General features: G+C 73.1%; 53 protein-coding genes and 3 pseudogenes. 27 read left to right on the top strand and 29 right to left on the bottom strand.

Annotation, left to right across the window (positions count from 1 at the left end):
- Positions 1-197: hypothetical protein (locus RIM90_RS03535; protein ID WP_309059029.1), on the bottom strand; the 197-nt coding region annotated here is incomplete at its 3' end.
- Between the two features lie 36 nt (positions 198-233).
- On the opposite strand from RIM90_RS03535, the gene RIM90_RS03530 reads away from it, so the two are divergent.
- Together RIM90_RS03530 and RIM90_RS03525 are read left to right on the top strand one after the other, a co-directional pair.
- Positions 234-737: a molybdopterin cofactor-binding domain-containing protein gene (locus RIM90_RS03530; RefSeq protein WP_309059028.1), complete on the top strand. Its 504-nt coding sequence runs from the start codon at positions 234-236 to the stop codon at positions 735-737.
- Positions 685-1,257: a molybdopterin cofactor-binding domain-containing protein gene (locus tag RIM90_RS03525; RefSeq protein WP_309059027.1), complete on the top strand. Its 573-nt coding sequence runs from the start codon at positions 685-687 to the stop codon at positions 1,255-1,257. Before RIM90_RS03530 ends, RIM90_RS03525 begins: the two co-directional genes overlap by 53 nt.
- A gap of 164 nt (positions 1,258-1,421) precedes the next feature.
- Here RIM90_RS03525 and RIM90_RS03520 read toward each other — a convergent pair whose 3' ends face one another.
- The 7 genes and pseudogenes from RIM90_RS03520 to RIM90_RS03490 form a co-directional block, all read right to left on the bottom strand.
- Positions 1,422-1,739, bottom strand: coding sequence for a hypothetical protein (locus RIM90_RS03520; RefSeq protein WP_309059026.1), 318 nt, complete (start codon positions 1,737-1,739; stop codon positions 1,422-1,424).
- A gap of 637 nt (positions 1,740-2,376) precedes the next feature.
- Positions 2,377-2,841: pseudogene (locus RIM90_RS31505) on the bottom strand (glycosyltransferase family 39 protein); the annotation flags it as partial.
- A gap of 234 nt (positions 2,842-3,075) precedes the next feature.
- On the bottom strand, positions 3,076-4,065 hold the full coding sequence (locus RIM90_RS03510) for a phosphotransferase (RefSeq protein ID WP_309059024.1): 990 nt from the start codon (positions 4,063-4,065) through the stop codon (positions 3,076-3,078).
- Positions 4,065-4,742, bottom strand: coding sequence for a StsF protein (locus RIM90_RS03505; protein WP_309059023.1), 678 nt, complete (start codon positions 4,740-4,742; stop codon positions 4,065-4,067). The genes RIM90_RS03510 and RIM90_RS03505 overlap by 1 nt, the downstream gene beginning before the upstream one ends.
- A gap of 52 nt (positions 4,743-4,794) precedes the next feature.
- Complete coding sequence (locus RIM90_RS03500; protein WP_309059022.1) at positions 4,795-5,556, bottom strand: methyltransferase domain-containing protein; 762 nt, start codon at positions 5,554-5,556, stop codon at positions 4,795-4,797.
- 42 nt (positions 5,557-5,598) lie between these two features.
- Positions 5,599-7,338 (bottom strand): ABC transporter ATP-binding protein, encoded by a 1,740-nt coding sequence (locus RIM90_RS03495; RefSeq protein WP_309059021.1) that lies wholly within the window; start codon positions 7,336-7,338, stop codon positions 5,599-5,601.
- Positions 7,335-9,032, bottom strand: a complete 1,698-nt coding sequence (locus tag RIM90_RS03490) for an ABC transporter ATP-binding protein (protein WP_309059020.1) — start codon at positions 9,030-9,032, stop codon at positions 7,335-7,337. The genes RIM90_RS03495 and RIM90_RS03490 overlap by 4 nt, the downstream gene beginning before the upstream one ends.
- A 223-nt stretch (positions 9,033-9,255) precedes the next feature.
- Here RIM90_RS03490 and rfbC point away from each other — a divergent pair, with 223 nt between their 5' ends.
- Positions 9,256-9,804 (top strand): dTDP-4-dehydrorhamnose 3,5-epimerase, encoded by a 549-nt coding sequence (gene rfbC / locus RIM90_RS03485; protein WP_309059019.1) that lies wholly within the window; start codon positions 9,256-9,258, stop codon positions 9,802-9,804.
- Positions 9,801-11,087, top strand: a complete 1,287-nt coding sequence (locus RIM90_RS03480) for an SAF domain-containing protein (RefSeq protein WP_309059018.1) — start codon at positions 9,801-9,803, stop codon at positions 11,085-11,087. The genes rfbC and RIM90_RS03480 overlap by 4 nt, the downstream gene beginning before the upstream one ends.
- On the opposite strand, the gene RIM90_RS03475 is transcribed toward RIM90_RS03480, so the two are convergent.
- From RIM90_RS03475 to RIM90_RS03445, 7 genes are all read right to left on the bottom strand, one after another.
- Positions 11,005-11,904, bottom strand: coding sequence for a glucose-1-phosphate cytidylyltransferase (locus tag RIM90_RS03475; RefSeq protein ID WP_309059017.1), 900 nt, complete (start codon positions 11,902-11,904; stop codon positions 11,005-11,007). The genes RIM90_RS03480 and RIM90_RS03475 overlap by 83 nt on opposite strands.
- Entirely contained in the window at positions 11,901-12,977 is a 1,077-nt protein-coding gene (locus RIM90_RS03470; protein ID WP_309059016.1) for an NAD-dependent epimerase/dehydratase family protein, read from the bottom strand. Before RIM90_RS03470 ends, RIM90_RS03475 begins: the two co-directional genes overlap by 4 nt.
- A 56-nt stretch (positions 12,978-13,033) precedes the next feature.
- Positions 13,034-14,191: a dTDP-dihydrostreptose--streptidine-6-phosphate dihydrostreptosyltransferase gene (locus RIM90_RS03465; RefSeq protein WP_309059015.1), complete on the bottom strand. Its 1,158-nt coding sequence runs from the start codon at positions 14,189-14,191 to the stop codon at positions 13,034-13,036.
- Positions 14,192-14,312: 121 nt separating this feature from the next.
- A complete protein-coding gene (locus RIM90_RS03460; protein ID WP_309059014.1) occupies positions 14,313-14,912 on the bottom strand; it encodes a streptomycin biosynthesis protein StrG in 600 nt (199 codons plus the stop codon).
- 8 nt (positions 14,913-14,920) lie between these two features.
- Positions 14,921-15,766, bottom strand: coding sequence for a glycosyltransferase (locus RIM90_RS03455; RefSeq protein WP_309059013.1), 846 nt, complete (start codon positions 15,764-15,766; stop codon positions 14,921-14,923).
- An 80-nt stretch (positions 15,767-15,846) separates the two neighbouring features.
- Positions 15,847-16,893 carry an inosamine-phosphate amidinotransferase 1 gene (locus RIM90_RS03450; protein ID WP_309059012.1) on the bottom strand — a complete coding sequence of 349 codons (1,047 nt, stop codon included), beginning with the start codon at positions 16,891-16,893 and terminating at the stop codon, positions 15,847-15,849.
- A 381-nt stretch (positions 16,894-17,274) separates the two neighbouring features.
- Complete coding sequence (locus RIM90_RS03445; RefSeq protein ID WP_309059011.1) at positions 17,275-18,198, bottom strand: APH(6)-I family aminoglycoside O-phosphotransferase; 924 nt, start codon at positions 18,196-18,198, stop codon at positions 17,275-17,277.
- Positions 18,199-18,380: 182 nt separating this feature from the next.
- On the opposite strand from RIM90_RS03445, the gene RIM90_RS03440 reads away from it, so the two are divergent.
- From RIM90_RS03440 to RIM90_RS03430, 3 genes are all read left to right on the top strand, one after another.
- Positions 18,381-19,736: an alkaline phosphatase gene (locus RIM90_RS03440; RefSeq protein WP_309059032.1), complete on the top strand. Its 1,356-nt coding sequence runs from the start codon at positions 18,381-18,383 to the stop codon at positions 19,734-19,736.
- A 135-nt stretch (positions 19,737-19,871) separates the two neighbouring features.
- Entirely contained in the window at positions 19,872-21,008 is a 1,137-nt protein-coding gene (locus RIM90_RS03435; RefSeq protein ID WP_309059010.1) for a DegT/DnrJ/EryC1/StrS family aminotransferase, read from the top strand.
- A 325-nt stretch (positions 21,009-21,333) separates the two neighbouring features.
- A complete protein-coding gene (locus RIM90_RS03430) occupies positions 21,334-22,293 on the top strand; it encodes an aldo/keto reductase (protein WP_309059009.1) in 960 nt (319 codons plus the stop codon).
- A gap of 182 nt (positions 22,294-22,475) precedes the next feature.
- Here the strand turns inward: RIM90_RS03430 and RIM90_RS03425 are convergent, their stop codons facing one another.
- On the bottom strand, positions 22,476-23,684 hold the full coding sequence (locus RIM90_RS03425) for a ParB/RepB/Spo0J family partition protein (protein ID WP_309059031.1): 1,209 nt from the start codon (positions 23,682-23,684) through the stop codon (positions 22,476-22,478).
- Between the two features lie 485 nt (positions 23,685-24,169).
- Between RIM90_RS03425 and RIM90_RS03420 the strand changes: the two genes are divergently transcribed.
- The 3 genes and pseudogenes from RIM90_RS03420 to RIM90_RS03410 form a co-directional block, all read left to right on the top strand.
- Entirely contained in the window at positions 24,170-25,237 is a 1,068-nt protein-coding gene (locus RIM90_RS03420; RefSeq protein WP_309059008.1) for a glucose-1-phosphate thymidylyltransferase, read from the top strand.
- A gap of 41 nt (positions 25,238-25,278) precedes the next feature.
- A complete protein-coding gene (locus RIM90_RS03415) occupies positions 25,279-25,473 on the top strand; it encodes a hypothetical protein (RefSeq protein ID WP_375165392.1) in 195 nt (64 codons plus the stop codon).
- Positions 25,473-25,946 (top strand): annotated as a pseudogene (locus RIM90_RS03410) (sugar nucleotide-binding protein); the annotation flags it as partial. The gene RIM90_RS03415 and the pseudogene RIM90_RS03410, both read left to right, overlap by 1 nt.
- Positions 25,947-26,046: 100 nt before the next feature.
- Here RIM90_RS03410 and RIM90_RS03405 read toward each other — a convergent pair.
- The 3 genes from RIM90_RS03405 to RIM90_RS03395 all read right to left on the bottom strand — a co-directional run bounded on the left by RIM90_RS03405 (position 26,047) and on the right by RIM90_RS03395 (position 28,637).
- Positions 26,047-26,649: a dTDP-4-dehydrorhamnose 3,5-epimerase family protein gene (locus tag RIM90_RS03405; protein ID WP_309059007.1), complete on the bottom strand. Its 603-nt coding sequence runs from the start codon at positions 26,647-26,649 to the stop codon at positions 26,047-26,049.
- Positions 26,650-26,678: 29 nt separating this feature from the next.
- Positions 26,679-27,638 (bottom strand): inosamine-phosphate amidinotransferase 1, encoded by a 960-nt coding sequence (locus tag RIM90_RS03400; RefSeq protein WP_309059006.1) that lies wholly within the window; start codon positions 27,636-27,638, stop codon positions 26,679-26,681.
- A gap of 63 nt (positions 27,639-27,701) precedes the next feature.
- Positions 27,702-28,637, bottom strand: a complete 936-nt coding sequence (locus tag RIM90_RS03395; RefSeq protein WP_309059005.1) for a phosphotransferase — start codon at positions 28,635-28,637, stop codon at positions 27,702-27,704.
- A gap of 104 nt (positions 28,638-28,741) precedes the next feature.
- On the opposite strand from RIM90_RS03395, the gene RIM90_RS03390 reads away from it, so the two are divergent.
- The gene (locus tag RIM90_RS03390) at positions 28,742-29,512 is read left to right on the top strand and encodes an inositol monophosphatase family protein (RefSeq protein WP_309059004.1); all 771 of its coding nucleotides are present in this window, start codon (positions 28,742-28,744) and stop codon (positions 29,510-29,512) included.
- A gap of 104 nt (positions 29,513-29,616) precedes the next feature.
- Here RIM90_RS03390 and RIM90_RS03385 read toward each other — a convergent pair whose 3' ends face one another.
- Positions 29,617-30,852 (bottom strand): DegT/DnrJ/EryC1/StrS family aminotransferase, encoded by a 1,236-nt coding sequence (locus RIM90_RS03385; RefSeq protein ID WP_309059003.1) that lies wholly within the window; start codon positions 30,850-30,852, stop codon positions 29,617-29,619.
- Positions 30,853-30,916: 64 nt separating this feature from the next.
- Complete coding sequence (locus tag RIM90_RS03380; RefSeq protein WP_309059002.1) at positions 30,917-32,395, bottom strand: GMC family oxidoreductase; 1,479 nt, start codon at positions 32,393-32,395, stop codon at positions 30,917-30,919.
- 188 nt (positions 32,396-32,583) lie between these two features.
- Here RIM90_RS03380 and RIM90_RS03375 point away from each other — a divergent pair, with 188 nt between their 5' ends.
- Positions 32,584-33,858, top strand: coding sequence for a DegT/DnrJ/EryC1/StrS family aminotransferase (locus RIM90_RS03375; RefSeq protein WP_309059001.1), 1,275 nt, complete (start codon positions 32,584-32,586; stop codon positions 33,856-33,858).
- An 18-nt stretch (positions 33,859-33,876) separates the two neighbouring features.
- Here the strand turns inward: RIM90_RS03375 and RIM90_RS03370 are convergent, their stop codons facing one another.
- Entirely contained in the window at positions 33,877-34,575 is a 699-nt protein-coding gene (locus RIM90_RS03370) for an HAD-IA family hydrolase (protein WP_309059000.1), read from the bottom strand.
- A 434-nt stretch (positions 34,576-35,009) separates the two neighbouring features.
- On the opposite strand from RIM90_RS03370, the gene RIM90_RS03365 reads away from it, so the two are divergent.
- The 5 genes from RIM90_RS03365 (at position 35,010) to RIM90_RS03345 (ending at position 38,507) form a co-directional block, all read left to right on the top strand.
- On the top strand, positions 35,010-35,525 hold the full coding sequence (locus RIM90_RS03365; protein ID WP_309058999.1) for a hydrogenase maturation protease: 516 nt from the start codon (positions 35,010-35,012) through the stop codon (positions 35,523-35,525).
- On the top strand, positions 35,522-36,040 hold the full coding sequence (locus RIM90_RS03360; RefSeq protein ID WP_309058998.1) for an acylphosphatase: 519 nt from the start codon (positions 35,522-35,524) through the stop codon (positions 36,038-36,040). Before RIM90_RS03365 ends, RIM90_RS03360 begins: the two co-directional genes overlap by 4 nt.
- Before the next feature lie 386 nt (positions 36,041-36,426).
- A complete protein-coding gene (gene dhaK / locus RIM90_RS03355; RefSeq protein ID WP_309058997.1) occupies positions 36,427-37,419 on the top strand; it encodes a dihydroxyacetone kinase subunit DhaK in 993 nt (330 codons plus the stop codon).
- A 67-nt stretch (positions 37,420-37,486) separates the two neighbouring features.
- Positions 37,487-38,104, top strand: coding sequence for a dihydroxyacetone kinase subunit DhaL (gene dhaL, locus RIM90_RS03350; protein ID WP_309058996.1), 618 nt, complete (start codon positions 37,487-37,489; stop codon positions 38,102-38,104).
- Complete coding sequence (locus RIM90_RS03345) at positions 38,097-38,507, top strand: PTS fructose transporter subunit IIA (RefSeq protein WP_309058995.1); 411 nt, start codon at positions 38,097-38,099, stop codon at positions 38,505-38,507. The genes dhaL and RIM90_RS03345 overlap by 8 nt, the downstream gene beginning before the upstream one ends.
- A gap of 113 nt (positions 38,508-38,620) precedes the next feature.
- Here the strand turns inward: RIM90_RS03345 and RIM90_RS03340 are convergent, their stop codons facing one another.
- Positions 38,621-39,292, bottom strand: a complete 672-nt coding sequence (locus RIM90_RS03340) for a glycoside hydrolase family 75 protein (protein WP_309059030.1) — start codon at positions 39,290-39,292, stop codon at positions 38,621-38,623.
- A 421-nt stretch (positions 39,293-39,713) separates the two neighbouring features.
- Here RIM90_RS03340 and RIM90_RS03335 point away from each other — a divergent pair, with 421 nt between their 5' ends.
- Together RIM90_RS03335 and RIM90_RS03330 are read left to right on the top strand one after the other, a co-directional pair.
- On the top strand, positions 39,714-40,712 hold the full coding sequence (locus tag RIM90_RS03335; protein WP_309058994.1) for a fibronectin type III domain-containing protein: 999 nt from the start codon (positions 39,714-39,716) through the stop codon (positions 40,710-40,712).
- A gap of 169 nt (positions 40,713-40,881) precedes the next feature.
- Positions 40,882-41,418 (top strand): hypothetical protein, encoded by a 537-nt coding sequence (locus RIM90_RS03330; RefSeq protein ID WP_309058993.1) that lies wholly within the window; start codon positions 40,882-40,884, stop codon positions 41,416-41,418.
- 76 nt (positions 41,419-41,494) lie between these two features.
- Here RIM90_RS03330 and RIM90_RS03325 read toward each other — a convergent pair whose 3' ends face one another.
- The 3 genes from RIM90_RS03325 to RIM90_RS03315 all read right to left on the bottom strand — a co-directional run bounded on the left by RIM90_RS03325 (position 41,495) and on the right by RIM90_RS03315 (position 44,626).
- The gene (locus RIM90_RS03325; RefSeq protein WP_309058992.1) at positions 41,495-42,070 is read right to left on the bottom strand and encodes a PadR family transcriptional regulator; all 576 of its coding nucleotides are present in this window, start codon (positions 42,068-42,070) and stop codon (positions 41,495-41,497) included.
- A 32-nt stretch (positions 42,071-42,102) separates the two neighbouring features.
- A complete protein-coding gene (locus RIM90_RS03320) occupies positions 42,103-44,118 on the bottom strand; it encodes an NADPH-dependent 2,4-dienoyl-CoA reductase (protein WP_309058991.1) in 2,016 nt (671 codons plus the stop codon).
- 139 nt (positions 44,119-44,257) lie between these two features.
- Entirely contained in the window at positions 44,258-44,626 is a 369-nt protein-coding gene (locus tag RIM90_RS03315; RefSeq protein ID WP_309058990.1) for a hypothetical protein, read from the bottom strand.
- A gap of 246 nt (positions 44,627-44,872) precedes the next feature.
- On the opposite strand from RIM90_RS03315, the gene RIM90_RS03310 reads away from it, so the two are divergent.
- Positions 44,873-46,951 (top strand): SpoIIE family protein phosphatase, encoded by a 2,079-nt coding sequence (locus tag RIM90_RS03310; protein WP_309058989.1) that lies wholly within the window; start codon positions 44,873-44,875, stop codon positions 46,949-46,951.
- A gap of 56 nt (positions 46,952-47,007) precedes the next feature.
- Here the strand turns inward: RIM90_RS03310 and RIM90_RS03305 are convergent, their stop codons facing one another.
- On the bottom strand, positions 47,008-47,793 hold the full coding sequence (locus tag RIM90_RS03305) for a putative protein N(5)-glutamine methyltransferase (protein ID WP_375165391.1): 786 nt from the start codon (positions 47,791-47,793) through the stop codon (positions 47,008-47,010).
- A 274-nt stretch (positions 47,794-48,067) separates the two neighbouring features.
- On the opposite strand from RIM90_RS03305, the gene RIM90_RS03300 reads away from it, so the two are divergent.
- From RIM90_RS03300 to RIM90_RS03270, 7 genes are all read left to right on the top strand, one after another.
- Positions 48,068-48,553 carry a MarR family winged helix-turn-helix transcriptional regulator gene (locus tag RIM90_RS03300; RefSeq protein ID WP_309058987.1) on the top strand — a complete coding sequence of 162 codons (486 nt, stop codon included), beginning with the start codon at positions 48,068-48,070 and terminating at the stop codon, positions 48,551-48,553.
- 46 nt (positions 48,554-48,599) lie between these two features.
- Positions 48,600-49,205: a sulfite oxidase-like oxidoreductase gene (locus RIM90_RS03295; RefSeq protein WP_309058986.1), complete on the top strand. Its 606-nt coding sequence runs from the start codon at positions 48,600-48,602 to the stop codon at positions 49,203-49,205.
- An 85-nt stretch (positions 49,206-49,290) separates the two neighbouring features.
- Positions 49,291-50,079, top strand: coding sequence for a ferredoxin reductase (locus RIM90_RS03290; protein ID WP_309058985.1), 789 nt, complete (start codon positions 49,291-49,293; stop codon positions 50,077-50,079).
- 175 nt (positions 50,080-50,254) lie between these two features.
- Positions 50,255-50,839 (top strand): hypothetical protein, encoded by a 585-nt coding sequence (locus RIM90_RS03285; protein WP_309058984.1) that lies wholly within the window; start codon positions 50,255-50,257, stop codon positions 50,837-50,839.
- A 208-nt stretch (positions 50,840-51,047) separates the two neighbouring features.
- Positions 51,048-52,016, top strand: coding sequence for an acetylxylan esterase (locus tag RIM90_RS03280; protein ID WP_309058983.1), 969 nt, complete (start codon positions 51,048-51,050; stop codon positions 52,014-52,016).
- A gap of 115 nt (positions 52,017-52,131) precedes the next feature.
- Positions 52,132-53,298: a serine hydrolase domain-containing protein gene (locus tag RIM90_RS03275; protein ID WP_309058982.1), complete on the top strand. Its 1,167-nt coding sequence runs from the start codon at positions 52,132-52,134 to the stop codon at positions 53,296-53,298.
- A 130-nt stretch (positions 53,299-53,428) separates the two neighbouring features.
- Positions 53,429-54,172, top strand: a complete 744-nt coding sequence (locus RIM90_RS03270) for a GntR family transcriptional regulator (RefSeq protein WP_309058981.1) — start codon at positions 53,429-53,431, stop codon at positions 54,170-54,172.
- Here RIM90_RS03270 and RIM90_RS03265 read toward each other — a convergent pair.
- Complete coding sequence (locus tag RIM90_RS03265) at positions 54,142-54,558, bottom strand: hypothetical protein (RefSeq protein WP_309058980.1); 417 nt, start codon at positions 54,556-54,558, stop codon at positions 54,142-54,144. The genes RIM90_RS03270 and RIM90_RS03265 overlap by 31 nt on opposite strands.
- Positions 54,559-54,599: 41 nt before the next feature.
- A pseudogene (locus tag RIM90_RS03260) lies at positions 54,600-54,758 on the bottom strand (SAM-dependent methyltransferase); the annotation flags it as partial.

Below are 54,758 nucleotides of genomic sequence, written 5' to 3'. Positions count from 1 at the left end.
CGGGTCGGGTCGACGACCGGTGCGTGGGTGGTGGTGAGGTCGGTCTGGTGGTGGGCGATGCCGTCGCGCAGCACCAGGGAGGTGCGGACGAGGGTGGCGAAGTCGCTGAAGGGGTCGCCGTCGACGAACTCGCCCGCACCCTGGGCCTCGACCCGATCGCCATCCACGAACGCGCCCTGCTGCGCCCCGGTGACCACGCGCCGTTTCCCGGCGTCGCCGGTCGGCGCCCGGTGATGGACCAGGGTCTGTCCCGCTGCCTCGACGCCTTGCGCACCGCCCGCGCCCAGCGCCTCCAGGACCGGCCCGTCCTCGCGGCCCGGAGTCGGCTGATCGGGGAGGGACTGGCCGTCGCCGCACAGCACACCCTGCCCCCGGACGGCCACATCGCCCAGGCCCGCGTCTCCCTGCGCCCCGACGGCCACTACACCCTGACCACCGGCGCACCGGAATTCGGCAGCGGCACCAGCACCACCCTGCTGCGCATCGCCGCCCAAGCGCTGAACACCGGCCCGGCCCGCATCCACCTGCGACAGGCCGACACCGACCTGCTCGATCACGACACCGGCGGCTTCGCGTCCACCGGAGTCCTCCTGACCGGACGCGCCGTCGTGCGCGCCTGCCACGCCCTGGCCCGGCGGCTGCTGGACTGGGCCGCCACCCACCACCCTGCCGCCGCCCGGCCTCATGCCGGCTGGAGGCCGAGGCCATCGACTGCGCCGGCACCCCGCTCCCCCTGACCGAGGCCTACTCCCACGCCCAAGCGGCCGGGCTCCGCTGGGAAGCCCACGGCCGCGCCGCCGCCGACGACATGATCCCGTCCTGGCGATCTGCGCACAGTGGTTCCTCATCACCGTCGACCCCGCGACCGGACACATCCGCATCATCGACAGCGTGCACGTCGCCGACGCCGGCCTCGCTCTCGACCCCGCCCAGTGTCGGGCCCAGATCGAAGGAGCCGTCGTCCAGGGCGTCGGCACCACCCTGTGGGAAGAACTGCCCACCGACCACAACGGCCGCATCACCACCACCGACCTGCGCAGCTACACCATTCCCGGCTTCGGCCACCTCCCCGCGACCACCGTCCATCTCCTTGAGCCCCGTGGCACGGCACCGGCCCCCAAACCCATGAGCGAACTGCCCTTCAACCCCGTCACCCCCGCCCTCGCCAACGCCCTGCGCGACGCGAGCGGTCTCCGCTTCACAGCCCTGCCCCTGCGCTCCGACACGGTCTGGACGGCCCTGGACCGGGCCGACTGATCCCCGGCTCCCCTTCGGGGCCGGTCGCCGGCACCGCAGGACCACCGCTTCCCCGGCCCTCTGACGGGGTGGCGCCGGCGTTCCGGTGGCGGAAGGCATCCCGGTCACAGCCATCCCAGGACTCCGTTCCCATGGACGCCGCCGGGCGCGTGGTCGCCCGTCGGTCAGGAGAGCAGGTTCAGGCGCCGGAAGTCGGGCCAGATCCGCGTCCAGGGCTGTTTCGGTCCGCTGATCAGCGAGATCGGGCGGCCCTGGTAGTCGGTGTCGATGCCCAGCTCGTTGTCGACGGTGGCGATCCGCCGCACGACGGTGAAGTGCGCGCGGACCGCGGGCTCGGGCTCGCCGACGTAGAGGAGCGTGGTCCGGTCCGCGCCGGGCGCGCCGAAGTACCAGTAGCCCCGGGAGCCGCTGTGCACCGGGGGCAGCCGGCGGGCGGGGCCGAAGTACGCCAGGGCGGAGGCCACCCAGTAGTCGTCGGACATGATCACCGCGTGGTCCCGGCGGCCGGGGGGGAAGCGCGTGGTAGATCTCGCCGACCTGGTCGGCCAGTTCCGGCCAGCCGATCTCGGAGCGCTTGTCGAGGCGGTGCGGCGGCCGGTCGGAGTAGGCGTCCCGCGGCAGCAGCGGCAGGTCCGCGAGCGGCCACAACAGCGACACCGCGATCACGGGGCCCGCCCACCGGCCCACGCGCCGCTGCCGGTCCGTGCCCCGGGAGTCCGCGAGCCGGCCGCCCGTGGCGGGGCCGGAGCGCCGCCGCTGGAAGCCGACCGCGCCCGCCGCCCACAGGGCCGGGAACACCCCGTAGACGTAGTAGGCGCGTCCGCCGGTCAGGACGACGAAGCCGGTCACCAGGAGGGCGGCGACGGCGAGGAAGCGGTGGGCACGCGGTTCCCGGCCGGCGAGCAGCCGCGCGAGTCCGTACAGCCCCAGCACCAGGCCGAGCACCGGTCCGAGGCCCAGGACCATCAGCACCAGGTTCTCCGCGGACCCGTCGATCCGCGACACCTCCGCGGCGATCGCCCCGGCCATCTCCCATTGCGGCCAGCCGTGCCGGTGCTGCCAGACCAGCGTCGGCACGGCGGACAGTGCCGCGAGCGCGGCCCCCGCCCACAGCGGCGGCCGGGTGAGCAGCGCACGGGGCCCGCACAGCAGTACGGCCGCCAGCAGCGCCGCGCAGTACACGGCGATCTGGAACTTGGCCTGGAGCGCCACCCCGACGACCGCGCCCGCGGCGAGCAGCAGCCGGTCGCGTGGGACGCCCTCCCGGCGCAGCCGCACCCAGCGTGCCAGCAGCCAGCTCAGCAGGGTCCACAGGGCGAGGTCGAAGACCATGGTGGACAGCAGCCGCCCGAGCGCCCCGAAGGCCAGGGCGTAGGCGGCCGCGGTCAGCCACTGCGCCCGCCGGTCCGCGCCCATCTCCCGGGCCAGCAGCGCGGCCAGCACGATCCCGGTCGCGGTCGCCGCGATCGCCGGGAGGCGCAGCACCCGCAGGGACCCCGGAGCGAGGGTGTCGGCCAGCAGCGCCAGCACCGGCACCCCGGGGGGCTGGTCGGCGTATCCCCAGTCCAGGTGGCGGCCGGCCATGACGAAGTACAGCTCGTCACCGTCGTAGCCGTAGCGTCCGGCCAGCGCGAACAGCAGTACCGCGGTCGAGGCCGCGATGACGGACACCGGCCGCCACGCGAGCGGAACCGCCCCGGCCGGGTCCCGGGGGGCCCGGCCGGGGTGCCGTCGAGCGCCGTGGGAGGGAGTCTTCACGCTCTTCTCCGGGGTTGGAGGCCTGGGAGACCGGGGCGACGCGGTCGCCGCCGGCGTGCTTCAGCGCAGCGCGTCCAGGAGGGGGGCGTAGCAGCCGCCGCCGTCCGCGAGGGCGACGAGCATCCGGTACGGCTCCCAGGTGCGGTAGGCCTCCCGGCCCGGCTTGGACAGTTCCCGCTCCAGTCCCCAGGTCTCCAGCTGAATCGAGTGGCCGATGAGCAGGTCGACGTCGGAGGCGGTGCGCAGCAGCGGGCGCGCGAGCTCGGTCACCGCGGCCTGGAACCGGCGGCGCCCCGCCGTCTCCTCCTCGGTCGGTGCGGTGCCGTGCTCCGGTGGTGCGAAGGCGAGTTTGACGAGCTCGTTGAGGTCCAGGTGCACCGGGGCGAGGACCGCGAACTCGAAGTCGAGCAGCGACACCACCCGCGTGCCGTCCCACAGGGCGTTGACCGGTGACAGGTCACCGTGGTTGAGGACGGACACCGCGCCGGGCAGTGCGGCCCAGTGCCGGTCCAGGGCACGGGCGAGGCCCACGAATTCACGGCCGGTGAGGACGTCCGCGGTGTGCAGTCGCCGCAGGCCGGCCTTGGCCTCGTCCAACGTCGGCGCGTAGAAGGGGTTGCGGTGCCGGAGCAGCGGGGCGGCGACGTCCGGGGCGACCCGGTGCACCGCCTCCGCCCTGGCCCACAGCTGCCGTGTGGCCGCGATGCGCCGGTCCCAGTCCAGGTCCGCCCAGGCGTCGTCCAGGCTGCCCGCGGCGATCTCGTCCGTGACCACCCACTCGAATCCGCGGGTGGTGCCGGTGTCCACGACGTTCGGGTAGCCGACCTCCCGCGGCAGCACGGCGGCCAGTTGCGCCTCGCGGCTCAGGTCACCGGTGCCCGGCACCCGGGCGACCCGCACCGCGAGACCGCCGGCCAGCCAGGTGGCGTTGGTCCAGCCGGCCGCGCGCCGGGCCCGGGCGAAGTCCACCCCGTGCCGCCGGAAGACCTCGGCGGCCACCGAGGCGAGTGCGTCGGTGGGGTCGGCGGTGCCCCGAGCGCCGGCCGGCACTAGTCCGCCCTCAGCCGCAGGGAGACGACCAGCCGCAGCGGGTCGGGGCCGTCGGGCAGCCGCAGCAGCGGCGGGACCTCGTGCCACATGCGCGGTCCGAGGAGCCGGGCGTCGCCGTCGCGGTCGTACATCGTCTCCAGGAAGCCGTCGCGCAGGATGCGCATGGCCCCTATGGTGTCGTAGCAGAGCGGGAACTGGAGGTTGAAGCGGTCGAGGTCGGTGTCGTGCTCCGCCCCGTGCGGTCCGATGTAGTCGCCCTCCCGGTAGGCCAGCAGGAACATCCGCTCGTAGCGCAGTGTCCGGCCGGTGATCCGGTCGACCAGCGGGATCAGCTCCTCGGCGGCGCGTTCGGCCCAGTCGAGCAGGCCCTGTTCGCGGAACACGGTGGTGACGCGTTCGGCTTGCTCCGGTGAGTCGGCCCTGGTGTCGATGCGCAGCAGGCGGAAGCCGTAGCCGAGCTTCCCGTCGTCCTCGGCGTGCCGCTCGGCGTCGATGACCGGTTCGTCGCGGAGTCGCTCGTAGGCCGAGCGGGCCGCGACCCGGAGTTCGGTGACGTCCGCGGCCTGCGGGAGCTGGGCGCAGCGGTGGGCGGCATAGTGGGCGCGGAAGGCCTCTATGGAGTGTTCGGTGCGGAGCGTGTCGAACGAGGCGACGAGCCGGCCGGCGTTGGCGACCATGGAACCCCTTCCAATGGCAGTGATCTTCACGGGGCTTTCGCGGTGGTCCTGCTCAGGCGATGCCGAGGACCACCAGGCGGCGACTGGAGACGGTGAACGTGCCGCCGTGTTCGTTCATGACGCGGGTCCCGGAGAATCCGGCGGTGCGGAACCATTCCAGGATCTCGGGCGCCGTGAACATGCGGACGCTGTAGCGGGCGCGTTCCACCTTCGAGCCCCGGATGGTGATCTTCTCCGCGTAGTAGCGGCTGGCCTCGGCGTCCAGTTCCTGGATGTCGATGGCCATGTTCCCGCCCCGGCGCAGCACGTCGACGTGCATCTCGTGGTTGGCGAGGATGCTCGGTATGTGCCGGTAGGGGGAGTGCATGTCGAGCAGGAAGCGGCCACCGGGGCGCAGCGCCCGCCGGTAGCGGCGGAGGATGTCCCGGTCGGTCTCGTCGTCGAAGTAGCCGAAGGAGCTGTACCAGGAGACGGCGGCGTCGAACTCGGCGTCGAAGTCCATCTCCCGCAGGTCGAGTTGACGGTAGTCGACGTCGACGCCGCGCTGCCCGGCCTCGGCGGCGGCCATCGCGAGAAAGCGTTCGTCCCGGTCCACACCGACCACCGAATATCCCTGGGCGGCCAGCACATTGGCGTGCCGGCCGTGGCCGCAGGGCGCGTCGAGAAGGGTCATCCCCGGTTCGAATCCACCGAGTTTCACCATGCTCGCCGCTTCTCGCTCGCTCAACTCGGGAGTGAGGTCGGGAAGGTCGAAGAAATCGTAGTCGTCGCCGAAAAGGATGTCCCAGTCCACATGCGGTTTCCTGGAATTCATGACGGTCAGGCTAGGACCGGACGCGGGTTTTCGGCAATGAGTTCAATCGCCGTGCCACACGCGCCACAGTGCGGCGTAGGCGCCGTTCGCGGCCAGCAGTTCGTGATGGCTTCCGAGTTCCTTTATCCGGCCGTTCTCCAGCACGGCGATCCGGTCGGCGTCCTGTGCGGTGTGCAGCCGGTGCGCGATGGCGATGACGGTCCGGTCGCTCAGCACGGCGGCGAGAGCGCGCTCGGTGTGCCGGGCGGTGGCCGGGTCCAGCAGCGCGGTGGCCTCGTCGAGGACCACGGTGTGCGGGTCGGCCAGGACCAGCCGGGCCAGCGCGATCTGCTGCGCCTGGGCGGCGGTCAGTTGGTGGCCTCCGGAGCCGACCACGGTCTCCGGTCCGTCGGGCAGCGCCGCGGCCCACTCTGCGGCGCCGACCGCCTTCAGCGCGTGCCCGACCTCGTCGTCGGCGGCGGGCCGGGCGAGGGTGACGTTCTCCCGCAGGGTGCCCCGGAAGATGTGATGGTCCTGGGTGACCAGCGCGATACGGCGCCTGAGCTCCTCGGTGCCGAGGTCGACGAGTCGCACACCGCCGAGTTCGACGGTCCCGGAGACGGGTTCGTAGACGCCGGCCAGGAGTTTGCCGAGGGTGGACTTCCCGGAGCCGGACGGGCCGACCACGGCCAGCCGCTCCCCGGGGGCGAGGTCCAGGTCGACGCCGTGCAGGATGTCGCGGCCCGGCACGTACGAGTAGCCGACCGAGCGGGCGGTGAGCTGCCGGCCCTCGGGACGGGCGCCGCTGGGCCGCCGGTCGTCCGGGAGTTCGCTGACGCCGAGGACCCGGGCGAGCGAGGCGGAGCCGATCTGGAGCTCGTCCATCCAGCTCAGCACGTCGTCCAGCGGGAAGATCAGCTGCCGTACGTAGAGCGTGGACGCGACGGCCTGGCCCACGGTGGCCAGGCCCTGGGTGTACAGCAGTCCGCCGATCGCCAGGGTCGCCACGACGGGGACGACGTAACTGAGCTCGACCGTCAGGTACCAGGAGCTGCGCAGCCACATGGTGTGCCGTTCGGCTTCGTAGGCCTCGGCGAGGTCGCGGTCGAGGGCGCGGCGCCGCCACGCCTGGAGCCGCAGCGCCTCGACCGTGCGGGCGCCGGGAACCGTCTCCGCGAGGGTGTCGCCGAGCGCCGTGTAGCTGGCGCCGCGACGCCGGTAGGCGGCTTGCGACCGGCGCAGGTACCAACGCGTGCCGGCCCACAGCAGGGGGATGACGACGAGGCTGGGCAACGCGGTGAGCGGGCCGACCAGGACCAGCGCTGCGAAGGTGAACAGACAGGTCATCAGTGCGATCAGGGTCTCGGGCACTCCGTAGCGCACGGTGTTGGTGAGCGCGTCGGTGTCCCGGGAGGCCCGGGTGATGAGATCGCCGGGCTCGGCATCCTCCACGGTGGACAGGGGCAGGCGGACGACGCGGTCGACGAAGTCCTCCCGGACCTCGGCGGTGACCTTCTCCCCGAACCGGCAGGAGCGCTGCACCGCCCAGTAGGTCAGGACGGCCTGTGCCACCAGGGACAGCAGCAGGGCCAGCCCGATGTGGTCGACGGTGCTGAGGGTGGTGCCCCGGACGACCTCGTCGAGGAGGCGTCCGATCAGCCAGGGTCCGAGCAGGCCGCAGACGGCCGCCAGCCCGTGCAGCGCCAGCATCCAGGTGAGGTCGCGGGAGTGGCGGCGGGCCAGCGCCGCTCCGTGCGCACGGACTTCGGCCGTGCCGGCGACGGGGAGCCGGGTCCTGCTCATTCGCCGCTCCCCCGGGTCACGAGGCCGGTGGACGGGAGGGGTCCGGGCGGGGCCTCGCCCGTCTCGCGCTGGATGACGAGGCGGTAGTCCTCGCTGGCGGCGAGCAGTTCCCGGTGGGTGCCGGTCGCGGCGACGCGGCCGCCGGACAGGAAGGAGACCTGGTCGGCGTGGTCGAGCAGCAGCGGGCTGGAACTGACGAGGACGGTCGTGCGGCCGGCCCGGGCCGCGCGCAGCCGTCGCCCTATGACGTCCTCGGTGTGCGCGTCGACCGCTGAGGTGGGGTCGACCACGATGAGCACGTCGGGGTCGGCGAGCACGGCGCGGGCCAGGACCAGGCGCTGGCGCTGGCCGCCGGAGAAGTGCCGGCCGTCGGCGGTGACGTCGGTGTCGAGACCGTCGGGCAGGAGCTCGACGATGTCCTCGGCGGCGGCCGCCCGGAGGGCCGCGGTGATCGCGGTGTCGTCGGCTGTCGCGTGCGGGTCGAGGCTGGCGCGCAGCGGTCCGCGGAAGAGCCGGGGCCGGTTGTCGACGACCAGGATGCGGCGGCGGACCTCGTCAGGGGCCAGCGTGGTGAGGAGCCGGCCGTCGTAGCGGACGGGGGCGCCGTGGTAACCGCCGAGCCGGTCGGCGAGCCGCCCGCCCTCGGCGGACGGCGCCACGACGACGTGGAAGGATCCGGGCGTGACCGTGAAGCCGGTGGTCTCGTCGACGAGCGCGGTGGCCAGGGTGTCCATGGACCCCTCGGCGTGCTCGGGCGCGGCCTCCGGCCGCACGCGCAGCACGGTGACCACGCGGCGGGCGGCGACGTGGGCGCGGGCGAACCGGTCGGCGGTCTCGGTGAAGATGCCCAGCGGCTCGACGAGGAAGGCCGCGTACGCGTAGAAGGCGACCAGTTCGCCCGGGGACACACTGCCGTCGAGCGCCGCGCGCGCCCCGATCCAGGTGACGGTGCCGACCAGCAGCCCGGGCAGCAGCACCTGGGCCGCTCGGATGAGGGCCTCCGCACCGGCGACCCGGGCACCCGCGGCCCGTACCCGCTGCGAGCGTTCGCGGTAGGAGCGGGCGAAGGGGATCTCGCCGCCGACGCCGCGCAGGACGCGCAGTCCCGCGACCACGTCGGTGAGCCGGGAGGTCAGCTCGCCCTGGAGGTCGCGGTAGGCGCTCTGCCGGCGGTGCAGCGGCCGCAGGGTGTAGCCCATGGTGAGGACGATCCCGGGGACCGCGACGATCAGCATCATGCCGAGGGTGGCTGACTGCCGGACCAGGACGACCGAGACCAGGACGACCGAGATCACGGCGCCGGCGGTCCGCCCGACGATGTCGAAGGCGTGGCCCAGCGCGTTCATGTCCGAGGTGCCGACGCTGACCAGCTCGCCCTCGTCCACCCGCCGCTCCAGGGTGGCGCCGAGGGTGTTGGCGTGCCCGACCACGAGCTGCACGGTGCGGAAGCCGACGGAGAGGGCGTTGTACATGTTGAGACGGCGGCGGATGGTTCCGGAGACGGCCTGGACCACGCCGAGTCCGAGCAGGACGGCCGACCAGGACAGGACGGCGTCCATGTCGCCGGGCACCAGTCCGTCGTCGATGGCCTCCCGGATGACCACCGGCATCAGCGCCTGGGAGCCGAGCCACAGCACGCCGAAGAACGCGGCGGCGCTCAGCGGCCAGGCGATGCGACCCGCGAGCCACAGCAAATACCGTGCGGCTGAACGAATATCCGGATTCCCTGGGTCTGCGACAGGTAACGGGCGCATTGCGCAAGGATACCGAGCCCGGCGGTCGGTGCGTCAACCAGGAGCTGTTCGAGTGCGTGGGGTAAGCAGTTGAACGTTCCTTCCGGATAGCCGCACCTGTCACCGTGTCTGCCACTGTGTAGCTTCGTCATTCCGCAGGCAACCCGACGGAGGGATATCACCCGTGTTGATTCATGAAACTCCGCTGGCCGGCGCGGCTCTCATCGAACTCCGGGAATTGAAGGACGAAAGGGGGTTCTTCTCCCGCTCGTTCTGTCGAGAGGAATTCGAGCAGGCGGGGCTGGAACCCGCCGTGGTCCAGTGCAATCTGTCGTTCAACCACCACGCGGGCACGCTCCGCGGATTCCACTACCAGACGGAGCCGAACGCCGAGGCGAAGACGATCCGTTGCACACGCGGTGCGATCTACGACGTGATCGTCGATCTGCGTCCGGAGTCCCCCACCTTCCTGCGGCACTTCGGCGCGGAACTCACCGCCGACAACCGGCTCGCCCTGCACGTCCCCAGGAACTTCGCGCACGCGTATCTGACGCTGACCGACGACACGGAGACGCTGTACCAGGTCTCCGCCGCCTACACCCCCGGTGCGGAACGGGGCCTGCGCTGGAACGATCCGGCGCTCGGGGTGCACTGGCCGGTGCCGGTGAAGCTGGTGTCGGACAAGGACGCCGGCTGGCCGCTGCTGTCCGAGGCGCCGGTGGGGTCGCGATGATCATCGTCGACACCGCGCTGCGCCGGCGCGAGGAGCGGGACCGGCCGATACGGGTCGGCATGGTGGGCGCCGGGTTCATGGGGCGCGGGCTGGCACGCCACATCGTACGGTCGGTCCCCGGCATGCGGCTGGCCGCGATCGCCAACCGGAGCCTCGCCACGGCCGAGCGCGCGTACACCGAGGCGGGGGTCCAGCCGGTGCGGGCGGACACCGCGGAGGATGTCGAGGCCGCCGTGTCCGCCGGACGTCCCGTGGTGACCGAGGACGCGTTCGCCCTGCTCGCCGCCGAGGGGATCGACTGCCTGGTCGACGTCACCGGCGCGGTGGAGTTCGGTGCCCGGGTCACCGTGGCCGCCATCGAGCGGGGTCTGCCCGTGGTGACGATGAACGCGGAACTGGACGGGACCGTCGGCCCGCTGCTCGCCCACCGGGCCCGCGCGGCGGGCGTCGTGCTCACCGCGGCGGACGGCGACCAGCCCGGCGTGCAGGGCAATCTGCTGCGCTTCGTGCGCGGTCTGGGCGTCACCCCGCTGGTGGCCGGCAACGTCAAGGGCCTCCAGGACGAGTACCGCACCCCCGCCACGCAGAAGGGGTTCGCCGAGCGCTGGGGCCAGAACGTCCACATGGTCACGAGCTTCGCCGACGGCACGAAGGTCTCCTTCGAGCAGGCCCTCGTCGCCAACGCCCACGGCCTGACCGTGGCACGGCGGGGCATGTACGGACACGAGCACACCGGTCATGTCGACGAGCTGACCGGCGTCTACGACATCGATGAGCTGCGCGCGCTGGGTGGTGTCGTCGACTATGTGGTGGGCGCCAAGCCCGGGCCCGGTGTGTATGTGATCGGCACCCATGACGACCCCCGGCAGCGGCACTACCTGGAGCTGTACAAGCTCGGCAAGGGCCCGCTCTACAGCTTCTACACGCCCTACCACCTCTGCCATTTCGAGGTCCCGCACACCATCGTGCGCGCGGTCGACTTCGCCGACGCGGCGCTGATGCCGCCGGCCGGGCCGCGGGTGGACGTGGTGGCCACCGCCAAGCGCGACCTGAAGGCCGGTACGGTCGTGGACGGCCTCGGCGGCTACGACACCTACGGCGTCGCCGAGACCCATGCGGCGACCCGGGCTTCGGGGCTGCTGCCCATGGGGGTCGCCGAGGGGTGCGTGCTGCGCCGGGACGTCCCCAGGGACGCGGTGCTCACCTATGACGACGTACGGCTGCCGGCGGGCCGGCTGGTCGACCGGCTGCGCGAGGAGCAGAACGAGCTGTTCCCGGTCTGACGGACCGGTTCCGCGGCTGCTCCCACACCTTCCAGGGCGCGTCGCCGGCCGCCCACAGCTCGTTGAGGTGCTGGTAGTCCTTGAAGGTGTCCATGGCGCACCAGAAGTCGTGATGGGCGTGCAGAGTGAGCTGCCGGTCGCGGGCCAGGCGCTGGAGAGGGGCGCTCTCCAGCCACAGCATCGGGTCGTCGTCGAGGTAGTCGTCGAGGAACTCGCGGCGGAACATGAAGAACCCGCCGGAGACGAATCCGGTCACCCGGGTGGGCTTCTCGTTGAACTCCAGCACCTGGTCGCCCTCGACGTCCATCTCGCCGAACTTCGACGTCGGGTGGATACCGGTGACGGTGCCGATCCGGCCGGCGGCGCGGTGCTCCTTCTCCAGCGCCGCCAGGTCGATGTTCCCGACCCCGTCGCCGTAGCCCATCATGAAGTCGTCGGTGTCGACGTAGCGCCGTACGCGTCGCAGCCGTGCGCCGGTCGCTGTGTCCAGGCCGGTCTCGGCGAAGGTGATCTCCCAGTTCTCGTCGGCCCGGTCGTCGTGGAAGCGGATCTGGTGCTCGTCGCTGAAGGAGATGGTGAAGTCCGACAGCTGGGCGCGGTAGTCGAGGAAGAACTGTTTGATGGCCCAGCCTTTGTAGCCGAGGCACAGCACGAAGCGGCGGAAGCCGTAGTGGCTGTAGATCTTCATGATGTGCCACAGGATCGGCCGGCCCCCGATGTCCACCATGGCCTTGGGCAGCCGTTCGCTCGCCTCCCGGATCCGGGTGCCGTAGCCCCCGCACAGGAGCACCACCGGAATGTCCGAGTCCACTGTCATCCCTCCTCAGCCGTTGCCGTGCGATGGTCCCCGTCCCGCCGGGCGTGCGCGGGACGCACCCGCAGGTCCTCGCCGAGCGAGCCCTCCCGCCGACGGCGTTCGAGGACGGCGAGCCGGGTGAAGTCGTGGTCGAAGGCGGCGCGGGTCAGGCCCCGCGCGCGGTACTCCCTCGCCAGCTGGGCCGCACCGTCCGGGACGGTCCAGACGGCCCGGTGGCCCAGTTCGGTGCGGGCCCTGGTGAAGTCGACCCGGTAGGAGCGCGGGTCGTTGCCGGTCTCGCCGGTGATCTCCACCACCGAGCCGGGCACCGCCGCCGCGGCGGCCTCGGCGATCTCGGCCACGGTCCGGTTGTTCTCCTCGGTGCCGATGTTGAACGCCCTCGCCCGCACCGTGGCGGCGGGGGCGGCCAGCCCGGCCAGCACCGCCCGCGCGATGTCCTCGGCGTGCACCAGGGGCCGCCACGCGGTGCCGTCGGACAGCACGGTGACCCGGCCGGTGAGCAGCGCCCGCCCCACCAGGTTGTTGAGCACGATGTCGGAGCGCAGCCGCGGCGAGAACCCGAAGGCGGTGGCGTTGCGCAGGAAGAACGGTGCGAAGTCGGCGTCGGCCAGCTCCACGAGGTCCTCCTCGACCCGCACCTTGGACACGGCGTAGGGGGTGACCGGCTTGAGCGGGGCGTCCTCGTCGACCGGTGCGTCACCGGGCTGCGCCCCGTACACCGAGCAGGTCGAGGCGTAGGCGAACCGGGCGACGCCGGCCTCCTTCGCCAGCCGGGCGAGGCGGGTGGAGGCGTGGTGGTTGACGGCGTGGGTGAGCTCGGGGTCCAGCGAGCCCAGGGGGTCGTTGGAGAGGGCGGCCAGGTGGACGACGGCGTCGTAGTCGCGGAGCGTGTCCACGGTGACGTCGCGCAGGTCCAGGGCGAGACCGGGGACGTCGGGGACGTCCAGGGCGCCCAGCACCCGAGAGGCGAACAGGCCGCTGTCCAGGCCGGTGACCTGGTGACCCGCGGCGGTCAGGACGGGGGCCATCACGGTGCCGAGGTAGCCCTGATGGCCGGTGAGCAGGATGCGCACGGAGCTTGGCTCCCTTGTCTCGGTGGCGTACGGCTGTCTCGGTCGCGCACGGCTGCTCAGTCGAGGACGGCGCGCCAGCGCGGGTCGGTGACGTCGACGCCGGACGAGGCGAGCTTTCCGCGCAGGTCCTCCCGCAGCCGGTCCAGGGTGGTGCCGGACTGCCGCAGGTTGGCGGCGAGCCGGGTGCCGCGGGCGCGGTAGGCGGGGGGTGCGTCGGGACGGGCGGTGAAGTTCTCCAGCAGCAGTGCGTCGATGTGCGCCGACCAGGGCAGCTCGTGGATGCCGGCGGCGATCTCGCTGGGCCGCAGCCGGTGCCAGTAGGAGATGCCTCCGGCGTGCACCATCTGCGCGGAGAAGACCTTGGTGCCGGGGAAGCTGTGGAAGTGGGCGATCCGCCAGCCCGCGGCCAGGGCCATCAGCTGGTAGAACATCAGCCCGTCGAAGACGACCCGGATGACGCCGTTGCCGTTCTGCGCGTGATGGTAGCGCTCGTGGCTGCGGACCTCGCGCCCGTCGTCGAGCACGTCCAGCAGGCCACCCTGCGGAAAGGGAAGCCGCGGGCCCTCCATGGCCAGCACCTTGGCGAGCGCCGCCTCGTGATGCGGCTCGATCAGGCGCACCATGGCGCCGTCGATCTCCTTCTCGGGACCGGGCGGGGTGTAGGAGTACGCCGCCGGCGAGACGGGGCCGCCGATGGCGCGCTCGATCTCGGGGCGGGCCAGCGGGTTGATCGCCATGAACGGCGGTGCGGCCAGCGGGATCGGCCCGTAGCTGAGCGGGCTGCTGACGGCGACGTCCGGTTCCAGATCGTCGGTGCACCGGGTGAACCAGTCCGCGTCCATGACGAAGCAGTCGCTGTCGACGATGCCGAACGGCCGGTCGAGGTTGCGCAGCAGGAACTCGAAGATCTCGTGGCTGCCGACCCGTTCGTCCAGGTCGAAGGCGGGCCGGCCCCTGCTCAGGGTGTCGCGCAGGTCGATCTCGTCGTCGGTCAGCCCGCTGCACACGAAGGCGAAGTTGAGCCGGGGCGGCACAAAACGCAGGAAGTGCTGGATGACGTGCATCAGCCCGGAGGAGAAGAAACAGAACCACACCGGGGTGTCGGACGGGAGTCCGGCCAGGAACGTACGGAACCGCTCGTCCTGGGACAGCAGGGCCTCGTCGTAGGAGAGGTCCGCCGTACGGGCCGGAGTGGGATGCGCGCTGGTCTGCATACAGGCCCCATGACATCGAACTGGTGGTGAACGGCACTTTCATGACTGCCCCGCCCGGCCGCGCGGACCGGAGTCCGGCGCGGTGCGCGGCCCGCACGACCGGGCGGTGTCCGCGGCGGGGTCAGAGGACGTCCCAGTACTCCCCGAGCAGGAACGGCATCCCGAAGGAGACCGACTTCTTGTCGTTGGGGCGGTACTTGTCGCGGGGGATGGTGCGGAAATCCATGCTCACCCGGCTGATGTCGGTGTCGTTGACGACGTTTCCGTGCCAGGAGTTGGCGCCGTCGAAGACGATCACGTCGCCGTACTCGGCGTGCACCGGCTCCTTGTCGATCCACACGGTGTTGTTGCCGTAGGCGCGGGTGAGCGGCACCCAGTAGTTGACCTCGGAGGGGTCGTGCCCGAAGTCGCTGTCGCGGTGCCAGTCGCCGACGGCGAGGGAGTTGCGCAGGTGCACCCGGAAGGTGGGCACGCGCTGGATGTAGTGGCGCTCCGCGTCCGCGCCGAGCACGGTGCGGGCCAGCTCGCGGTAGGCCGGCTCGATGGCCTCGAAGGCCTCGTAGAACCGCTTGTGGTAGTCCGTGCTCTGGTCGGTCTCCCGGGTCGCGACCCGGTCGCTGGCCGCGAGCCCCTCCAGGTCGTCCACCGCCAGCACCTCGCGCACCAGATCGCCGAGCGGGATCTTCTCGACGTCGTAGTGCAGCCGTGTGAATGCCGCCATGTCCTCTCTCACATCCTCATCCGGCCGCGCAGCCGCGTGCACCGCCGGTACCAGCCGTCCACCAGTTCGTCGGTCGCCGGATCGCCGGACTCCCCGTCGCTCACTTCGAAACCCCGGCCCGCGGCACGCAGGGCCAGGCGCCGTGCCGCGATGCGCAGCGGGACCGTCGGTACGGTCAGCTCCTCCAGGACGCTGCCCATCCGCTCCAGGGGGCCGAGGTCGAAGAACTGCCGCTGCCAGCGCAGCTCGTTGTACCGCCAGTCCTTGAGGCCGTTGAAGCCGCGGCCCGCGTTGTGGTGCATCACGTCCTGGAGGTCCTGCACCATGACGCGCTTGCCGGCGGCGCGCACCAGGGAGGCGAGGATGACGCCGAGCCCCTCGAAGCCGCGGTAGCGGCCGGCCGGGAAGCGCACGTTCTCGATGACCCAGCGGTTGACGCACAGGATCACGTCGTCCACGGCGTGCACCTCGTGCAGGCCCGAGCCGTGGTCGTGCACCTTGTCGTAGTCGGTGACCCGGCCGCGCCTGGTCGCCTTCTCGTTCCACCAGGCCAGGGAGACGGTGTCCGAGCCGCCGAGGGAGCCGAGCATGCCGACGGAGTCGTCCTCGAAGACCGGTGCGGCGACGTCGGCGGGGTTCTTGCGCAGCTCGACGTCGTCGTGGAGCATCACCAGGCCGGTGACCTCCGAGTTTGCGGCCGCCTGGTCGAACATGGCGTTGTACGCCTCGAACATGGAGCGTTGGTTGCGCATGGTGAACAACGGGCTGCCCGGTGTCCGGACGCGCTCGATTCCCGGACGGCAGATGCGGTCGAACAGGTCGGACGGGCCGACGCAGACTCCGTAGCCGATCACGTTGGGGCGAACCTCCTGTCACGGTCGGGGGGTTGGGTGGCCTGCGGCCGGAGGGGGCCGCCGCAGGCCCGGACCGGACGTCAGAACCGGTAGGTCTCCAAGGAGCCGGTCCGCCGGACGTCCAGCGTGGCGCAGTGGAAGCCGCCGCCGAGGGTGCGCGAGTGGGTGAGCTGGAGCGGCAGCACGTTGATGCCGTGCTTCTCCAGCAGCTTGATCAGGCTGGTCTGACGGCGGTCGACGACCGCGAGGTCGGGGCGGACCACCAGCAGGTTCATGCCGATCCACACCGAGCAGTGCGGCTTGTCGCCGGTGAAGCCGATGTCCACCAGCTCCGGGCAGGTGATGGTCTGCCAGGAGCGCAGGAAGTCCGGCATGTTGTCGTCGTTGACGCGCGCCGGGTTGATCAGGACCAGGCCCGGGCGCAGCGGCACGATCGTGGAGTCGACGTGCGTGGAGGCGTACAGGTTGCGGCAGGGGTGGACCGTGTAGGTGCTGCCGAGGGCCGACTGGAGCCACTTCGCGCCCAGTTCGTTGCCGCTGTCGGAGACCAGGTAGAGCAGGTCGGTGCCGAAACGGAGCACGTTGGCGGCGTCGAACACCGGCTCCAGGTCGGCCAGCCGCTGTCCCGCGGGTGCGGTCGGCTCGTACGTCTCGTCGGTGAGCCGCGGCTTGGGCGCGGAGAGCCACCGGGTGCCGCTGGCGAAGTACTCCAGCAGGATGTCCTTGTAGGCCAGGGACTCGAGGAAACGGGCGCGCAGCGCCATCGGCGACTCGATGACGGTCTGGCCGACGGAGAGCAGCCCGTCGCGCGGGCAGTAGTCGTGGAAGCCGTCGGTCTGCCAGTCGGGGGTGGCGAGGAGGGCCGAGTTGTCACGTTGCCGGGGCCGCCGGACGGTGACGCCGAGCTTGGCGAGCTCCTCGCACAGGACGTGCAGTTCCTCCTCGGTCTCCTTGAGCACCCGGTCCGGATAGGGGCCGGCGGGAACCTGGTCCTGGCTGTCGTACTCGTCCGCGTACTCCACGGCGAACACGCTGCGGTCGGCCCGGGGGACCCGGGCGCCGACCGCCGTTCCGACGATGATCTCCTCCAGCGGGTCCCATTCGTTGTGCACACTGACCAGACTCATGGCCCTCCTCAAGTGGCTGTCGGCATGAATGCGGTGCTGCAACGGATGCTTCAGCGGTTGTTTCAGCGCGTGTTCAGCGGATGTTTCGTGAATACTCGTGCGCTGCCCCGGCGTTCCGAAACGGGCCGTGCGCGGCAGCGGCGAACCCGGCGGTGAAATCACACCGCCGCGGCCGCCGACTCGCCCTGGAATTAGGGGCTGAGTGAGCCGCCTCTCAATGGGCCGCGAGCATAGCGAAGCCGGGGTGCGGTCGGCGAACACGGCCGTCGTTCGACTGAAGAATGTCGGCACTCGAACACGGGACTTCCCCGCGATAAACCGAATCGGCGGCGCCCGGGGGCACCGCCGATTCCTTTGCCGTCGTCCCGGGCGCGGCCGGGGTCAGTGGCCCCGCAGCGCCTCCGCGAGGGTGACGGCGGCCGGGTCGAGGGCGGCGCGGCCGTCCTCGATGTCCCACAGGGCGTTCTGCAGCAGCCTGCCGTACGTCCAGCCGGCCGCCCGCGCCCGGTCCAGGCCGAGGGCCTCGGTCAGCAGGTCGAAGCGGCGCCGCACGACGCGTACGACGTCCCCCTGTGACACGATGTCGTCCCACCGGCTGTCCAGGGCGGGCCACAGGTCGAAGCCGGGGTCGCCGGCGAGCGGCTCCGGGTCGATGGCGAGCCAGGGCTCACGCTCGGCGGCGAGGACGTTGCCGTAGTGCAGGTCCCAGTGCAGCATCCGGTCGCCGGGTTCGCCGACCAGTTCGGCCACCGCCGACGCCCAGTCGTTCAGGAGCCGCCGGTCGGCCGGGGCGGCCAGCGCCGCCACCGCCCGCGGCACCTCCTCCAGCATGGCGCCGGCGATCTCGCCGAGGCCGCGCAGCCCCTGTGGCGCGGGGACGGACACCAGCCGGGCCAGCAGCCCGGCGAGTACGCCCATGGCGGCGTCGTCGTCCTCGACCGAGGCCAGCGTGCGGGACGCGTCCAGCCGCTCCAGGAGCATGGTGCTGCTCTGCGGGTCGTGGTCGAGCAGCCGCACGATTCCGTGCCCGTTCCAGGTGCGCAGCCCGGTGATGGCGGCGGAGGTCTCCTCCCTGGGCGTCTGGAGCTTGAGGACGGCGCGGGTGCCGTCGGCGCGCAGCACCGGCAGCACCAGCGAGGCCTCCCCCGACGCGGGGGCGCCGTCCGCCGTCAGCTCCCAGCGGTCCAGTAAGTCCGCGACCAGCGCGGGCAGGGCGGCGATCCAGGCCTGTCCCTCCTCGCCGAAGGCGCGGGCGTACGACGACGCCAGGGATTCCGGGATCTCCACCAGTCTTGACGTGCTCATATCGAATTCCTCAGGAGGGAGCGGGTGTTTCCCGCGCAACCTATCGGAGATCGGTACAGGCCCCGCCGTCCGTGGACGGTAGTGGGTGGGAGAACCGCGAGATACGGTCGCCGCCGTTCACCGGCCGTTCTCTTCCAAGGAGTTGATCGATGACGGCAGTCATTCCCGGGACCGGGCGCGGAATGCGGCGGTCCGCGCGGCGCGGGGGCACCGTCGCCGCGGCCCTGGTGACGGCTCTGACCGTGGCCTCCGCCGCCCCCGCACCCCACGCGAACGTGACCGGCGCCGAACCGGCCGGTCCACGGAACGTCATCCTCCTCGTCGGTGACGGCATGGGTGACTCGGAGATCACCGCCGCGCGGAACTACACCGTCGGCGCCGGTGGGCGGCTCGCCATGGACCGGCTGCCGATGACCGGTTCGTCCCTCACCTACGCCGTGGACGAGCGGGGCCGCCCCGACTACGTCACCGACTCCGCCGCCGGCGCCACCGCCTGGGCCACCGGGCGGAAGACGGTCAACGGGCGGGTCGCCAAGACCCCGGACACCGACCGTCCGCTGCCCACGCTGCTGGAGCTGGCCCGGCGCCAGGGTTACGCCACCGGCAGCGTCACCACCGCACGCATCACCGACGCGACGCCCGCCGCGCTCACCGCCCACGTCACCGACCGCTCCTGCGCGGGCCCGGCGGACATGGCGGCCTGCCCCGCGGACACCCGGGAGCGCGGGGGCGCGGGCTCCATCGCGGAGCAGACCGTGGCGCTGCGCCCGGACGTGCTGCTCGGCGGCGGGGCGGACGTGTTCGGGCAGCGGGTCACGGACGGGCCGTACCGGGGCCGTACCGTCCTGGAGCAGGCCCGGGCCGAGGGCTACCAGGTGGTGCGGGACCGTACCGGTCTGCGGGCCGCCCGCCCGGACCGGCCGGTCCTCGGGCTGTTCGCCGACGGGTCCCTGCCGGTCGAGTGGACCGGGGTCCCGGCGCGGCCCGGCGGCACCGCCCCCCAGCGCTGCGGCACCGGCAGTCCCGCGCCCTTCGCCGGTACGCCGGCCCTGGAGGAGTCGACGCGGGCCGCGCTGGAACTGCTGACGGCCCGTACGGAGCGGGCGGGCGCCGACGGCGAGGGGTTCTTCCTCCAGGTGGAGGGAGCCGCCATCGACGACCGGGCGCACGACGCCGACCCGTGCGGCCAGATCGGGGAGACCGTCGCCTTCGACCGCGCCGTCGGGACCGCGCTGGCCTACGCCGCACGCCATCCCCGCACGCTCGTCGTCGTGACGGCGGACCACGGCAGCGGAGGGCAGATCCTGCCGCTGGAGGCCCGGCCGCCGGGCCGGTCCGCGACGCTCGTCACCGACGAGGGCGCGCACCTGCACCTCGGATACGCCGGCGGCGCACCGGACGACGTGCAGGAGCACACCGGGGTGCCGGTGCGGGTGGCCGCCCGCGGGCCGTACGCGGAGCGGGTCGTCGGCGTGCACGAGAACACCGCGCTGTTCCACACCGTGCGCACCGCGCTCGGGCTGCGGTCCATTCACTGACGGCTTCCGGCCCGATCGAATTCGCTTTCAAGTGACCGCGGTTGAAGAATTTCCCCACCCCCTTCAGCATGGTCCGGCGGAAGCAGAAATACGCATTCACCCCAGAATCCACCACAGAATTGAAGGGTGTGACCCATGAGCTCCTCCGTGGAATTACCGAGGTGGCCCCAGCTCTCCGACGACGATGTCGAGGCGGCCGTCGCCGCATTGCGCACCAACCGCCTGGTGGGGTTGGGCAATCCGGTCGTCGAGGAGTTCGAATCGGCCCTCGCCGGGAGCCAGGCCGTCGAGCACGCGGTGGCCGTGTCCACCGGTACGGCGGCGGTCCACCTGGCCCTGCACGCCCTCGACGTCGGCCCGGGTGACGAGGTGATCGTGCCGGCCCACACCTTCATCGGCTCGGCGAGCCCCGTCGCCTACCTCGGGGCCCGCCCGGTCTTCGCCGATGTCACGCCCGACACCCACTGCCTGGACCCCGACTCGGTGAAGTCCCTGATCACCGATCGGACCAAGGCGATCGTCGTCGTCCACATCAACGGCGTGGCCGCGGACATGGCGGCGCTGTCCGCGATCGCCACGGACGCCGGGGTCCCGCTCGTCGAGGACATGGCCCAGGCGCTGGGCACCAGCATCGGCGGCCGTCCGGTGGGCGGCTTCGGCGAGTTGGCGTGCGTCAGCCTCTTCGAGCAGAAGGTGATCACCTCCGGTGGCGAGGGCGGTGCCGTCCTGACGAACAACCCCGGCTACGCCGAGCGCATCCGACGGCTGCGCAGCCACGGCGAGGGCCCCATCGCCGACCGTCCCGGTCTGATCTGGGCGTCCGAGGTCGGCTACAACTACCGGCTGACCGCCGTGCAGGCGGCGGTCGGTCTCAGCCAGCACGGGCGGCTGGGCGAGATGGTGGAGGCACGCCGGCGCAACGCCGCGTACCTGTCCGAGCGCCTGGCCGACGTCGAGGGCCTCGAACTGCCGGTCGAGCCGGAGGGCACCGTGCACGCCTTCTGGAAGTACGTGGTGCGGGCGGTGCCGGGCGGCGGCCGGCCGCCGGCCGCCGAGATCGCCGCGGCCCTGCGCTCCCGCGGCGTCCCGGTCCTGCTGCGCTATCCCTTCCCGCTGCACAAGCAGCCCGCCTTCGCCGAGCACCAGACGGTGTCGCTGCCGGTCGCGGAGCGGCTGTCGCAGGAGCTGCTGGCGCTGCCGTCGCACCCCGCGCTCACCGAACGGCACCTCGACCACGTGGCGGCCGAGGTCCGCAAGGCGTTCACCGGATGAGCTGACACCTGGGCGCCGCGCCGCCTCCTGTCGCGGGTGGCTTCGCCGTGCCGCCGGACGCACCGCGGCGCCCTCGCGACCCGGTGAGCGGCACGTCCCGGCCCTCGCCCGCGACCGGGCGGCCTCACCGGCCGGCCCCGGTGTCCGGCCCCACCGCCCGGCCCCGTCGCAGCGCGGCCCCCGCCGGCACGGGGTGCGTCGTCCGTCACCGGCGGCGCGGCCGCCCCTGTACGCCCCCGTCCCGTTCCCCGTACACCCCGCGCGCCCAGCGGCCCCGTGCACGCGGTGCCGCGCCCCCGCGGCCTCAGGAGAATCTGGAGAGCACATGTCCTCTGTTCCACCGCCCGCCTCCTCCGACGTCTCGCCCGACTCCGGTGGGGCTCCGCCCCTGCTGCTCGGCACGTCCGCGTTCGGGCAGAACGAGCGCGCCTTCCCCGTGTACGACGCCTACTGGGAGGGCGGCGGCCGGGCCTTCGACACGGCGTGGCTGTACGGGCACGCGTACGGGCCCGGCTGCTGTGAGCGCACCTTCGGCGCGTGGGCCAGGTCCCGCGGCGTCGAGAAGGACGTATGGGTCCTGGCGAAGGGCGCGCACACCCCGGAGTGCCTGCCGGACCGGGTGGAGGCGCAGCTCGCCGAGAGCTTCGACCGCATGGGGCGGGACGACGCCGCCCTGTACATGCTCCACCGGGACAACCCCGACGTGCCGGTCGGCGAGTTCGTGAGCGTGCTGGCGGACCTGGTGGCACGCGGTCTGATCAGCGGGTACGGCATGTCGAACTGGTCACTCGGCCGGGTGCGGGAGGCCGTCGCCTACGCCCGGGAGCAGGGGTTGCCGGCACCGGTGGGGGTGAGCAACCAGCTGAGCCTGATCGACATGGTGCAGCCCATCTATCCGGGCACCATGGGCTCCCACGACCCGCGCTGGCGGGCGTGGCTCGCCGAGAACCCGGTCACGCTGTACCCCTGGGCGAGCCAGGGGCGCGGGGCCCACGCCCTGGCGGACCCCGCCGAGTTGCGCACGAGTCCGCTCGCCGAGTGCTGGTACAGCGAGACCAACGTCGAACGGCTGCACCGGGCGCGCACCCTCGCCGAGCGCAAGGGTGTCTCGTCGACGGGCATCGCGCTGGCCTGGACGCTGTCCCAGCCGTTCCGCGTGGTCGCGCTGATCGGTCCGCGGCAGCCGGAGGAGGTCCGCGATTCGCTGGCCGCGGCAGCGCTCCGGCTCACCGAGGCGGAGCGCGACTGGCTGGAGAACGGTGCGGGAGAGCCGCCCCGGGACTGACCGGAGCCGGGACGGCGGCCACGAGCGCGCCGGCGCGGGACCCGGCGACCGCCGTCGTCCCACCCCGTCGCCGTCCCCTCTCCCCCGGTCTCTCCCGTCGGCCCGCCCCTCACCGTCCTGCGTCGGCCCCGTCCCGCACGCCGGTCACCGGTCGGCGCGGGGCGCGCCCCCGCACCGGGCCACTACCGCTTGCGGGTCCGCGGAGCGACGGTGTCGCAGCACGGATCGGCGGGGGCCCCGGCGCGGTCGAGTGCGTCGGGGACCTGGACGGTGACCTCTCCCGGCCGCCGGGACTCCAGCGCGGCCGCGCGGCGTGGCATGCCGACGGCGGGCCGCTCGGCGCCCTCGGCCTCCTGGCCGCCCGGTTCGCCGCCGGTCCCGTGCTCCGCACCGGCACCGCGGGCCCGTTCGAGCTGCTCGGCGACGAGCTGCCAGGTCCGGGAACAGCCCCGGGCCAGCTCGGCGACGGCTCCCACCCGGTGCGCCGGGACGTTCCGCAGCAACCGCTCCCAGTCCTGCGGGCGCACCGCCGCGACGGTGAGCCACCGCAGCAGCGTCCTGCCGTCCTCGGTGAGCCGTACGGAGGGGTCGCGGCTGAGGTGGTGCAGCATCAGCGCGCGGGAGGGCCGCTCGGCCTCGGCTTCGTCGTACGGCCGCTCCGGCTTCCGGGCCGGCTCGGGCCCCGGTTCCGCCTCGGTCCGCGCGCGGCCTCGTTCGGGGACCGGCCCCTCACCCCGCTGGAGCCGTTTGCGCACGTCGGATACGGTTCCCAGGGAGACGCCGGCCTGGGCGGCGATCTGGCGCAGCGGGGCCGAGGGGTTCTCCTGCATGAGCCGCCCGGCCAGCCGACGCCCCTCGGCGGGGTCGACCGGGCGGGCCCGCCCGTCCCTGCCGATGCGGACATTCGATTGAGGAAGCCCTTCGGTCGAACGCGCCCGGAGCGCCGCCACGGTCTTGGCCGAGAGCCCGGTCGCGATCCCGATCGCCCGGTCCGACCACATCGGATGGCTGCGCAGGATGCGCGCGGCGGCGTCCTTGCGGTCCTGCAGGCCGAGCGGCAGGCCGTGGGTGATGTTGGCTTCGACGGCGAGGACGAAGGCGTCCTTCTCGTCGCCCTCGAAGAACCGGACCGCCAGCTCGCTCTCCCCCCGGAGTTCGGCGGCCCGCAGGCGGTGCATTCCGTCGACGACCCGCATCGTGGAGGCCATCACGATGATGGGCGGGAGTTCCGCGCCGGATTCCGCGAGGGCGCGGATGTGCTCCGGGTCCTCCCCGGCACTTCGCGGCGAGTCGGACGGCCTTAAGGAAGCGATGGGAACCTTGACGACACCGGATAACTTCGCGCTGTTCCCATTGATTTCCGCTACCCCCCGGGAGGACAGATCGTGCATGTCGGACTGACGACGGGAACTGAGCTCCATCACATACCTTTCGGTCACAAGGTATTTCGCTGAATGGCGCGAAGCACAACGTACGACTTCCCCCGACTTCCCCCGACTTCCCCCGGTGTAGGATTATCACTTGCCGTCTCGGCAGTAAAGCAGCTGCAAATGACCAGAAATATGAGTCCACCGGGGGGTGCGACGCGGCCCCGCACGGGCGTCCGGGGCGCCGGAACCGGGCCGCGGCGGCGCATCCATGGCGGTCCGCCGGGGGAAGAGCCGCCGGTCCACCCGGCGCGGGTGGGGATCTACGGTTGTTTCCAGCCGTCGGACGACCACGAAACGAGCGTCGAATAGCTACGCCCCTTACGCCCCGGGCGCAGACCAAGACAGAGAACAGGCCACCCGTCGCAGATTTTTCGCCACCGGCCGGCGACCGTGCGGCTCATGCGTCGCCGGCCCATCCGTGGCCCCACGTCACGCAGGGAGAGAAAATGAAGGCGCTCGTCCTGGCCGGCGGAGCCGGCACCCGGTTACGGCCGATAACCCACACGTCCGCGAAACAACTGGTGCCGGTCGCCAACAAACCGGTCCTTTTCTACGGCCTGGAGGCCATCGCGGCCGCCGGAATAACAGATGTCGGAATCGTGGTCGGGGACACCGTCGCGGAGATAATGGAAGCCGTGGGGGACGGCTCGAAATTCGGCCTCGACGTCACCTACATTCCCCAGCGAAAGCCACTCGGCCTGGCCCACGCCGTCCGCATCTCCCGCGACTACCTGGGTGACGACGACTTCGCCATGTACCTCGGCGACAATTTCGTGGTGGGCGGGATCGACCAGCCCATCCGCGCGTTCCGCGCCCACCGGCCGGACGCCCATCTGCTGCTCACCCGGGTGTCCGACCCCCGGTCCTTCGGCGTGGCCGAACTGGACGAGCACGGCCGGGTGCGTCACCTGGAGGAGAAGCCGACCCATCCCCGGAGCGACCTGGCCCTGGTCGGCGTGTACCTGTTCTCCCCCGCGATCCACGAGGCCGTCCGGGCCATCGAACCGTCCTGGCGGGGCGAACTGGAGATCACCCACGCCGTGCAGTGGCTGATCGACGAGGGCAAGGACGTGCGGTCCACCCTGATCAGCGGCTACTGGAAGGACACCGGCAACGTCACCGACATGCTGGAGGTGAACCGGCTGGTGCTGGAGACGGTCGAACCCCGGTGCGACGGAGACGTCGACCAGGACAGCGAGCTCATCGGACGCGTCCGGGTCGACGAGGGCGCCGTCATCCGCAACTCCCGTGTGATCGGGCCCGTCGTGGTCGGCAGCGGGACCGTGATCACCGACTCCTACGTCGGGCCGTTCACCTCCATCGCCGAGGGCTGCCTGGTGGAGGACAGTGAACTGGAATTCTCCATCGTGCTGCGCAACGCCTCCATCTCCGGAGTGCGGCGCATCGAGGCGTCCCTCATCGGCCGGCACGTCCAGGTGACCCCGGCGCCGCCGGTCCCGCACGCCCACCGCCTGGTCCTCGGCGACCACAGCAAGGCGCAGATCTCCTCCTGACCCCGGCCGACCCCGACTGAAGACGGAAGGCGGCTCCCCTCATGGCCACACGCCTGCTCGTCACCGGCGGCGCCGGCTGGGACAGGGTGGAACACGTCCCGGACCGCAAGGGCCACGAGCGCCGCTACTCGGCCGACGCCGGCCGGATCCGCCGCGAGCTGGGCCATGTCCCGGCGACGGGCCTGAGCACCGGCCTGGAGGCCACCGTGGCCTGGTACCGCGACAACCGCGCGTGATGGGAACCCCTGCGCGCCGACCGCGTCCCGCAGAACGCGTGATCCACCGGACGCGTGCTCCGCGGGAGACGTCAGCCGCAGAACGCGCGACCCGCCGCCGCGCCGCAGCACCGGAGGTCCGTCGCCACGCCCGCACGTCCCGGCTCCCGTCGGCTCGTCACCGGTGCGTCCGGGATGCTCGGGCGCGAACTCACCGCGCGCCTGTGCCGCCGGGGCGTCCCGGTGCTCCCGCTCGGCCGCGCGGACCCGGACGTCACCGACCCGGCCGCCGCCCTGTCCCGCCGCCGGCCGGCGTGCCCGTCGTCGACGACCAGCACGGCGGGCCGACCCGGACCGGTGATCTCGCCGTCCGGCTCCTCGCGCTCGGCGCCGCGGCCCTGCGGGGCGCCGCGCCGCCGGGTGTCCACCACGCCGTGAAGGCGGGGAGCACGACCTGGTACGCGCCGGCGCGGGAGATCCTCCGGCGGGCCGGTGGCGGGTCGCCGGTCTGGCCCCGCTGCACGAGTGGCGTTCCGCACTCGCCGAGTCGTTCCCCGCACTGCTGCGCGCGTCGGCGGAGGGGGGCGGGCACGGTCAGGCGGCGAAGCGCCGCCGCAGTTCCTGATGGAAGGCCGCACAGGTGCGGTAGTCGGGCAGCAGCCCCCGCCGGGCCGACTCCTGAAGGCCGGGGGACTGGCTGTCCTTGGGCGACAGGACGGGCTCGATCCCGGGGGGCCAGGCGATGCCCAGGGCCGGGTCGAGCGGGTGGACGGCATGCTCACGCTCGGGGGCGTAGCCCTCGGAGGTGAGGTAGACCACGGTGGCGTCGTCGGTGAGGGCCATGAAGGCGTGCCCCAGCCCGGCCTCGATGTACACGCTGCGCCGCGGGTCGTCGAGGCGGACCGTCTCCCAGGCGCCGTAGGCGGGCGAGCCCACCCGGATGTCGACCACGACGTCGAGCACGGCACCGCGGAGGCAGGTGACGTACTTGGCCTGGCCCGGCGGGACGTCGGCGAAGTGCACACCCCGCACGACCCCCTTGCGGGAGACGGAGCGGTTCACCTGGGCGACGCCCAGGGCGTAACCGATCCCCTCGCTCAACGGGCCGCCGCGGAAGAGTTCCTGGAATTCCCCCCGCTCGTCGTCGAAAACCCGCGATTCCACCAGCCAGGCACCTTCGATACCGAGCGGACGCACGCCTGAACTCCTTTTCTGTGGACATCCGGTCAGAACCGGTACGACTCCAGAGTGCCGGTCCGCCGCACATCGACGGTGACCCGGTGAAAACCGCTGCCCAGCGCCCGGGAATGGGTCAGCTGGAGCGGCAGTACGTCGATTCCGTTGTTCTCCAGGACGCGCATCAGATCCGCCTGCCGCCGGTCCACGATCACCAGTCCGGGCCGTACGACGAGAATGTTCGACCCGGTCCACCCCGAGCGGTGGACCGCACCGTCCAGGGGGCCCGGATCCACGAGTTCCGGGCACACGATCCGTTTCCAGGTGCGCAGGAACGGGGGAATGTGCTCGGCGTCGACCCGCTCCGGATTGACCAGGACCAGGCCCGGGCCGAGCGGGACGATCGCGAAGTCGCCGTGCGGCGAGCCGTACGGTCCCCGGCAGGGATGCACGGTGTACGTCTCCCCCAGCACCGCCTGCAGCCAGCGTGCGCCCAGCGCGTTGCCGCTGTCGGACACCAGGTAGAGCAGGTCGGTGCCCATCCGCAGCACCGTGTCCGCGTCGAAGACCGGCTCCAGTTCGCGCAGCCGCTCCCCGGCCGGGGCCGTCGGGTCGTACATGACGTCGGTCAGCACCGGAGGCGGCGCCGAGATCCAGCGGCTGCCGCTGGTGAAGTACTCCATCAGCAGCATCCGGCAGGCGGGCGACTCCAGGGACCGGACCCGCGGCACCGTCGGCGTCTGGATGATCGTCTCGCCGACGGTCAGCAGTCCGTCCCGGGGCCGGTAGGCGAGGGCTGTGTCCGCGCCGCGGTCCGGGGGTGCGGGCGGGCTCGCGGGGTCCCGCGGCGGAAGGCGGCGGACCGTCACGCCGAGGCCTCTCAGCTCCTCGCACAGGCCGTCGAGCTCGTCCTCGGTCTCGCGCACCATCCGGTTCTCGGCGCCGACCGCCGTACCGACGACGATCTCCTCCAGTGGATCCCATTCGGTGTACACGCCGGCCAGGCTCATGGTGTCCCTCTTCACCTCGCAGTACGTCTCGGGAAGCAGCCGCGGCGGGCACCCGCGGCCCGGTCAGTCGGCCGGGAGGTAGCGCAGCAGCCGCCCCCACATGGCGTGGTCGTCGGCGTCGCCCGTGTGCGGCGCGGAGAACCGGGCCGCGTACTCGGCGATCTCGGCGAGCTGCCAGCGCAGCTCGTAGAACCGCAGGAAGAGCCCGCGACCGCCCGGCGCGGTGCCGAAGGCCCGGGCGACCGCGGCCCAGTCCCGTTCCGGAGGGGCCCACATCGTGCTGCCCCAGTCGAGGATGTCCACACCGTCCTCGAACAGGACGTTGGCGGGGCTGGGGTCGCCATGGGTCAGGGCGGGCGGTTCGCCCTCCCAGCGCGCGGCGCAGTCGGCGGCCACGCGTGCCGCCTCGCGGCGCAGCTCGGCCAGCCGGTCCCGGCACCCGGTGACGAGCCGGGTGAGCCGGCGGCCGTACGGGCCGAGGTCGTCCGTGTCCCCGTCCAGGGCCGTGCGCAGCGCCTTCTCCAGATCGCTGTCGAAGGGGAAGCCGAAGTCCTCCACGGGGACCTCGGCGGGCAGCCCGTCGGGAGTGGCGAAGCCGTGCACCTCCGTCAGCCGGGCGACGAGCAGGTCGAGTTGGGCGGGGGTCGGGGACACGCGCCGGGCGGCGGCGGCCCGCTCGACATAGGGGAAGACCACGACGGGCAGTCCCGACAGATGGTGGACCACGCCGCCGTCGCGCGCTGCGAGGGGGGCGAGCACGAAGTGCTTTCCGGCTTGGCGAAGCAGCAGGGCGGCTTCGTAGGCGCCGGGGAAATGGCCGTCGAGGTCCCGGCGGACGCTGATCCACAGCGGGCCGTATCGATAGGACCAGCTGTCCTCACCGAGCGGAAAGAACTCCAGGCGGTGCGTTTCCTCGTCGATGGGAACGACATCCTGGAATTTCTCCGCGACAAGCCGGACCAGACTCCGGCGATCCACGAGCTCGTTTTCCAAGAGCATGCCAAAGGCTAACACCGCGACGAGGCCGCCAGAGGCGTTCAACTGCCTTGTGGGACCGAGCAGTTGGGACCCTCGCGAACCGCTCGGAAAGATATGGTGGCCCGATGGAAAACGACAGCGACCTGCTCCTCGCACACCGACTCGTGGATGTCGCGGACGCGCTTTCCCTGCGCTATTTCGGGCAGGCGCCCTCGTCCCGGCGAAAGGCCGACGGAAGCCCGGTCAGCGAAGCCGACCTCGCGGTGGAGGAGGCCCTGCTGGAGATGCTCGCCGCGGAACGGCCCGGTGACGCGGTGCTCAGCGAGGAGAGCGGTACCAGGTCGGCGGCGGCACGCCGCTGGATCATCGACCCCATCGACGGAACGATCCCCTTCCTGGCGGGGCGGCGCGACTGGGGCACGCATGTCGCCCTGGAGGTCGACGGAGAGCTGCGGATCGGTGTGCTCAGCCGCCCGACCGAAGGCCTCCGCTGGTGGGCCCGGCACGGTGCGGGCGCCTATGCCTCGTCCGCGGGCCGGCCGCGGTCGACGGCGCGCCGGCTGCGTATCGCGCCGTCGCGGGCCCCGCTCGACCGGGCCCGGGTGGGCGGCTTCCTGTTCGCGGGCTCGCCCTTCGAGGCGATGCGGGAGCGGGTGCGGTGGGTCGAGTCGTCCGTGTGCCTGGTCGCCGATCTCCTGGAGGGGCGCGTCGAGGGGATCGTCGACGAGGGCGGACACGTCTGGGACCGGGCGCCGGCGGCCCTGCTGGTGCGGGAGGCCGGCGGACGGGTGGACGACCTGCACGGCGGGCACCGGCTCGACCGGCCGTGGCTGGTGTACGGGGCGGACGGACTCGCCCCCCGGCTCGCCGGGTTGGTGCGGAGCGCGGCCGGCTGACGGGGCCGGTGCCGGGGGCTGACCGGGGCGGGGACGCGGGCGGCGCGGGGAGGAGGGACGGCGCGGGGACTCGTCCGTCCCCCTCGGCCCCCGCGGGTCCGCCGTCAGCCCGCCCTGCTTCCCAGGACCGCGCGGCGGAACTCCCCCGCCACGGCGTCGATCTCGGACTCCGTCGACCCGGCGTGCACCCCGAATCCGGCGCCCAGGTAGCTGTCGGACACCCCGGTGGCCACGGCCACGGAGCGGGCGAGGATGTCGTCGGTGCGGGGCAGGGCGCCCCGTTCGTAGGTGCGCAGCCACCGTCCGGGGCCGGGCGCCCGGAACGGCACCGCCTTGCGGTCGCCCCGGCCGAAGGCGGCCAGCGCGGGCAGGCTGCCGTAGTAGTGCGTCGGCGAGTCGAGCAAGGGCTTGGCGCCGATGCGGTCGGCGACGTCCTGGGCGTGCTTGGCGTGGTCGAAGACGTAGACCGCGACGGTGCCGCACTCCCCCGACGGATCGTGGAGCGTCCTGCGGCGTACGTCGGGCAGGTCCCCGATGCGTTCCACCAGCCGCTGTTTGACGGCCCTGACCCGGTCCAGGACCCGGTCGAGCTTGCCGAGCTGGGCGAGCGCCACGGCGGCGTGCAGCTCGCCGAGACCGAGGTTCATGCCGAGCAGCCGGTCGCCCTCGCCCCGGTCCTCGCGGTAGGGGAACCATCCCTGGTCGTGGAAGGAGTAGGCGCGCTGGAAGACCAGGGGGTCGGAGGTGAGGACGAACCCGCCCTGGAGGGCGGTGATCACCTTGTAGTGGTTGAGCGAGAAGGCGCCGGCCCGGCCGATGGTGCCCAGCGGGCGGCCCCGGTGGGCCGCCCCGGCGGCCTGCGCGCAGTCCTCGACGAGGTGCAGTCCGCGCGCGTCGGCGATGCGGCGCAGGGCCGTCATGTCGGCGGGGGCGCCCAGCATGTGCACCGGCATGATCGCCTTGGTGCGCGGGGTGATCTTGGATTCCACGTCGGCCGGGTCGATCGTGAGGGACTCGTCGATCTCGGCGAGCACGACGTCGGCCCCGCAGTGCAGCACGGACGCGATGGAGGCGACGAACATGTAGCCGGGCACGATCACCTCGTCGCCCGGTCCGATGCCCAGCCCGACCAGGGCGGCGATCAGCGCCGAGGTGCCGCTGTTGACGGCGAGGCAGTGTCCGCTGCCGAACCGCTCGGCGGCCGCCCGCTCGAAGCGGCGCACCATGTCCCCTTCGCCCGGGTCGTCGAAGGTGTCGCGGCCGGCGCGCCAGCGGTCGAGCACCGCGAGTACGTTGTCGCGTTCCTCGTCGTCGACGAAGCGGTATCCGGGTCCCGGCACGGTTCCTCCCTGGGGTCGCACGGGCTGGGGGTGTGGGTCGTGGAGCCGCCCTCCTCGCCGCGGGTCACACCGCCGCGGCGAGGAGGGCGGCGAGGCGGCGGGAGAGCGCGAGGGCGGTGAGCGACGGGTTCGCGGCGCCCAGCCGCGGGAAGACGACGGGACCCGCGGCGTACAGGCGCGGCAGCTTCGCGAACTCGTGGCGAGAGGTCAGCACACCGCCCAGGGGCAGGCTCCCGCCCTCGTGGTCCTCGGTGCCCAGCAGACTGGTCCAGGTCTCCGGCACTCCGGTCGCCTGCGACCGGGTACGGCTGGGCAGTACGCGGGTGTTGTCGCGACCGGGGTCGCCGTACTCGCTGAACTCCAGGGGGACCGCGGGCAGTCGCAGTTCCTCGGCGAGGGACCGCCACAGGACGCGCAGTGCGTCCCGCTGCGCGGTGACGAGGCGGCGGTCCGCCGGGAGCAGCGCGGTGCGGATGCGGGTGCCCCACGGCAGGCCGGGGCCGGCCGCGCACTCGACGACGCTGTCCGGGTTGGGGAGTTGCTCACCCGTCACCCGCACGTCGAGGAGGGTGTCGCCGTGCTCCGTGCGGTGCACGTCCAGCCGCAGGTAGGAGCGGGTGCCGCGGTCCGCCGGCACGTAGTGGGAGCCGGGCGGGGGGACGGCCTCGGACGCCTCGGGCAGGCGGACCACGAAGCCCTGCACGATGTGGTCCGCGAGTCCGCCCAGGCGCGGTTCGGCCAGTGCGCCGGCGGCGGTGAGCGCCTGGATGCCCAGCCGGGTGCTCTCCACCGTGCCGGCGCACAGCACCACGGCGTCCGCGGCGATGGTCCCGACCTCGCCGGCGGCGTCCCGCACGAGCACCCCGCGCGCGGCACCGGCGTGTACGTCCACGGCGAGGACCTCCGTGTCGCACCGGACGCGCAGACCGGTCGGCGGGCGCGGCACGCCGTCGTCGTCCGTGGGCCATCGCGTCAGGGGGCTGTACGCCTCCCAGCGGCCGTCGCCGGCCGGGTGCCGGCAGGCGCGGGGCAGGGCACGGAAGTCCTGGCCGCCGAAGCGGTGCAGCCGGCGCGCGCCGGCGGGCGACGGGGAGCTCCAGGCGAGCAGTTCGGCGGTGACCCGCTCGTACAGGGAGGCGCCGCCCCGCCAGCTCTTGGTGAGGTCGTCGACGACGTCGGAGGGCCACCACGGGGGGCACAGCGCCCAGTCCTCCAGCGGCAGGATCACGCCGTGCCAGTACAGGGACCGGCCGCCGAGCCGTCGGCGGAGTCCGGATATGCCGGTGTAGTGCGTCGAGTCGGATTCCCAGGGCCGTTGGAAATAGGGGTCGTTCTCGGGGGCGAAGACGGTTTCCGTCGCCCCGTCCTGCGGCAGTCCCAGATGGATGTGCGTGAGGTCGTCGCCGGGCCCCGCCTCGATCAGGAGGACGTCGTCGGTGCCGTGCTCCACGAGCGCCGTGGCCACTTCCAGTCCCGCGAGGCCACCGCCCACCACCACGATCCCGGCGGAATCGGCGACGCCACCGGAAAGACGAATGGTCATCCACGACTCCTCACACGTTGTTTTCCTGCCGTCGGGCCGAAGCGTACCCAGCCGTTCGAGTGCGCGACTTCCGCAGTCGAACGTGTGCCGACGTCTGCGGATCGGAAACGGGACACTGTGGCGTACGTCTGCCGATCGTGCGTACATTCCATGGTCTTCCATCGCATCCCCGAAGAGCGAGGGCAACCATGGGAAATTCGCTGGCAATCTCCGGTGGGCCTCGGCTGATCGACCGGGAGTGGCCACGCTGGCCGCAACCGGGAGACCGGGCACTGAAAAGTCTCGAAGACGTGTTGACGAGCGGCCGCTGGACCATCAGTTGCGCCTATCAGGGACGGCAATCCTACGAGCGGCAATTCGCGGAGGCATTCGCGGAGTACTGCAATTCCCCCCTGTGCGTGCCGGTGGCGACGGGGACGGCCGCGCTGGCCATCGCCCTGGAGGCCTGCGGGGTCGGCGCGTCGGACGAGGTGGTGGTGCCCGGCCTGAGCTGGGTGGCCTCCTCGTCGGCGGTGCTGGGGATCAACGCCGTGCCGGTCCTGGTCGACGTCGACCCGGTGACGTACTGCCTGGACCCGGCGGCCGTGGAGGCGGCCATCACCGACCGGACGCGGGCCATCAGCGTGGTCCACGCCTATTCGGCCGTGGCGGACCTCGACGCGCTGCTGGACATCGCCCAGCGCTACGGCCTGCCGCTGATCGAGGACTGCGCGCACGCGCACGGCGCCCGGTACAACAACTGGCCGGTGGGGGCGTTCGGCACGGCAGGCGCCTTCAGCATGCAGGGCAGCAAGCTGCTGACGTGCGGCGAGGGCGGCGCGGTGATCACGGACGACCCCGAGATCGCGAGCCGTGCGGAGCATCTGCGCGCGGACGGCCGTGTGCTGCGGCGGGACGCGGTGGACGTGGGCGAGATGGAGCTGATGGAGACCGGCCGGCTGATGGGCAGCAACGCCTGCCTGTCCGAGTTCCACGCGGCGGTCCTGCTGGACCAGCTCGACCTGCTCGACCAGCAGAACTCACGCCGCGGCAGGTCGGCCGAGCGGCTGTCCGCCCGGCTGGCCGAGCTGGGGCTGACCCCGCAGGGCACCTCGGCCGGGACGACCGAGCGGGCCTACTACCGCTATGCGGTGCGGCTCCCGGACGAGGTGCTGGCCATCGCCCCGGCGGACCGGATCGCCCGGGCGCTCGGCGCGGAGCTGGGCTTCCCGGTCATGCGGACGCACCAGCCGCTCAACGACAATCCGCTGAACCGACCCAGCACCCGGCGCAGGTTCGCGATCGACCGCGAGTACATGGCACGGGTCGACCCGGCCCGCTTCGACCTGCCGGTCGCCCGGCGCATCCACGACAGCGTGGTGAGCTTCGGCCACGAGGTGCTGCTGGCTCCGCTCGACGCGATCGACGACATAGCGGAGGCGTTCGCGAAGGTCCTGTCCCACGTGGAGGAACTGGCCGGCTGACGGACCTCGCCCCGGCGGTCACCGTACCGGGGCGGGTCTCGCACGGCCGCGCAGGAGCGGGCCGAGCCGGTCGGCGAGGACGTCCGGCGTGGAGACGTGCAGGGTCTGCAGCCCGAGGGCGGCTCCGGCCCGCAGCACCGGGAGCCGATCGTCGACGAGCAGCGTCTCCTCGGCGTTGGCCCCAGCCCGGCGCAACGCCTCGGTGAAGAACGCTCCCGCCGGCTTGACCCGGCGGATCCGCCAGGACGAGCAGAGCAGGTCGAACATTCCGAAGTGGCCGTGCGCCTCGTCCTTCAGCCGGTCCCAGTGCTCGGCCTCGTTGTTCGTCAGCACGAAGGTCAGGTCCGGCTGTTCCTCGCGGACTTCCCGAAGGACCCGGAAATTGTCCTCGTAGGCGCGCACGCGAGCCATGTACATACGGTCCAGCCAGCGCGTGTCGAGAATTCCCCGGCCCGTCCAGGGAAGCCCCCCGACAAGTTGTTGGAACACCTGGTGCACATGCTTTCGGCCACTTTCGTAGACGCGGGCCGACGCCATGGCGTGCCGGGTCGTCTCCGCTTCGTCCCGGCCGTATCGGCGGGCCACTTGAGCGAGGAAGTCCGTTTCTTCGTTGATGTTGTTGTAAAGCACCCCACCGGCATCCACGAACAGGGTACGAATCACCACGCCGCCCTTTCTCCGCTGCTTTCTCCCTTTCGCGCCCAGCAGGGCGACCATACTCCGGGGAGTGATGTTCACGCCGCGCCGCGGAGTCCGCCTCCCGGGGGGCTACTCCGGGCGAACCCCGATCGGCCGCCCCTGTCGTCCCGTACGCTTCCAGGCCACGAGGCGTGGGGTCCCGGGGGGTGCCGCAGTGGCTGACGACGAGTCCGACGCCCGGTGGAGGGCGCCGCACGCGCCCGGGGCGGGTGGGCATCACAACCGGTCCGGCGCGCCACCGAAGTCAGGTGATCCAGGGATGTGCCTTTCACCGCCGGGGGCACGACGGACATCTTCATCGTGCAGAGGTCTCCAGGTGTTCGCGGAGGATCAACGGATCCGTCCGCCACGTCTCGGACGGCGCGGTGCCCCCTGCTGCCGGGGCGGTCCATCCCCCCGGGCGGGCCGTTCGGCCCCGGGAACCATGTCCGGAGCAGGCGCAGCATGGAGGCATGGACGCGCGTGCGCGAATCGCCGTCGTCGGCGCCGGGAACGGGTTCCGGCGGGACGGCGGCGCGGGCCGGGCGGTCGTCGCCCGGCTCCGGGAGCGGGCCGGGAGCCGGCCCCTGCCGCCCGGCACCGTGCCGGCCACCTGCGACGGTGACCCCACGGGGCTGATCGGGCTGCGGGAAGACGCCGGTCTCGCCGTGGTCGCGGACGCGGCACACACCCGTCCCGGGAGTCCCGGCCGGACCCACCGCCCCGACATCGACGGCGAGCGCCTCGGCCGGCCGCCGACGACCGGCTCGCACGGGCTCGGGCTCGGGCTCGGCGAGGCTGTCGAGCTCGCCCGCGTTCCGGGGCGGCTGCCCGGGCGTCTCGCCGTGTACGCGGTGGAAGGCGCCGACCGTTCCCTCGGCACCGGTCTGTCATCCGCCGTCGTGGACGTCGTGGAACCGCTCGCAGCCTCGGTCGAGGAAGAGATCGTCCGCCACCGCACGGCCATGGCCGGAGGTGGTCCACCATGACCGTGTGGCGGTTCGAGGTGTGCGGCACCGTGCGGGGCGTCGGCTTCCGGCCCTTCGTGCACCGCACGGCATCGGTCCGCGGCCTCGACGGCCGGGTGCCGGACACGGACGGGCTCATGGGGGGCGAGGTGGCGGGAGACCCGCACGCCACCGGCAGGTTCGCCGCGCGCCTCGGCACCGGGGCACCTCCGCCGGCCCGTGTGCGCAAGGTCCGCCTCACCCCTGGGGGCACCGCCCCCGGCACAGGGTTCCGGGTGCGGCACGGCGCTCCCGGTCACCCGGCGACCGCACCCCGCGAGATCCCTCCCCACGCGGCGATCCGCGACGCCTGCCCGCGGGAGCCGTACGCCCCGGTGGCCCGGTGGCCGACGTCCGGAAGGCGGACGCGTACGCGGGCGGGCACGTTCCCGGCGTGCGGCCGATGCCGCTGCGCACCGCGCCCGGCCGGTGCGGTGAACTGTCCGCCGGCGCGATCGCGTCGGCGTCCGCGATCACCCCCGTCCGTCGCACGGTGATGTCGCCGGGACGGCGGTCGCGCGAGCAGGCGCGTTCGGTGAAGGCGAGCGACGACCCCTTGGGGCATGCCCCTGCGCAGGGCCGATCCCGAGCTCTGGCCGTATCCGCCAGACAGATATTTCCCCGGCCTCCCTGGACGTCGCCTCACGTGACCTTCGCGGTCGCAAGGTCGATACTGCCCCCGTAGGGCTCCTGCCGGCACGCAGTCGACCCGCCGCAGGAACCTGGCACCGCGTCACCGAAGTCAGCGTCGAGTCACCACCAGTACCGCCAGGACCCGCTCACGACCGCTGCGGACCGCCAAGACCACGCACTGTCCATACCCACTCCGACCAGCAAAAACGCAAGTCCGAGATCCACTTGCCAAGCTTCCCAGGAGGTACCCATGAGGATGCTCATCAACGTCCCGGAGACTGTCGTGGCGGACGCGTTGCGCGGTATGGCGGCGGCCCATCCCGAACTGACGGTGGACGTGGAGAACCGGGTGGTCGTGCGCAAGGACGCGCCCGTGGCCGGGAAGGTGGCCCTGGTCTCCGGAGGGGGCTCCGGGCACGAGCCGCTGCACGGCGGGTTCGTGGGTCCGGGGATGCTGTCGGCGGCCTGTCCCGGCGAGGTGTTCACCTCGCCCGTGCCCGACCAGATGGTGCGGGCGGCGGCGGCCGTGGACAGCGGGGCCGGCGTGCTGTTCGTCGTGAAGAACTACACCGGTGACGTGCTCAACTTCGACATGGCCGCCGAACTGGCCGAGGACGAGGGCATCCAGGTCGCGAAGGTGCTGGTCAACGACGACGTCGCGGTGACCGACAGCCTCTACACGGCCGGGCGGCGGGGCACCGGGGCGACGCTGTTCGTGGAGAAGATCGCGGGCGCGGCGGCGGAGGAGGGCCGGCCGCTGGAGCGGGTGGAGGCGATCGCCCGGCAGGTGAACGAGAACTCCCGCAGCTTCGGTGTGGCGCTGAGTGCCTCCACGACGCCCGCCAAGGGCAGTCCGACCTTCGACCTGCCCGCCGGGGAGCTGGAGCTGGGCATCGGCATCCACGGCGAGCCCGGCCGGGAGCGGCGGCCGATGATGACCTCCGGCGAGATCGCCGAGGCCGCCGTCGACGCGATCCTGGAGGACCTCACCCCGCGCAGTCCCGTCCTGGTCCTGGTCAACGGCATGGGCGCGACCCCGCTGCTGGAGCTGTACGGCTTCAACGCCGAGGTGCAGCGGGTGCTCGGCGAGCGCGGCGTGCCCGTCGCCCGCGTCCTCGTCGGCAACTACGTCACGTCCCTGGACATGGCGGGCGCCTCGGTCACCCTGTGCCAGGTCGACGAGGAGCTGCTGCGGCTGTGGGACGCGCCGGTGCGGACCCCGGGGCTGCGCTGGGGTATGTGAGGGACGCCGGGGCAATGGTTCACGAAGACCCCTACACGAGGAAAGACCCAGTACACGAGGAGACCCCGTGCTCGACGCCGACTTCTTCCGCCGTTGGATGACGGTGACCGCCGCGTCCGTGGACCGCGAGGCGGAACGGCTCACCGCCCTCGACTCGCCGATCGGCGACGCCGACCACGGCAGCAACCTCCAGCGCGGGTTCGCGGCGGTGCGGGCCGCGCTGGAGAAGGAGCCGCCCGCCACCCCCGGCGCGGTGCTGATCCAGTCCGGGCGGCTGCTCATCTCGACCGTGGGCGGCGCGTCGGGCCCGCTGTACGGGACGCTGCTGCGCCGCACCGGCAAGGCGCTCGGGGACGCCACCGAGGTCGGTGAGCGGGAGCTGGCCGAGGCACTGCGTGCCGGGGTGGACGCGGTGATGCAGCTCGGGGGTGCCGCGGCGGGCGACAAGACGATGGTCGACGCGTTGCTGCCCGCCGTGGACGCGCTCGGGGACTCGTTCGCCGCGGCGCGCACCGCCGCCGAGGAGGGCGCCGTGGCCACGACGCCCTTGCGGGCCCGCAAGGGCAGGGCCAGTTATCTCGGCGAGCGGAGTGTCGGGCACCAGGATCCGGGGGCCACGTCGGCGGCGCTGCTGATCGCCGGGCTGGTCGATGCCGCTTCGGACACGGAGGCCGGGGATGAGTGACGAGAAGCTGGTGGGGATCGTGCTGGTGTCGCACAGCGCGACGGTGGCCGCGTCGGTGGCGGAGCTGGCGAAGGGACTCGCGGGTGCCGGTACCGCGGTGCCGGTGGCACCGGCGGGCGGCACCGGGAGCGGGGAGCTCGGCACGAGCGCGGAGCTGGTCGCCGCGGCGGCCGCGTCCGTCGACCGCGGGGCCGGTGTCGCCGTCCTGACCGACCTGGGCAGCGCGGTGCTCACGGTGAAGGCGCTGCTCGCGGAGGGCGACGAACTGCCCGAGCACACCCGGCTGGTGGACGCGCCGTTCGTGGAGGGCGCGGTGGCCGCGGTGGTCACGGCGGCCACGGGAGCCGACCTGGCGGCGGTGGAGGCGGCGGCCGCGGAGGCGTACACGTACCGGAAGGTGTGAGGGGGCGGAGGGAGGGGGGTCCCGTCCCTGCGTCCTCCCTCCGCGCCGTCCCCCGTCGACGCCGGCTCCCCGGGCCGGCGGTTCCCGGACGTGCGACGTCCCCGTCGGCCGGTTCAGCCGCCGTCCACGAACCGCCGGGCCAGCCGCTCCCCCGCCGTCACCGCCGCCCGGTGGTCCTCGATGGGGGTCACCCGGCTGTTCCTGAACACGATGTAGGTGACGTCGGAGGACGTGCCGCCGCCGTGCGGGTCGGGGTCGATGCCGAGCGCCTCGGCCATGGCGTAGGACGCCTCGCCGATGATGTCCGCGGGGCCGGTGTCGCCGACGACCCCGTACCGCACCCGGTCCCGGTGCACCACCGCCGCGACCGATCCCCCGCGCACGCCGTGGGCCCGGTAGTCCCACACGGCGCTGGGCGCGGGCACCACCACGAAGGGCAGTCGCTCGGAGCTCAGCGGGCGGCCGTCGGACTGCGCGAAGGCCGTGGCGGCGGAGAAGTACGGGTCGGTCCGGGCGTTGCAGTGGCGGCCGGGACGGCCGTCGCAGTCGATGTCCATGTCGGCCTTCCAGAACACGGCGTCGCGCGTGCCGCACACCGGGACGGTGGCGGGGGAACCGCGGTCCTTGCGGTAGCGGCCGTGGGAGACGGGCGCGCAGTCGCGCACCTCGGCCAGCAGCTCGGCGGCGGAGACGGGGGTCGCGCGCCGCGCGACCGGTTCGGTGCGGGGCTGCGACACGGTGACGGCGGGGAGTGCCGTGGGGGCGAGCAGGGCGGCACCGGCCATGGCCAGGGTGAACGACTGGACTCGGGACACGATCAAGAGGGCCTCTCGTCGGGGGCACTGACGGTCACTCGGCCCCATTTGATCCCGCGGTGGTGCCGGCGCCACCTCGACGGGGCCGGACGAGGCACGATCGCACCAGTGGCCGTGACAGGGCCGGAGGCCCGAGTCCGTGTCCGCTCCGGCCCCCGGCCGCCCGCACCGGCGCGGGATCTGCGACGACAGCGGTCCGCGCCACGGGCCTGAACTCCCTTTTTTCCCAGGGCAGTTCAGCCGTTCGGACTCTCAGCATACGTAATGCGCCGGAGTGCCCGCCCGCGACCGCCCTCTTGATGTGACCCCATCAGCAGGGTCATATTGGTCCGGACCATTACCCGGGCCCGTGTCCGGACCCGTCCCGTGTGCCGCTCCGGGAGGCAGAGTCGTGCGAGGCGTTCCCGTTGCCGTGTCCCCGCGCCGCCTTCTCGCGCTCTGCGGGGTGTTCCTGCTGGTCACCTCGTGCGCAGGGGGCCGGTCGGGTGACGAGGCGGCGGACCGGCCGCCCGGAGCGCCGACGGGTGTCACGGCCGAGGCCGGCAGCGCCACCAGCGTGCATGTCATGTGGAACGCGGTCGCCGCGGCCGACGCCGAGGTGAGCCGGTACGAGGTGTACCGGGGCGCCACCAAGGTCAAGGAAGTGCCCGGTTCCGAGCACATGGTGGACGTCACCGGGCTCCGCCCCTCGACCCCGTACGTCTTCACCGTGCGGGCCCGCGACGCGGACGGGCGGCTCGGGCCGAGCAGCCGGGAGGTACGGGCGACGACTCCCGGTGCGGTGGCGGCCGACGACTCCGCCCCCACCCGTCCGGCAGAGCTGCGCGGCCGGGCCGCCGGGAGCCGGGCGGCCCAGCTGTCGTGGTCCGCCTCGAGGGACGACCGGGGCGTGGTGTCGTACGACGTCCACCAGGGCGGGACGAAGATCCACAGTGTCGGCGGGAACCAGACGGCCGCCGTGGTCACGGGGCTGCGGCCGGGCACCCGCTACGTGTTCACCGTCCGGGCCCGGGACGCGGCCGGCAACCTCTCCCCGGCCGGCGCCGCCGTCCGCCTCACCACCGCCGGCAGCGGGGACGGCCGGGCCACCGCGCCCACCGGCTTCCGCGCCACGAGTCACCGGTCCGGCGGGGCGTACCACCTCGACCTGAGCTGGGTGCCGCCGCGGGTGGACGGGGTGGTCACCGAGTACGAGGTGCACCTGGACGGCCGCGCGGCCACCTCGCTCGTCCAGGGCGGTGACGCCCCGCGCGACCGGGCGACGTACCGCTTCTACGTGGGGCGGGACCCGGGGGTCACCCACCGGGTCCGGATCCGGGCGATGCTGCCGGACGGGACCTGGGGCGGCTTCTCGGCGGAGCGCACGGTGACGACGGGCGCGCGGCACTGACCGACGCCCTCCGGTCGGCCGGACGGCACAGGGCGTCACCTGCCCGGCGGCGGCCGGAGTGCGCGACGGACCGGGGGCGTCTTGGCTGGCCTCGTGGCAGCACGGGCGTTCCCCGATCCTCGGCGGCGCAAGGAATGCACCGCCGCCGTGCCGCCGGAAGGCAGTCCACATGCGCACTTCGAAGCCACTGCTCGGCTCCGGTCCGACCGCGGCAGCCGCTGCCGCGCTCACCCTCGCCCTGACCGGTCCGGCCGCCGCGGACACCGGGATCTCCGTCAGCACCACCGGGTCGACGGTCTCGGTCACCACCAGTGCGTGCACCCAGGTCAACGGCAGCTGGGGCACCGCCTCGCTGCTCAGCGGCAGCCAGACGAGCTTCTCCCAGGGCCGTCAGGTGGCGCTGTCGGGGACCGCCTCGGGACAGTCCGCCGCATGGGGGGACGTCGCCCCGGGCACGTACACGGTGATCGTGATGTGCTCGAACGGCAACCCCGCGGGCACGCAGTCCGTCGTCGTCACCCCCGCGCCCAGCCCGTCGGCGGTCTCCCCCACGGCCTCGCCGTCCCGCGGGGTGATGGGCGGCATCGGCGGCGGCTCGAAGGACTACGGCACGGTGACGCTGGTGGCGGGCGGCACCCTGGTCGGCACCGGCCTCCTCGCCACGGCCTGGTACGTGCGCCGGCGCAGCAGGCCGCGCCACCTGTAGACCCGGCGCCGGCCGCCCTCACGTCCGACGCGCTCCGGTCGGGCGGCCGGCGTCGCCTCCCCGGGGAGTCCGGAGGTCACGCCCGGGGCTCCCCGGGCCGTTCCCCCTCCCCGGCGTCCGGCAGGTGCGCGAACTCCGCCAGCGCGTGGCCGAGCCACTGGATCCAGAAGGTCTCCAGGTCGATGCCGGCGCGCAGCACCAGATGCCGCAGCCGGTCCTCCGGCCCGTCCCTGCCGGGCGGGAAGTCGCGCCGCTCGATCTCCCGGTACTCCGCCAACTGGCGCTCGTGCAGCTCCAGGTGGCGCCGCAGGTCGGCCTCGATGCCCGCGGTGCCGACCACGGCCGCCGCCCTCAGCCTCAGCAGCAGCGCGTCGCGGTGCGGCTTGGGGTCCTGGGACGCACCGGTCCAGCGGGCCAGTTCCGCGCGACCGGCCGGCAGGACCTCGTACGCCTTCTTCTGCCCCCGGGCCGGCTGCTCGGCGGGGAGGGCCCGGATCAGGCCCTCGGCCTCCAGCTTCCCCAGCTCGCGATAGATCTGCTGATGCGTCGCCGACCAGAAGTAGCCGATCGACCTGTCGAACCGGCGGGTCAGCTCCAGCCCCGACGACGGCTTCTCGAGCAGGGCGGTGAGGATCGCGTGCGGGAGTGACATGGGGCTCATCCTAGGGACGGGCCACAGGTCCCCTACAGCGCCGCCGCCAGCTCCGTGCCCTGCTTGATGGCGCGCTTGGCGTCCAGTTCGGCGGCCACGTCGGCACCACCGATCAGGTGAACGGCGCGCCCGGCGGCGACGAGCGCCTCGTACAGGTCGCGGCGCGGTTCCTGCCCGGTGCACAGGACGATGGTGTCGACCTCCAGGACGGTGCTCTCGCCGTCGACGGTGATGTGGAGCCCGGCGTCGTCGATCCGGTCGTAGCGCACGCCCGGGACCATGGCGACCCCGCGGTGCTTGAGCTCGGTGCGGTGGATCCAGCCGGTGGTCTTGCCGAGGCCGGCGCCGACCTTGGACGTCTTGCGCTGGAGCAGGTGGACGGTGCGCGGCGGAGCGGGGCGCTCGGGCGCGGCGAGGCCGCCGGGGGCACGGTAGTCGAGGTCGACGCCCCACTGGCGGAAGTAGGTCTCGGGGTTCTCGTGCGCCTTGTCGCCGCCGTCGGTGAGGAACTCGGCGACGTCGAAGCCGATGCCGCCCGCGCCGAGGACCGCGACGCGGTCGCCGACGGGGGCTCCGTCGCGGAGCACGTCGAGGTAGCCGAGGACGCTGGGGTGGTCCACGCCGGGGATGTCGGGGACGCGGGGGGTGACGCCGGTGGCGACGACGACCTCGTCGTGGCCGGCCACGTCGTCGGCGGTGACGTGCGTGTCCAGGCGTACGTCGACGGCCAGTTCGGCGAGCCGGGTGCGGAAGTAGCGCAGGGTCTCGTCGAACTCCTGCTTGCCGGGGACCCTGCGGGCCACGTTGAGCTGGCCGCCGATCTCGCTCGCGGCGTCGAACAGGGTGACGTCGTGGCCGCGTTCGGCGGCGCTCACCGCGCAGGCGAGGCCGGCCGGGCCGGCGCCGACCACCGCGATCCGCTTGCGGCGGCGGGTCGGGGACAGCACCAGCTCGGTCTCGTGGCAGGCGCGCGGGTTGACCAGGCAGGAGGTGATCTGCCCGCTGAAGGTGTGGTCGAGGCAGGCCTGGTTGCAGCCGATGCAGGTGTTGATCGCCTCCGGGCGGCCGTCCGCGGCCTTGGCGACGAAGTCGGGGTCGGCGAGCATCGGACGGGCCATCGACACCATGTCGGCCGTGCCCTCGGCGAGCAGCTGCTCGGCGAGTTCGGGGGTGTTGATCCGGTTGGTGGTGACCAGCGGGACCGTCACCTCGCCCATGAGGCGCTTCGTCACCCAGGTGTACGCACCGCGCGGGACGGAGGTGGCGATGGTGGGGATGCGGGCCTCGTGCCAGCCGATGCCGGTGTTGATGATGGTCGCCCCGGCGGCCTCGACCGCCTTGGCCAGGGTGATCACCTCGTCCAGCGTGGAGCCGCCGGGCACCAGGTCCAGCATGGAGAGCCGGTAGATCAGGATGAAGTCCTCGCCGACCGCCTCGCGCACCCGGCGGACGATCTCGACGGGGAAGCGCATCCGGTTCTCGTAGGAGCCGCCCCAGCGGTCCGTGCGGTGGTTGGTCTGCGTGGCGATGAACTCGTTGATCAGGTAGCCCTCGGAGCCCATGATCTCGACGCCGTCGTAGCCGGCCCGCCGGGCGAGGCGGGCGGCGCGGGCGTAGTCGTCGATGGTGCGCTCGACCTCGGCGTCGGTGAGCTCGCGGGGCGGGAAGGGGCTGATCGGTGCCTGCAGGGGGCTGGGGGCGACCAGGTCCCGGTGGTAGGCGTACCGGCCGAAGTGCAGGATCTGCATCGCGATGCGCCCGCCCTCGCGGTGCACGGCGTCGGTGATGACCCGGTGCTGCTCGGCCTCCGCGTCGGTGGTGAGCTTGGCGCCGCCCTCGTACGGCCGGCCCTCCTCGTTGGGGGCGATGCCGCCGGTGACGATGAGGCCCACGCCGCCGCGGGCGCGGGCCGCGTAGAACTCGGCCATGCGCGAGAAGCCGCCCTCGGCCTCCTCCAGGCCGACGTGCATGGAGCCCATGAGGACCCGGTTGGGCAGCGTGGTGAAGCCCAGGTCGAGCGGGGTCAGCAGGTGCGGGTAACGGCTCATCGGGCCCTCCGTGCGCGCGGTGTCGTGCCTCTGTTGTAGAGGACGTCCACCGCTTTATGCAACTAGTTGCATAAGCGTGACGGAGGGCACAGTGGTCCGACGGCGCCCGCGTGTCCGGGAGTCCGGGGCCCCGGGCGCCTCACCGGCTTTCGAGGCGCACGTGCAACTCCTCCTCCTGGTCGCCGGGGACCGTGCTCAGGTCGTGCACCGTGAACAGGGAGCCCAGGGTGGTGCGGAACCGGTCGACCGCCCAGTAGCCGCCGTGCACGTCGGCGTCGACCGACGAGGACAGCCGGGCCGGGCGGGCCCCCTCGTGCGCGTCGGCGACGTCGAACGTGCCGAGCCAGACCGTCGGGCGGGTCTCGGAGAACTCCTCCGGCACGTCGTCGGAGCACCGGTCGGACGCGAAGCACGCGCACAGCGTGTCGAACACGATCCGAGCGTCCTGCTTGCTGCATCCGCTGATCTCGACCGAGACGGATTCCGGGTGCGGTCGCTCACTGCCCATCGTGATCGCTCCTCTCGTGGCCGTGCCGCCGTGCCCCGCCCCTCCCCCAGCAAAGCACCACCCGCGAAGGAGCACTACCCGCGGACCGCCCCCGCGGTGATGACGTCGCGGCGCGCCCGGCCCGATGGTGCGGGAAGGTGGAAGCAGACGGCAGGAGCGGCGGAAAATCGTCCCCGCGCGCGGTAGAACAGGGGGTGTCGGCGCGGTGACGGCGTGCCGTGAGGATCGGCGAAGGCGGGGCCTGGGATGAGTGGAGCGGGGTCACCCCCGGGCGACGGTGACGGGCCGGTGCGCGGGCCGGTGCGTCCCAGCGGGCTGCTCGACGTACTGCGCGTGGCCTCGGTGGTCCTGGACACCGAGGGGCGGATCATGCTCTGGAGCCCCCAGGCCGAGGAGCTGTTCGGGTACGGCGCGCGGGAGGCGCTGGGCCAGTACGCCGCCCGGATCATGGTGCACGAGGAGCACCTGGACCTCGTGGTGAAGCTGTTCGCCGACGTCATGCGCACCGGGCAGAGCTGGGCCGGGGCCTTCCCGATCCGGTGCAAGGACGGCACCACGCGGCTCGTGGAGTTCCGCAACATGCGGCTGCTGGACGAGGGCGGGGAGGTCTACGCCCTCGGCCTCGCGGTGGACCAGTCGACCGTGCGCCGGCTGGAGAGGGACGTGGCGCTGTCCACCCGGATCGTCGCCCAGTCCCCCATCGGGCTGGCCGTGCTGGACACCGATCTGCGGTACGTCTCGGTCAACCCCGCGCTGGAGCAGATCAACGGCGTTCCGGCCGAGGAGCATCTGGGCCGCACGATCCGCGAGGTGCTGCCCTTGCTGGACGCCGGGCCCATCGAGGCCGCCGCCCGCGAGGTGCTGGACACCGGTCGGCCGGTGGTCGACCGGAACACGATCGGCCGCACCCCGGCCGACCCGGACGAGGACCACGCCTGGTCGGTCTCGCTGTACCGGCTGGAGGACTCGCTCGGCGCGGTGCTGGGCGTGGCCCTGTCGATGGTGGACATCACCGAGCAGTACCGGGCGGGCATCGAGGCCGAGACCGCCCGGCGCCGGCTGGCCCTGATCGCCGACGCCTCCGCGCGGATCGGCACCACGCTGGACCTGGAACGCACGGCCGGCGAACTCGCCGAGGTGGCCGTGCCCGAGCTGGCCGACGTGGCGGCGGTGGACCTGCTGGACGCGGTGGTGCAGGGCCGCCGCAGCACCCTCGGCCCGGCCGAGTCCGCGCTGATCCGGGCGCTGGCGGTGCGCGGTGTGGACGCCGACGACGTGCTGCACGCGGCCGATCCGCCGGGCCGGGTGACCCGGTACGCGCCGGACCGGCTGGTCACCGAATGCGTGCGCACCGGACAGCCCGTGATGGTGCCGCAGGCGAAGGACGAGGACCTGGCGCGGATCGCCCGTTCTCCCCAGGCGGCCGAGCTGCTGGCCCGGGCGGGCGTCCACTCGTACCTGGCCGTGCCGCTGATCGCGCGCGGCGAGGTGCTGGGCGCCCTCGACCTCACGCGCACGCACAATCCCGCGCCGTTCGACGAGGACGATCTGCTGCTCGCGCGGGAGCTCGCCTCCCGCGCGGCCGTGCAGATCGACAACGCCCGCTGGTACCAGAACGCCCGCGACACCGCCCTGACCCTCCAGCGCAGTCTGCTGCCCAGCCATCCGCGGGTGACGGGAGGGCTCGAGGTCGCCTCCCGCTACCAGCCGGCGGGCGCCACCAGTGAGGTGGGCGGTGACTGGTTCGACGTGATCCCGCTGGAGGGCGACAAGACCGCCCTCGTCGTGGGGGACGTCATGGGCAGCGGGATCCCCGCGGCGGCCGCCATGGGCCGGCTGCGCACGGCGACCACGACCCTGGCCTCCCTCGACCTCGATCCGGCCGTGCTCCTGGAACACCTGGACAGGATCACCTGCGGCCTGGACCAGGCCATCGCCACCTGTGTCTACGCCGTCCACGACCCCCGCGCGCGGCAGTGCACCCTCGCCAACGCCGGGCATCTGCCGCCCGCCCGGGTCCGGGCCGGCCACGCCCCGGAGCTGCTCGACCTGCCCACCGGGGTACCGCTGGGGGTGGGCGGGGTGGAGTTCTCCACGACCACCGTGGAGCTGGAGCCGGGCGACCGGCTGGTGTTCTACACGGACGGTCTCGTCGAGACGCGGCACCATCCGCTGGACGAACGCCTCGACCGGCTGCTCGCCCTGCTGGACGGCCCCGACCGCTCCTTGGAGGAGGTCTGCGACCTGCTCCTGCGCACCCTGCACGAACCCGACAACTTCGACGACGTGGCCCTGCTCATCGCCCGCGCGACGACACCCGCCTGAGCACACGCCGACGGCACCGGCCGCCCGGTTTCCCGCAGCGGCCGGTGCCGCGGGTCCTACGGCCCGACGCCGATCACGACATGGGCGTACCGCTCCTCGGAGACGGCCAGGCGGGTCCGCAGTCCCGCGCCGGTGAAGGCGGCGACGGCGGCGGGCGCCTGGCGGCGGCTCGTCTCGGCCAGGAGGCAGCCGCCGGGCGCGAGCCAGCCGGGCGCCCCGGCGGCCACCCGGCGCAGCACGTCGAGGCCGTCCGCGCCGCCGTCGAGCGCGACGCGCGGTTCGTGGTCGCGGGCCTCCGGGGGCAGCAGGCCGATCTCGTCCGTGGGCACGTACGGCACATTGGCCGCCAGGACGTCGATCCGGCCCCGCAGCCCGGCGGGGAGCGCCTCGAACAGGTCGCCCGCGTGGACCTGCCCGCCGAGGTCCGCGAGGTTGCGGCGGGCGCAGCGCACGGCGGCCGGGTCGATGTCGGCGGCGTGCAGTTCGACGCCGCCGAGCCCGGCCGCCAGGGCCGCGCCGACGGCGCCCGATCCGCAGCACAGGTCCACCACGACGGTCGCGCCGGGCGCCTGCGCGAGGGCCTGCTCGACGAGGAACTCGGTGCGGCGGCGGGGGACGAAGACGCCGGGTTCCACGGTGATGCGCCGGCCCCGGAACTCGGCCCAGCCGACGACGAGTTCGAGGGGCAGCCCGGCTGCCCGGCGCTCGACCATCGAGGCGGCGTCGTCCGGGGTGGGTGCGGCGGAGAGGATCAGCTCCGCCTCGTCCTCGGCGAAGACGCAGCCCGCGGCGCGCAGCGCGGCCACGACGGAGTCCCGGGACCCGGGCGGGGACGGCGGCACGGACGAGAGGGAAGGGACGGACGGGGAAGACGGGGACGGCGTGTGCGGCAAGAGCCTGGGCCTTTCGGGAACCGAAGGGCGCTCCCGCGGTCACCTACTGCCGGTGATCCGCGTCGCTTCGAGAGGAGAGCACCCGACCTGACACAGCGGTAATGGGTCTCACCCCCTCGGCTTCCCGGCTGGGTCTCTCCGCAGCCGGACGGTCACATTACCCGACGAACCCCATGGTTGTACGGTGCCAGGAGAACCCGGGGTCGTGGAGGGAGGTGTCCGGGTGGAAGCAGCCGAGGCCGTGGAGGTCATCCAGCGCGAGATGACGGTCTTCGCCCGCCGTGCCCGCGCGTCGGCCGGGCGCATGCACCCCGAGCTGTCGCTGGTGTCGTACACGCTGCTCGGGCACCTGGAGACGAGCGGCGGCTGCCGGGCCACGGACCTGGCCGCCCACTACGCCCTGGACAAGTCCACCGTGAGCCGCCAGGTGGCCGCCCTGGAGCGGGCCGGCCTCGTCGAGCGGCGGGCGGATCCCGAGGACCACCGTGTCCAGGTGGTGCGGCTGACGCCGGCCGGCCGGCGCATCCTGGCGCAGGTGACCGAGAGCCGTCGCGCGGCCTTCGCACAGCGGCTGGCCCACTGGCCGGAGGAGGACCTGCGACGGTTCGCCGGCTATCTGGAGCGCTCCAACGCGTGGCCCGCCTCCGGGGGCACTGAGCAACGGGGACCGGCCGGTGCGCGCGCGGTCGCCCGCACCCCGTACGGTTGAACACCGGAACCACTGGAGCACCCTCGCAACGGAAACCACCGATCACGTGAACATCACCCGAGGCTTCACCGGCCGCCCCCGTGTGGACAACCCCGGTCTGCCGCCCGGTCAGTACGACGCGGGCGACGAATGGCCCGTCCTGTCCGCGGAGGTCACGCCCGACCTCGCGCCCGCCGACTGGACCTTCCGGATCGACGGGCTGGTGGCCGAGCCCCGCACCTGGAACTGGGAGCAGGCGCACGAGCTGCCGGCCTCGGCGTACGAGGGCGCGATCCACTGCGTGACGAGCTGGTCGAAGTTCGGGGTGCGGTTCGGCGGCGTCTCCCTGGACGCCTTCCTGGACGCGGTCCGGCCCGACGCGTCCGCCACCCATGTCGTCGCCTACGCGCACACCGGCTACACCACCAGCCTCCCGCTCGCCGACGTGACCGGCGGCCGGGCCTGGATCGCCTGGGAGTACGACGGCCGGCCGCTCCCGCCCGAGCACGGCGGCCCGGCGCGGCTGCTGGTGCCGCATCTGTACTTCTGGAAGAGCGCCAAGTGGATCGCGGGCCTGCGGCTCCTGGACCACGACGAGCCGGGCTTCTGGGAGGGCAACGGCTACCACGCGCGCGGCAACCCCTGGGAGGAGCAGCGGTACTCCGGTGACTGAGCGGATGACGGGGACAGCGGGACGGACGGTGCCGGAGACGACGCAGGGCACGGCGGCCGGGTCGGGGGCGGGCTCCGTGACGGGAATGGCGCGAGGGGCACGGGTGGCCCGGGAGGACGCGCCGGGGCGTTTCGCCCCGCCGACGCGGTTCGCCGTGCCCGGACGCATCGGCGTGAGCGAGCAGACCGCCTCGGTGTGGCGTACGGCCACCCTGACCGGGATCCGCCGCGAGACGCCGCGTGTCGCGACCTTCAGGTTCGCCGTGCCCGGCTGGCCGGGCCACCTGCCCGGTCAGCACCTGCTGCTGCGGCTGACCGCCGAGGACGGTTACACGGCCCAGCGCCACTACTCGATCGCGTCCGCGCCGGACGACTCCGGGCACATCGAGCTGACGCTGGACCACGTCGAGGGCGGCGAGGTCTCGGGCTGGTTCCACACGGTGGCCCGGCCCGGCGACCGGGTGGAGGTGCGCGGCCCGCTCAGCGGCTTCTTCGCCTGGCCGGGCGACCGGCCCGCGCTGCTGGTGGGCGCCGGCTCCGGCGTGGTTCCGCTGATGTCGATGGTCCGGCACCACCGGGCCCGGGGCCTGACCGTGCCGCTGCGGCTGCTGGTGTCGGCGCGCAGCCCCGAGGAGCTGATCTACGCGCGGGAGCTCGGCGCGGAGACCACACCGGTGTTCACACGGAGCGCGCCGGAGGGTGCGGCCGTGGGACGTATGGCGGCCGCACATGTGGCGCCGCTCCTGGCCGAGCGGCCTCCTGGTGGGTGGGAGGCCTATGTGTGCGGCTCCAACGCCTTCGCCGAGCACGCCTCCAGGCTGCTGGTGGCGGCCGGGCAGCCCGTGGACCGGATCCGTATCGAGCGCTTCGGCTGACCGCCCCGCGCCGGTTCCGGCCGGCGTGGGCCCGCCGTTTCGCACCGGTGCGTCCGGGCACCCCTGACCGGGGCCGGTCGCGCGCGAGGACGGGAGACGCGCGCGACGACGGGAGCGGCAGGTGTCCCGTACGGCCGTCCGGTCCCCGGCCGCGGTGACGGGTGAGGAGGTCGACATGCGAACGCGGCTGCGCGGCCGGCCCCGGGAGTGCAATCCGCTGCGGCGCCGGTCGGATGTGGTCGAGGCGTGGACGGCGCTGGCCGTCGCCGTGCTGGTGGGCGCGGGGGCTCCGCTGGTGGGGGCGGTCGCCGCCTGGTGGGCCCACGGCGAGGCACGGGCGACCGCGGCGGAGCAGCGCGCCGATCGTCACCGCGTGCGCGCGGAGGTCGTGGGGTGGTCCGCCGGGACGCGGCCCTCCTCCCGGGCGGGCGGGCGGCACGTGTACCGCGCGCTCGTGCGCTGGACGGAGCCGGGCGAGGGGCGGCGCACCGCCCTCGCGCGCGTCCCCCCGGACGCGCGGCGCGGGGACGTGGTCCACGTGTGGTTCGACTCCCGGGGACGCGACGTGCCGCCCCCGGTCGACAACGCCTCGGTGTGGCAGCACAGCATCGGCGTGGGCACCTGCGCCGCGGGGGTCTCGGCGGCCGGGGTGCTCCTGGTGCACCGGGCGGTGCGCGAGGTGGCGCTGCGCCGCCGGCTGGCGGAGTGGGAGCGGGCGTGGGCCCGTACGGAACCGGAGTGGACCCACCGCGGGGCCTGAGGGCGGCGGCCGTTCCGACCGCCCCCCCCCGGGACGCCTCCGGACGCCTCCGGACGCCGATCGGGAGAAATCGCTTACTGTGCTTTCCACCTGCGGGTCTTTCCATCGCGATCGGGCAAGGGAAGTACCGTGGAACCCTGGCAGTTCCTCCCGTGATCCACGTACGGTGTCATCGCTGCGCACTGTCCCTTCACAAAGGCGGTTCCTGATGGCCCTGTTCGACCTCCCCCTCGACGAGCTGCGCGAGTACCGCAGCGAGTCCACGGCGCCCGAGGACTTCGACGCGTTCTGGTCCAAGACGCTCGAGGAGGCGCGCGAACACGATCTCGACGCCCGTTTCGAGCCGGTCGACACGGGACTGTCCACGGTGCGGGTCTTCGACGTGACGTTCGCCGGGTTCGGCGGTCACCCCGTCAAGGGCTGGCTGACGCTGCCCGCCGGTGCCGACGCCCCGCTGCCGCTGGTGGTGGAGTTCATCGGTTACGGCGGGGGCCGCGGGCTGCCCCACCAGCACCTGTTGTGGGCGTCCACGGGCCGGGCCCACTTCGTGATGGACACCCGCGGCCAGGGCAGCGCCTGGGGCGCCGGCGGCGGCACCGCGGACCCGGTGGGCGGGGCGCCGGCGTACCCCGGGTTCATGACGCGCGGCATCGACGCGCCCGAGAACTACTACTACCGCCGGGTGTTCACCGATGCCGTGCGCGCGGTGGAGGCGGCCCGGTCGCACCCGCTGACCGACGAGCGGCGCACGGTGGCCGTGGGTGCCAGCCAGGGCGGCGGCATCACCCTCGCGGTGGGCGGCCTGGTCCCGGACCTGGCGGGCATCGCGCCGGACGTGCCGTTCCTGTGCGACTTCCCGCGCGCGACGACGCTCACCGACCGGCACCCGTACCGGGAGATCGGCCTCTACCTCAAGACGCACCGCGGCCGCTTCGAGGACGTCCTGCGCACCCTGTCCTACTTCGACGGCGTGCACTTCGCCGACCGCGGCCGGGCGCCCGCCCTGTTCTCGGCCGCCCTGGAGGACCAGACCTGCCCGCCCTCGACCGTCTTCGCGGCCTTCAACGCCTGGGCGCACGAGGACAAGACGATCGAGGTGTACGACTTCAACGACCACGAGGGCGGCGGCCCGTTCCAGGAGGCGGCCCGGCTGCGCTGGATGCGCTCGTACATCTGAGGCGGCCGCTCGCGCCGCGTCGGCGGCCTTCCGTCCGGTCCGACCAGTCGGTACGTTCCTGCTGCCCGGGTCGCGACAGCACGGCCCGGGCTTTCCGACGGCCGACGGAGGGTCCATGTCCGAGCGCGAGGTACGAGTCCACGGTCACTGCGAGCCGCGTTTCGCGGCGGTGCGGGCGGCGTTCGAGGAGAACTTCCGGGAACGGGAGGAGCTGGGCGCCGCGGTGACCGTCACCGTGGACGGCCGGACGGTGGTGGACCTGTGGGGCGGCTGGGCCGACGCGGCCCGCACCCGGCCCTGGGAGCGGGACACGCCGGTCAACGTGTGGTCGACCTCCAAGGGTCCGGTGGCCCTGTGCGCCCACATGCTCGCCGACCGGGGGCTGCTCGACCTCGACGCGCCGGTGGCCGCGTACTGGCCGGAGTTCGCCGCGGCGGGCAAGGAGAAGGTCCTCGTGCGCCATCTGCTCTCGCACCGCGCGGGACTCCCCGGGCTGCGCGAGCCGCACTCGCTCGCGCAGCTCTGCGACTGGGAGCTGACCACCCGGCGGCTCGCGGCGACGGAACCCTGGTGGGAGCCGGGCACGCGGTCCGGGTACCACGCGCTGACGTACGGCCACCTGGTCGGCGAGGTGGTGCGGCGGGTGTCGGGGCTGCTGCCCGGAGCCTTTCTGGCGCGGGAGGTGACCGGACCGCTGGGGATCGGCTTCACCATCGGCCTGCCGGCCGAGGACGCCGGCCGGGTGGCCGAGCTGGTGCCGCCCCCGGTCCGGCGCGGCGGCGAACAGGCGGACCTGTTCAGCCGGCTGGCGCCCGCGGCCGTCGCGGCGCTGACCAATCCGGCGGTGGGCGCGGCGGGCGCGAACACGCCCGAGTGGCGGGCCGCCGAGATCCCGGCCGCGAACGGCCACGGCACCGCGCGGGCCGTCGCCGCCCTGTACGCGATCTTCGCGGGACGCGGAGCGTACGGCGGCCACCGCTTCCTCTCGCCGTCGGCGGCCGAGCGGGTGCGCGAGGGACAGGGCAGCTGCCGGGACCTGGTGCTCGGCGCCGGTTTCCGGCACGAGACCGAGGCCGGGCTCGGTCTGTGGCTCAGCGGTCCGAACGGCTCGTACGGACCGAACCCGCGGGCTTTCGGACACGACGGGTTCGGCGGCTCCTGCGGACTGTCCGACCCGGAGGCGGGTGTTTCGCTGGGCTACACGATGAACCGGATGGGCCCTCACATCGCCGACGACCCCCGCAAGATGGCGCTGATCGACGCTCTGTACGGAGCGCTGTGACGGAGTGATGCCGGGGATCCGTTCCGGCCGAACCGCCGGCCCGCCCTTCCCTGCTGGTTTAGACCAATGGTAGACATGGTGGCGCAATGAGCCCGCACAGATACGGAACGTCACCACCAGGAGGCGCGGCATGGCCCGCACCACTCCGCACGACCGTCCGCTCGGCGATGGAATGCCCCTCTACCGGCGGATCGCGACGGAGTTGCTCGACGAACTGCGCGACGGGACCATTCCGCCCGGCGAACGGCTCCCCGGCGAACGGCAGTTGGCCGAGCACTTCGGGGTCAGCCGGGAGACCGTGCGGCAGGCGCTGCAGATGCTGCGCCGCGACGGGCTGGTCGCCACCGACCGGCGGGGCAGCCACGCCACCCTGCCCGGGAAGCCGAGGGAGACGCCGGTCTCCCTCGGCTTCCCGATCGGCGCCCGGTGCGCCACCCGGGGCGCGGTGGCCCGGGCCACCGTCACCTGGGAGACTCCCCCGCCGGGGCACGCCGAGGCCCTGGGGGTGGCCCCGGCCCGGCCGACACTGGTGCACCGTTACTGGTCCGCGTCGGCCGACGGGCGGGAACTGCGGACGGCCGTGACGTCGTTCTCCGCCGTGGTCCTCGCGGAGGTCGAGGAGTTGGCCCGCTACCGCGACCGCGCCGACGGCGCCGCCGCCGCGGAGCTGCGGCGGGCCTACGACTGGATGCGCCGGGCGGGCCTGACCCTGCACCACCGCGACACCATCACGCGGATCGCGGGGACCCCGTCGGTGCGGGTCACCCGGCGGGTGCACGACCAGTACGCCCGGCCGCTGGAGATCACGGAACTGCTCGTGGACGCCCAGCAGGACGCGCTGGTCTACGAGTTCACCGTGCCGGCCGCGGTCTGACCGGACGCGGGGCGGGCACCGGGCGCCCTTCCGTCCTGCCGCGTCCGCACCACGCGGGCCCGACGGCCCGTCGCCGCCCGGCCGTCGCGGAGGCGCACCCGGGCGACGAGTTCGGCGCGGGGGCCGCCGGCGAGCGGGCGGCCGGCCGCGGCGGGGCGCGTCTCCGGCTGCCGGGCGAAGGGGGCCGGTGCGACGGGCGGGTCCAGCGGGGCGCAGTCGTCCGGGGTCAGGAAGTGGGTGCTCAGCGAGCGGACCGGTCGGCGGCCACCGGCGATTCCGTCCCGCACGGCGGTCAGCGCCGCGCCGGTGACCCAGCCGCCGTGCACTCCCTGCCAGGACCACCACAGCGGGTCGACCGGGGTCTCGGCATGCGCGGTCGTCGTCACCCGGCCCACCCCGACCGGGCGAGTCGGAAGATCCAACGCGTTCAGGGACAGGGGTGGGAAATTCCGACCCCCTCCTCCGGCCGCTCCGCGACGATCAGCCGGACGCGGGGACTGCCGTCCCGCCGCCGTCCGAACTCGGGCAGGACCTGGAGCTCCACCCGGAAACCCGCCCGGGCCAGTTCGCGCCGGACGGCACCGAA

Source organism: Streptomyces sp. (assembly GCF_031181555.1).
Lineage (GTDB): Bacteria > Actinomycetota > Actinomycetes > Streptomycetales > Streptomycetaceae > Streptomyces > Streptomyces fimbriatus.
This window is presented reverse-complemented; position numbering and strand designations above follow the sequence as displayed.

Excerpts from the sequence above, each read along its gene's own strand:
- RIM90_RS03530 (WP_309059028.1), top strand. The coding sequence starts at position 234 with ATGGACCAGGGTCTGTCCCGCTGCCTCGACGCCTTGCGCACCGCCCGC.
- RIM90_RS03525 (WP_309059027.1), top strand. The coding sequence starts at position 685 with ATGCCGGCTGGAGGCCGAGGCCATCGACTGCGCCGGCACCCCGCTCCC.
- RIM90_RS03520 (WP_309059026.1), bottom strand. The coding sequence starts at position 1,739 with ATGTCCGACGACTACTGGGTGGCCTCCGCCCTGGCGTACTTCGGCCCC.
- RIM90_RS03505 (WP_309059023.1), bottom strand. The coding sequence starts at position 4,742 with ATGGTCGCCAACGCCGGCCGGCTCGTCGCCTCGTTCGACACGCTCCGC.
- RIM90_RS03500 (WP_309059022.1), bottom strand. The coding sequence starts at position 5,556 with ATGAATTCCAGGAAACCGCATGTGGACTGGGACATCCTTTTCGGCGAC.
- RIM90_RS03495 (WP_309059021.1), bottom strand. The coding sequence starts at position 7,338 with ATGAGCAGGACCCGGCTCCCCGTCGCCGGCACGGCCGAAGTCCGTGCG.
- RIM90_RS03480 (WP_309059018.1), top strand. The coding sequence starts at position 9,801 with ATGATCATCGTCGACACCGCGCTGCGCCGGCGCGAGGAGCGGGACCGG.
- RIM90_RS03475 (WP_309059017.1), bottom strand. The coding sequence starts at position 11,904 with ATGACAGTGGACTCGGACATTCCGGTGGTGCTCCTGTGCGGGGGCTAC.
- RIM90_RS03465 (WP_309059015.1), bottom strand. The coding sequence starts at position 14,191 with ATGCAGACCAGCGCGCATCCCACTCCGGCCCGTACGGCGGACCTCTCC.
- RIM90_RS03460 (WP_309059014.1), bottom strand. The coding sequence starts at position 14,912 with ATGGCGGCATTCACACGGCTGCACTACGACGTCGAGAAGATCCCGCTC.
- RIM90_RS03450 (WP_309059012.1), bottom strand. The coding sequence starts at position 16,893 with ATGAGTCTGGTCAGTGTGCACAACGAATGGGACCCGCTGGAGGAGATC.
- RIM90_RS03445 (WP_309059011.1), bottom strand. The coding sequence starts at position 18,198 with ATGAGCACGTCAAGACTGGTGGAGATCCCGGAATCCCTGGCGTCGTCG.
- RIM90_RS03440 (WP_309059032.1), top strand. The coding sequence starts at position 18,381 with ATGCGGCGGTCCGCGCGGCGCGGGGGCACCGTCGCCGCGGCCCTGGTG.
- RIM90_RS03435 (WP_309059010.1), top strand. The coding sequence starts at position 19,872 with ATGAGCTCCTCCGTGGAATTACCGAGGTGGCCCCAGCTCTCCGACGAC.
- RIM90_RS03430 (WP_309059009.1), top strand. The coding sequence starts at position 21,334 with ATGTCCTCTGTTCCACCGCCCGCCTCCTCCGACGTCTCGCCCGACTCC.
- RIM90_RS03425 (WP_309059031.1), bottom strand. The coding sequence starts at position 23,684 with ATGCACGATCTGTCCTCCCGGGGGGTAGCGGAAATCAATGGGAACAGC.
- RIM90_RS03420 (WP_309059008.1), top strand. The coding sequence starts at position 24,170 with ATGAAGGCGCTCGTCCTGGCCGGCGGAGCCGGCACCCGGTTACGGCCG.
- RIM90_RS03415 (WP_375165392.1), top strand. The coding sequence starts at position 25,279 with ATGGCCACACGCCTGCTCGTCACCGGCGGCGCCGGCTGGGACAGGGTG.
- RIM90_RS03400 (WP_309059006.1), bottom strand. The coding sequence starts at position 27,638 with ATGAGCCTGGCCGGCGTGTACACCGAATGGGATCCACTGGAGGAGATC.
- RIM90_RS03395 (WP_309059005.1), bottom strand. The coding sequence starts at position 28,637 with ATGCTCTTGGAAAACGAGCTCGTGGATCGCCGGAGTCTGGTCCGGCTT.
- RIM90_RS03390 (WP_309059004.1), top strand. The coding sequence starts at position 28,742 with ATGGAAAACGACAGCGACCTGCTCCTCGCACACCGACTCGTGGATGTC.
- RIM90_RS03380 (WP_309059002.1), bottom strand. The coding sequence starts at position 32,395 with ATGACCATTCGTCTTTCCGGTGGCGTCGCCGATTCCGCCGGGATCGTG.
- RIM90_RS03375 (WP_309059001.1), top strand. The coding sequence starts at position 32,584 with ATGGGAAATTCGCTGGCAATCTCCGGTGGGCCTCGGCTGATCGACCGG.
- RIM90_RS03370 (WP_309059000.1), bottom strand. The coding sequence starts at position 34,575 with ATGGTCGCCCTGCTGGGCGCGAAAGGGAGAAAGCAGCGGAGAAAGGGC.
- RIM90_RS03365 (WP_309058999.1), top strand. The coding sequence starts at position 35,010 with ATGGACGCGCGTGCGCGAATCGCCGTCGTCGGCGCCGGGAACGGGTTC.
- RIM90_RS03360 (WP_309058998.1), top strand. The coding sequence starts at position 35,522 with ATGACCGTGTGGCGGTTCGAGGTGTGCGGCACCGTGCGGGGCGTCGGC.
- dhaK (WP_309058997.1), top strand. The coding sequence starts at position 36,427 with ATGAGGATGCTCATCAACGTCCCGGAGACTGTCGTGGCGGACGCGTTG.
- RIM90_RS03345 (WP_309058995.1), top strand. The coding sequence starts at position 38,097 with ATGAGTGACGAGAAGCTGGTGGGGATCGTGCTGGTGTCGCACAGCGCG.
- RIM90_RS03340 (WP_309059030.1), bottom strand. The coding sequence starts at position 39,292 with ATGGCCGGTGCCGCCCTGCTCGCCCCCACGGCACTCCCCGCCGTCACC.
- RIM90_RS03330 (WP_309058993.1), top strand. The coding sequence starts at position 40,882 with ATGCGCACTTCGAAGCCACTGCTCGGCTCCGGTCCGACCGCGGCAGCC.
- RIM90_RS03325 (WP_309058992.1), bottom strand. The coding sequence starts at position 42,070 with ATGTCACTCCCGCACGCGATCCTCACCGCCCTGCTCGAGAAGCCGTCG.
- RIM90_RS03320 (WP_309058991.1), bottom strand. The coding sequence starts at position 44,118 with ATGAGCCGTTACCCGCACCTGCTGACCCCGCTCGACCTGGGCTTCACC.
- RIM90_RS03315 (WP_309058990.1), bottom strand. The coding sequence starts at position 44,626 with ATGGGCAGTGAGCGACCGCACCCGGAATCCGTCTCGGTCGAGATCAGC.
- RIM90_RS03310 (WP_309058989.1), top strand. The coding sequence starts at position 44,873 with ATGAGTGGAGCGGGGTCACCCCCGGGCGACGGTGACGGGCCGGTGCGC.
- RIM90_RS03290 (WP_309058985.1), top strand. The coding sequence starts at position 49,291 with ATGGCGCGAGGGGCACGGGTGGCCCGGGAGGACGCGCCGGGGCGTTTC.
- RIM90_RS03285 (WP_309058984.1), top strand. The coding sequence starts at position 50,255 with ATGCGAACGCGGCTGCGCGGCCGGCCCCGGGAGTGCAATCCGCTGCGG.
- RIM90_RS03280 (WP_309058983.1), top strand. The coding sequence starts at position 51,048 with ATGGCCCTGTTCGACCTCCCCCTCGACGAGCTGCGCGAGTACCGCAGC.
- RIM90_RS03275 (WP_309058982.1), top strand. The coding sequence starts at position 52,132 with ATGTCCGAGCGCGAGGTACGAGTCCACGGTCACTGCGAGCCGCGTTTC.
- RIM90_RS03270 (WP_309058981.1), top strand. The coding sequence starts at position 53,429 with ATGGCCCGCACCACTCCGCACGACCGTCCGCTCGGCGATGGAATGCCC.